The organism is Bacteroides timonensis, from assembly GCF_000513195.1.
GTDB lineage: Bacteria > Bacteroidota > Bacteroidia > Bacteroidales > Bacteroidaceae > Bacteroides > Bacteroides timonensis.
This window is the reverse complement of the sequence record NZ_CBVI010000028.1, coordinates 1-57671: the sequence shown is the minus strand read 5'-3', so window position 1 is coordinate 57671 and position 57671 is coordinate 1. Positions and strand designations below refer to the sequence as shown.

Sequence of the window (57671 nt, the reverse complement as noted above, 5' to 3'; positions counted from 1 at the left end):
CGCTGGCGGTCACTCAGTAATCTTCCCCGGTCACTGTCCAAAGCCCCGGCATTGGCATGATTGGTGAATTTGAAAACATATTGCTGCAGGGCAGCATCAAAAAGAACTTCACAATGCACACCGTCATAATGGTCGTTTTTCGAGATATTGGGATGTTCAGAATAGTCCCAACCCAAGGCACGCATATATTCGTGTATAGCTCTATAATCTTTTCCCGTTAACTCGCGAGAGGCTTGCATACCTCCCTGAAAAACATAGTCGGAACGGACAGGGGAAGGTAACTGCACGGTAGCCCCATATCCAATGGCTTGCAATGCAGATTCGCCCAAACGCTCCTTCAATTGCGCCAGATAAAGACTTCGAGGGGCAACCGGAGTATCATGCGAGTCGAAAACACCTACCGGCAACGTAGGACCGGACTGATTGAAGGGACGACGCAACGGAGTACTTTCTCCTTTACTGCCTATTACCCAGTTATAAGTGCCCGGGGGAATCTGATTTACATAACTCTTCGCCAAGCAATTCCAGGCAACAGACCAGGCTGTGCCCCAACCATGACCGGAACCCATGGAACCACGGTTCTTGAAATCAATACCTCCGCCCGGTAAATTACAATTGTCAAGCAATAAACCTGTACTCCAGCGTTGATGTCCTTCTATACGGCCATTTCCTTTGAAGTTGCAATTAAGGAATACAATAGGCCCTGTTTGTCCGGCGCCAAGTGCCACAAACCAGATGTTATCTCCCTCTACCGAACAACGGTCAATCAGAATTTGTCCTCCGTTCGGTGCAAACTCCGCCGGTTTGGAAGCTCCCTGGTGCAAAGCCCTTCTGATTACGTTAATCTGCTGCAAAGTAATTCGTCGCCCGCCTACACCTATACTCTCCATGGTTTCCAATGCATTGATGTCCTTTGCCCAACAGTCTTCTCCGTTGATTCTTAGTGCATAATATAATGCTTTCCCGTGATTGACCGCTTGTGCGGGTGACTCGATGCGCAGATTCTCCACACCGCACTGACGGAGGCGTTGTATGTTATTGGTCACTACCAATGTAGTATTGTCATCGGTGAATTTCGCATCGTAAGAGTCTACCAGCGGGACACTCAGCACAATTGTATTTCCTTCAATACCTGCAATGGTCCGTTCGGCAATCAGTTGTCGTCCTGCCTTTATCCAGGTCTGAGGTTTTCCGTCACGAACCAAATCATTCATTTTCATATATTTGATCCATTTTTCGGTTACGGGTTTGCGTATTTCTATATTGTCGCCGACAGAAAGTTCGGAAACATCAGTTACCGTCAAACGATATGAACCGGCAGGGATGTACTTGTCAGTCACCTTTATGCTTTTTTCATCCGGAGCAGCTTCGCCTAAACGATTACCCGCACGTTGGCGGATGCCGTTATTCACCACGATTGCTGTATGCTTATCTCCGGTCATGACGATAACGCTTCCACTCGGATCACTTCCGCTACCGCGCAATACGACACCATCTGTCATTATCTGAAGAGAACGGTTACATACGTAACGTCCCGGTGCCAACAGAACTGCACCCCGAAAGCCATCGGCATCTTTGGGAAGTGCGGAAACCATATCAATGGCTTTTTGAATATAATCCGTGCAATCTTCATTTTCTCCTAAAGGATGTACGGTCAGTTTTGCCGGAACGTATGGCAAGGTTACACCACCGCCCTTATATCCGGCATGTGAAAAGTCGATAATCCGGTCACCTCTCTTAGTGGCTTTATACACTAACTTTCCGTTAGCATCCGAATAAACCCACTGGCTTTTGCCTGTTGATTCCTGCCCCATAATGGATAAGGGGAAAAGAAGGCATAGTAGATAATAAATGTTCTTCATTCTTTGTCTTATTCAATAAAGTTAATTAATGGTGTAACAAAGGAAAAGGAAAAAAATGATTTCCATTATATAGATTGTCTCAAAAGCTTGTAAAAAAAGAGCAAACTTCTACTACTGAGAGTAAAAGTTTGCTCAATATTGGTTTAACTAAATACCTTAATTAAGAGATTCTGTATTTTGGTATACTATTTTAATGGATCAAAGTCACCACTTTCCCAACCAATAGTCTGTTGCAATTTCGGATTCTGTTCGAAATGTTTACGAGCCAATCCTTGGAAATAATAGCTGTCTTTTACGTCCCATTGATAGGTTTCGTCAATTCTCCAGGTTTGAGTAGTGAAATACTTAAAATAATTCTTTGTCATCAATTCCGGATCGCTCTTTATCATAGTTATAAAATCTCTTCGTGCCATAGTAGCATATTCATTCTTCACTTGTATTTCAATTCTGTAACGGGAATATCCTTGCATATCAGAGAATATTTTGCGACGAAGCAAATCCCAGAAACGTTTGCCCTCATAAGCCAATTCAATGCGGCGTTCATAGAGAACGGCATCAACTAATTCTTGTTGGCTCATATTTACTTTTAAACCATAGAGCCCGTCCGCATTGGCCGTTATACCGGCTCTTTTACGAATATCTTTCAGGATAGTATAAACTTCATCAGATTTATTTCCTACTTCCGCAGCACATTCAGCAAGATTCAATAACACTTCTGCATAACGCATTTCAATCCAGTCCATGTCACCGTGATCCTTGGCTTCAGTAGCTGTCTTTTCAGGGATAGAAAACTTGCATGAATAAAATCCTGTGCCAGTCGGACTGTGAGTATCTTCGCCACCTTTGTAAGTATACATACAACCTTGAAACCATTCCGGCATACCATTCAATGGATATTCAGCACCATTGTAAACGATGATATCGTAGAAACGGGGATCACGGTTCAACCAGAACATGCCGGTAGCGTCAGTAGCAGTAGGATCAAAAGCTTCCTTCACACCATCACCATCTACATCTACTCCTGGAGTAGTACCATCAGCCATTGGGAAAGCAAGTGCCATATCCAATGTAGGATGGTGGTTACCGGTAGCTCCTACCGAAAACTCCAACGGACGAAGTCCTGCCATGAAATTGTGTGTACGCACCGGATCGAGAAAACGGGTAGTGATTACAGTCTCAGAGGTAGTTTCTTTTGTCCATATCTCCTTATAAACAGGATGTAAAGCACGTTGTCCGTTCTCTGACAGTTCCTTTTGGGCCGCTAAGCAGGCATTGTATGCTGTCTGCCAACGGGTACGGTCATTGTTCGGATTAAATTGCTTACTGGCATAAGTCATCAACACACGTCCTTTGAAAGCCATAGCTGCTCCTTTGGTGATACGTCCAAAGTCATTTTCACCCCAAATACTGGGCAATGAAGCCGCTGCATCATCAAGGTCTTTCACTATCTGGTCAATACAATCTTTTGCTGTATTCCGAGTAACATACAAATCGTCACTATGTCTGTCCTGCGGAGTTAAAATCAAAGGTACACCTCCATAAATTTTTACCATCTCAAAATACTGATAAGCACGTAAGAAAAGCGCTTGTGCCTTTATACGGTTCCGGATGTCCTCGGACAAACTACCTCCATCAATACTTGTTAACAAAACATTGATAGTATATATCTTGTCATAAGGCCAATGTTCTCCTAACGGACCTCCGGCAGTAGCTACCGCCGTCAATCGGCCATGAATAAAATCACCACCTCCGTTGCCTTCATCACTATATTTAGAATAATCACCACTAAATGATGGTAGATTATCTTTGTAGCATTTATCCAAAAAAGCTGTAGCCAGAATTTCACTATTCCATGTTGCCTTTTCGCTGACAGCTGTCAGGTCATCTTTATCCAATACGGAAGTACAGCTAGTCAAGCTTGCAAATGTCAATGCTGTAATAGCTATTATATGTTTTGATTTCATAATATTCAAGTGTTTTTTTATATAATTAGATCGTTAGGTTCAAACCAAATGAGAAGTTTCTCATAACAGGATAGTCTGAAATACTCGTTGCTTCGGGATCCATCCATTTTACTTTATCCTGTAATAAGAAGAGATTTGTACCATTCAGGAAAAGTCTTGCTTTCTCAATACCTATCCGCTGAACAAATGTCTTCGGCAAATCATAAGATATGGATATATTTTTGCAACGCAAGAAAGAAGCATTACGTACCCAAAAGGAAGAAGCTTCATTATTCTTATACTGTGTAGCGCCCGGCATTGAAGCATTTGTATTCTCCGGGGTCCAGTGGTCATTATAATATTTGAATGTACTTGTATGGGCATTGATACCATTACCACGGAAATCCATCAACTTCTTATGACCGGCCATACCTTGGAAGAATATATCAAGCATGAACCCTTTCCATTTACCGCCAATCGTGAAGCCATAAGTGATAGGAGCTACTTTATTTTCAATAATAACAACTTTGTCATCATCTGTAATGATACCATCCGGTTCATCACTCTCAGGGCCACGTACATCTTTGTATATCAACATACCTAAACCGGGTTTCTGTCCTTTAATAGTCATATTCGGATTTTCTTCCATATATTGCTGTAACTGTTCCTCGGTACGAATCATTCCAATACATTCAAATCCCCATTCACGGCTCAATGACTGACCGATTTCAGATTTGTATGCCCGGATATTTTCTGCTTCATCTTTCTTGGACCACCAGCTGTTTGCAAAACTAAAGTTACCTCTTAAATAATAGTCCAATTTACCGATTCTGTCATTGTACCCCAGTTCTACTTCGAAACCACGGGATTTAACCTCCGAATAGTTCTCTTTTGGCAAAGATGCACCAAATGTAGTAGGTACACTCACATTCAGATTATCAAGAATGTCGTATGTACGTCTATAGAAATATTCAAAGCTGAAATCAAATTTATTTCTAAACCAACGGCTATCAAAACCGATGTTGTAAGAAGTTGATTTCTCCCAAGTCAATTTAGGATTAGGAACTTCCTTAGGCTCCAATCCATAAGATAAACCATTGAATACGGCACCTGTAGTAATTCCGTAACGAGCCATCCATTGCCAACCGCCAATAGCATCATTACCTAATGTAGCAATAGAACCGCGCAGTTTCATATAATCAATAAACTTGATATTCTCTGAGAAGAAAGGTTCACTGGAAATACGCCATCCTGCTGAAACAGAGGGGAATAAACCCCAGCGTTGATCAGGAGCAAATTTTGTAGAACCATCGACACGGAATGCAGCTTCCAGTAGATACTTGTCTGCATAAGCATAGTTCAGACGCCCTACGTAGGAAAGGCGGCCACTTTCACTTACAGAGCCAGCTCCAACAATAGATTCAGAAGCATCACCACTTGCACCGAAAAATTCCGGCATTTCCCAAGTGATTAGTTTATTACGCTGTGCATCAAATTTCTCACTATCACCTTCAGATTGTTCATAAACAAATAATGCACTTAAATCATGGTTACCAAACTTACGGTCATAAGTTACAAATAGGTTTAATTGATATTCTTCTGCCAACTGGTTTTCTTTAAATACATAGTTACCGTCATCACGAGTTTTGGTAGATACTACTACATTACTCGGGTCAATATAATGATTGTTCGTTCCGGCAGTCTGGAAATTATACATTTCATACGGGAAGTTCACCTTTTTAATTAATCGATTATCCAATGTACGGTTATACTGTACTTTCAGTTTCAGACCTTTTACAAAGGGAACTCGATATTCCGCAGTCGCATTGACATTAACATTTTGCCATTTCTTAGTATGTAAACCCGATTCTTCGCTAATAAGCATTAACGGATGCCATTCAATAAAGTTACCTACTGGCATTCCATCAATCATACTTGGAATCATCTTGGTACGGAGCAATAATCCCTTGTATAAGTCATTCATACGATCACGGTCACCGTCGGATTTCCAATTAGGTTTGGTATCTTTACGATTATCTGTACTGATATTCAAACCAACTGTAAAATTCTTACTGATATCAGCATCAATACTAGCACGGAAATTATATTTAGAATACTTCAAATTATCAAATGAACCTACATTATAGAAATAAGAACCACCGATAAAATAACGTACTTTTTCGGTTCCTCCGGTAATATTGATAGCATGACGAGTAGACCATGGAGTTTTCCATGCATCATCCAGAAAACTATAATCAGTTGTTTTGAAATGTGCCAACTCGTCATCTGTATACCAAGAAGACTTGGTAGTCGGATCTTGCTGTTCTACATTCGGATTCCAAATGGCATTGTTAAGATAACCCTGTATAGCACGGTCATTCAAATAAACAGCATGTTCATAAGCACTAAGCGTCTCCGGAATCATAGCAGCTACATCGATACCTACCGTACCAGTATAATTGATAGTTGGTTTCGCATTTCCACCTTTCTTTGTGGTAATCAATACAACACCATTAGCAGCACGGGCACCATAAACTGCTGCCGATGCACCATCTTTCAATACTGATATATTAGCCACCTCACTGGCATCCAGTGCGTCAAACGCCATCTTATCCCTTACTACTCCATCAATAACATATAGTGGGTCAGAATTGTTAGGAGTACCTTTAGCGCGTACACTAAAAGAGGCTGAAGTTCCCGGTTTACCTGTTCCTTGAGTTATATATACACCTGAAAGGCGTCCTGCTAATGCTGAAGACAGATTAGCTGATGGAAAATCTTCAATAGCTTTGGCATCAACACTAGTTACACTGCCCGTCACACTTCCCTTTTTCTGCGTACCATACCCTACTACAACTACTTCATCTAAAGCTTGTGAATCTTCAGTCAATACAATTTTCAGATTACTTTCAGTAACGACTTTAGTTACATCCTTATAGCCAATATAACTAAACTTCAGAGTCGAGCCTTTAACACATTTAATAGAAAAATTACCATCAATGTCAGTAATTGCTCCGTTAGTAGTGTTCAATTCTGCAACTGTCACTCCAATTAACGGTTCACCATTCTGATCCTCTACGCTTCCTGTTACTGTTATATTCTGAGCATGTACTATAGTACCAAAAGAGAAGCTCAACAGTACCAACAAAATACGCCATAACAGCGATTTCGACAAGTGTTCTTTCTTTTTCATTAAAATTACTTTTTTTGATTAGACTTAAATAAACAAAGCATTTTTCCAACGCTTTCTCGTTTTATTATTAAACATTTCTATTACATAAACCATAGCATATGTATATAAAAAAATAATATACATAGCTATAAAATCAGTATTAGAACATTCATAATGTGGTTAGACTAACAACAATACAAAGAAAGGAATGAATTTATTAACCTAATATCAGTTGCATCTCAAAAGCTTGCATTTTTATTGCAATAGATAATAATTTCCCCAAAAATAACTTCATTTTATGGGAGAATCAGTTTAAGATGTTTTTCATGGCAGAAGAGTTAACGAAGGATTATTTTATCCGTATGATGATAACGCCATTAGCTCCTTTCATTCCATATTCAGAGCCATCTTTTTTAATCTCAACTTCTTGTATATCTTCTACTGACACTGCATTATTGGCTTCCTCCAATGAATTATATTCGGTTCCGCCTATAATGAAAAGCGGTTCGGTACTGAGGGCAAAAGATGAACTTCCCCGTATTGAAGCCTTCATTTGTCCGTTTGAATAATTAATCTGCAATCCGGCAATATTACCTCGCAGCAAATCTATTAAATTGTTGACGTCTAATTGCCGGATTCTCTCATAAGTGATAATATTGCTATTATAGGTTTGTTCCGGTATTTCCTGATACATGCAGGTTATTGTTTTTTCATTCGTGGCATAGCGCAATGAATTCTTCCCCAGATGTATGGTATAGGTTGGAATTCCCGACATAGGCACATAAGCCACCAACTTCCTGTTAGGATATACCAACAGTGTATCGCCTGTTTTCACATTATCCAGTTCAAATGTACCTTTTGATGAAGTGGAAAGCATCTTCATGCGCCCCTTTACCCGCATTTTTATCTTTTTGGCCGGTTTACCCTTTTCATTCAGGATAACTCCTGCCACATTGTCCTGTGCTGTTCCCACCAGTGAAATCAGAATAGCTGATAATAAAATCAGAATACGATGTTTCATATCTTTATAATATTAATAAAAAGAGAGAATATTCAAACACAATATGTATGTCTAATATTCTCTCCTTTTTAAATGAATGAGATTGATTATTTATCTTTCACGAGGTGCGGCTGTGCAGATTGTACCATTATCAAATACAAATAGATTATCGGCAAAAATAACGACTTTGTTGTCCAATCCGAAACCAGAGCGGGATACATAATATTGATCCTGCACACTGGCTAATGCACTGCTCTCAAAATATTTCTTGCCATCATAGTAAACAATGAATTTCTTATTTGCATCGATTGATACCGCAATAGTTTTGAAAGCATCCTTTTTAAACTTAAAGTTTGCCGTATCCGTACCTTCATCTATTGTAATATCTTCCGTCTTTCCTGTTGTCACATTGGTTGTTGTATAAGTTGCTTTCCATGCTCCTGTTTTGGGATAGGTCGTAAAGCATGCCTTAGTTACATAAAACGTGGCATTATTGATACGGGCAAATTCAATACGGATCTCTGCAAAATTATTATCTGAAGGACAAGCATTTACTGCATAGTCCACTTGTGTGGAGAAAGGAACAGATACATTATTCCAGCTACGGGCAAAACGTCCGTCAGCTTTAGTGGAAGTTAATTTAACTGCACCATTCGTTCCCTTATTAGCGTCAAATGCTACTGTCATAGATGCATTGGACCAGCCTTCATTATAATAAGGAGTCTCAAAGTTAGAGTAAAACAGTTCATCCAGTACAGTCATTTTGGAACGACGGGTTTCTTTCTTACCACCACATTTCACCGTGCACCAAATTTCATAAGTTCCGGCTTCATTCGGAGCTTTCCATACATTCTCAAATAGTCCTTGAGGATTTGTCATGCTTCCACCATCGCATCCCCATTCATAACTAACATCTGTATCATCACTGAGTTCGGCAGAAACAAATACTTTCACCACATCATTACGGCAAAACTTTGTGCCGAAAGTGTTCAATGAAACAATATTTACACTGTCATCGTCTGAACAGGAAGTGAAGATCACACATATTAATATAGCAATATTGAATATTAGTTTTTTCATACGTTTCTATATTATTAATTTATTCTTGACCCAAAAAATATCTCGATGGGCGAGGTTGCCACCAGTCAGATACATGGATATAACCATCACGTGCATGAATGTTAGTGGTGCGACAACTACCGGAAGATGCAGCTAACAATCCTCTAAAATTCCATTCAAAATTATTCAATTGAAGCGGCAGGTTACGGTCATGTCCGGCCTTGACACACATTACTGCAGTATCTCCTTGAAGTGTCTGACCATCTTTATTGTAGGAAAAGCTACCTTCTCCATAAGTCCCGATCCAACGGTCCGAAGAATCTATATTAAAATATGACCATTCTCCTCTTACAATATGATAAGTCAGTAATTCTTTTACCACTTTCTTGTCATATTGCTCCCATGCAGTAGCAGCTGCGGCTTCCGTAGTTCCTGGAAGCATCACCGGATTTTTCTTCCAAAAACAATTATCCCCACTGCTAAGAGCGCTATTGGTCAGCAATATATGCGTATTTCCTGCTTCTTTATACAAGTCTTCAATTCCTGCATACTGAATACCTTCAATTAAAGAACTGAATATATCAGGACGGCTCTGGATAAATTCCCAGATTGTCATATTTACCTTATTATCCGCTTTTTTTGCTTCATATTCCTCGTTGCTTTGAAAATCAAGGTCAAACAAGGTGCATGAACTCAGTGAAATGCAAAATAAGGCCAGACTTATAAAATATCTAAAGATTTTCATATTCATTATTGTTTAAAACATTATTGTTATTCTTCATAAGGTTTGTTCTGTTGTCCTCTCATAGATGGATTCTTACGGAATACATCCTGATTCAGAGGCCACAAAATTCTGCCGTAACCACCAATCTGATTAGCTTCTTTCTCAGCACCAATAACAAAACCTTCCGGAATTCTCTGATCACCCAAGTCTTCATTCTGCAAATATGGATCTAAATATTCTTTTACCATATCATTGCGTACCAAATCAAACCAACGTTTACCTTCTGCCCAAAGCTCAATGGTACGTTCATCGATAATCAACTTAATCAAATCTTTTTCGGTTGGGTAATCCTCTAAAACTGCAGTATTTTCCCAACCTGCACGTTCACGTATTTGATTGACGATATTAATCGCGCCTTGATAATCTTTATGCGTACCTAATACTAAAGCTTCAGCTTTTAGCAACAAGATATCTGCTAAGCGATAAATTGGCATATGGGTAGAACATGATCCGTTAGCAACATAGGAATATCCGGGCCTGCCATCATTAGCAGTTGCTCCGTATTCTGTGAATTTCGGGCATTTAATCTGGAAATTAGCGGCATTACCATAATCACCGTTCATTGCTTTTTCATACGATTCGTCTATCATCTCGTCAGGAGTAATGAAATAGCTGATAGCAAATGTATCCATAATCATAGTGACGCGGTTATCTTCTCTCTTACGGGATACCAATTCCTTATAATATGCTTTTGTCGGATGATATCGGATGGTGTTTGAACCTGACGCAAGTTCCTGAGCATATCCAAAGCCGTTGCTGTCTTCTTCATAGTTCCAGAAAAGATTGAATATCATTTCTTTAGAACTTGATGGATTCAAAAACATACTGGAATAGGTAGATGCCGGTTCAAGACTATATTTATAGTTTGTCAGTAAGTCATTAGCAGCTACGAGCGCTTTGTCATATTCCTTATACCACATCAATACATCTACACGCAATGCCATAATAGCTCCGCGGTTTAAATAGTACTTACTGGCACTAGACATATCTGTAGAAGCACCAATATGTTCTAATGCTTTCTCTATATCTTCCAGAATAAAAGCTTTCAATTCTTCTACAGAAGTCCTTCCATAATATCGTTCCTGCGAAGAGACATCTTCCATGGGTTCAGTGATTTTAGGTACGCCGCCCCATACACGTATAGCATAAAAATACATCAATGCACGCATTGCATAAGCCTGACCTAAATATGGAGCAGATACAGAACTGCCTATAGGGCTGGTGGGAATATGCTTAATAGCCGCATTCGCACGATAAATTGTTTTATAAAGATCACTCCAACTGGAAGAGCCCGACTGAGAATTCAAACCATTGTATAGTAAGTTACGGTCGTAAGCCGTACCGCGTTCTGCATATACACCGGAACGAAGTTCGCCCCAATAGAACCAGTTTGTACGTAAGGTAGATTGCAGACCGTCATACATACCTGCATTCCAGGTTTTCAAATCCTGTTCCGAAGTCCAGAAAGTTTCGCCCGACAGCGAACTTTCGGGTTGTCTGTCTAAGAAGTTCTCACAAGAAGTGAGCAGCAGACTGACACCAGCGATCAGTAAATATTTTAATCTTTTCATAAGTTGTTACAAGTTAAAAGTTAACATTTAGTCCGAAACCAATTTCTCTTGCGGTAGGATATCGTCCGTTATCAATACCCGGACGCAGCACATTGCTATTGGAAATACTTGACGGATCAAATCCTTTGTATTTTGTCCAAGTCAGAAGGTTGTTTCCATATACATACAACTGAAGATCGGAGATATGGAACCGTTTGATAAGATTACGGTCAACCCTATAAGCTAAACGAGTATTTGTAAGGCGAATATAGTCGCCATCTTCCAGGAAGAAAGAAGAAAGTTCACGCGCATTGTTTACACCAGTTGTTGCTTTGGCACTACTATAAACTTCTGTTATTTGTCCCTGATATTTCCACAAACGATAACAGTCTCTTGCTAATGGAGTCATATTCGATGATGAATTTTGTAACAGGTCACGGCGTTGTTTATTATAAATCTTGTTGCCAAAACTTCCATAGAACGAGAAGGATAATGAAAAATTCTTGTAATTCAAATAGTTAGTCCATCCCATATACCATGTAGGCATACCATTACCCAAAATACGTCTGTCCGAATCACCAATTACACCATCATGATCCAAATCATCCCAGATTATATCACCACCTTTGCTCACCGAACCAGCGGTAGTCATTTGACCTACATCACCTGCATATTTCTGACCACCTTTTGTCTCATAGTGTGAGAAAATGGGTTTACCGTTAGAACCATAAATATAGTTATTATAGTTATTCGGATCTCTTTGATACACAGGAATCAAGCGGTCACCAAATGAACCGTCGCTATTCTTGATATATGCATTTGCTTCATCTGTGGCATAAATACCCAAGGCTTTTTGGCCGAACCATTGTCCCAAAGGCGAACCTTCTTCAATTAAGTATTTACCATCTTCCACAAAGCTCTTGCCTTCCGATAGCTTTAATACTTTATTCTTGTTTTTAGTATAGGTAAGAGTGGTCTGCCATGAAAAATCACGAAGTTGAACAGGAGTTGCATTTATTGTCAGCTCAATACCTTTATTCTCAATATTACCCATATTGACACGCATACTACTAACACCTAATTCTGAAGGGATAACTTCATCGGCCAACAAATCTTTAGTCTTCTTGATATAATATTCTGCCACTAAAGAAACTCGTCCGTCAAGTAATGTCACATCCAAACCAATATTAGTTTGTTCCGTCGATTCCCAACTCAAATCAAGGTTGGCCAGCTTATCCGTTTGAGTAACTCCGATGACGCCATTATAATATGAACCAATATTATATTGGTTAATTGATTCATAGTTACCTACACGTTCATTACCATTTGTACCCCAGCTAAGTCTGAATTTAGCATCAGTCAGTACAGGTTTTGCCCAGTCAAAGAAGAATTCATCAGAAGCACGCCATGCAACAGATGCAGACGGGAATAATCCCCAACGGTTACCAACAAAACGTGAAGAACCATCATAACGAAGATTTGACGTAAATATATATTTTCCTTTATAACTATAGTTTACACGTCCGAAAAAAGATGCCATAGCATGACTTTCATAAGTAGTCTTAGTTTTTGTCAGGTCTTTCACCTGCTGAGCGTTAGAAGTAAGGATCGATTCTGATACATAATCGCTACCTTCTAAGTGGAATGTTTCATCACGCCAATCCTCGACACTGGTACCGAACATAGCGCCTACTGAATGATCTTTGAAATCTCTGGCAAAGTTAATGTAAGTTTCCGCAGATAATTTGCGAGGGATTTTTGCATCATTAGAACCGGAACTGATACCTGAAGAAACTAAATCTCCACGGATCAACTGGTCATTACGGTTAACTTTCAATTCACCCTGTACATTGGCAGACCAGATCAAGCCTTTCATAAGCTGAAATTCCGCTCCCTGATACAAAGAAACTGAGTAGGAAACACTTTTATTAACACGTTCATAAGCATCAGCTATCGGATTGAACTGACCACCATTATTATATACATAAGATCCGTCAGGAAAGTAAAGTGCCATTTGTGGCGGACGACGTAATGCCTGATTGATTACACCACCGGTATTGATGTTATTCTTATCAGTATAAGCCACATTGAAACGGCTCATTAATTTGAAACGATCCGACACAGCGAAATCAACGTTAGTTCTGGAAGTTACACGATTCAAATAACTATTTAGTACAATACCTTGCTCGTTCAAATAGCCGATACTTGTATAATAACTCATTTTATTCTTTGCACCACTGATATTAATATCAACCTGGTTAGAATGAGCCATACGAGTAATCAAATCCTGATAGTCATTATCAGCCATGAAGTTGGGATGCAAAGAGTCATTACTGGTTTTCCATAAAGAAGTTCCTGCATTACCGGCTCTTTCTTTCAAATAACGTTCAAATGCATTTGCCTGATCAATCTTATGTCCTAGCTTCTTCATTGAGTGGTTATACTTCACTGAAATTCTGGCAGGAGCACCTTCTTTACCACGTTTAGTACTGATGATAATTACACCAGCAGCTGAACGGGAACCATAAATAGCGGCTGAAGCAGCATCTTTCAAAATTTCCATGCTTTCAATGTCGGCAGGATTGATAGTAGAAATATTATCTACTGCCACACCGTCTACAATGTATAACGGAGTAACACCTGATCCCATAGTAGAAGCACCACGAATCAGCATAGTACCTGTATCTCCAGGAGCACCTGAGTTATTGGAAATCTGCAGACCGGACACTTCCCCCTGTAATGCTTGAAAGATATCAGTCGGTTGACGTTCTTCAATCGTTTTGGCATTTACAGTGGAGATAGCACCTGTCAAATCTCTCTTCTTTACCGTACCGTAACCTATGACTACAACTTCATCCAATGCCTGGGCGTCTTCCGTTAGTACTATATTCATTTTAGTACCCATTGCCACCTGCGTTGCGTCCTTATATCCAATATAGCTAAATTTCAATGTAGCACCTTTGTTACATTTAATAGAGAAGTTACCATCAATATCAGTAATTGTTCCATTACTACCTTTCATAACGGAAACCGTTACTCCAATTAGAGGTTCCCCATTTTGATCGACAACCGTACCAGTTGTTGTTATTTCCTGAGCATATAGATTAAAACTCATAGAAAATGCAAACAGAACGAGGAAAAACCGCCACAATAGCGATCTTAAAATGTGTTCTTTCTTTTTCATTAAACTACTTTTTAAAATTAGACTTAAATTAACAAGGGATTTCACCTAAGATTCTTTTTGAGTTGTTCATGATTTGATTGTTTTTACATAATATCAATACATCATTTTAAACTCTGTCTATGAAAAGCAGTTATTATTTTGATCTTGTGAAAAGAAAGAGATGGAAATAGTTTTTGCCCGTCACTACGGAACATGCTATTTACATATACATATTTGTTTTATAGATCGAACCTTGTTAAGAGTATTGAATTCTTTTTCCTTTCTTCAGCTTCAAAACTTGCGAGATAGTTTTCGGTAATAGCTAAATTGGAATGCCCAAGGCTTTCAGATATGTAGGAAATGTTGACACCACTGCGCTTTAATACTGTTGCAAATGAATGACGCGCTGAATAGGTTGTGACGCGTGGAATGCCTGTCTTATGGGAAATTTTGTAAAGTATCTGATTACATTCGGTTACAACCTCCCTTACCAGTTTTACTCTTTCAAACGGATTTTCTTTTCCGGTAGCGAAAGGAAAAATATAAGTTTCAGGTGACTTAGGTGGATTTCCCCATTTCTCTATTATCTTTTGCATTTCGGGCGTGATAACTGCATGAATAATCTTACTGTGTTTGGTGTTTCGGGCTGTTTTTGCACGTATGAAGCAGATTTCTCCATTGATGATGTTGGAGTACTGTAAGTATAATAAATCACGAAAATTAATGCCATTACATAAATAAGAGAAGAACCACAGATCACGATAAATTTCAGTCTTTTGGGTTCCATCATTATAAGTAATAATTTTCTTTATTTCTTTCAGGTTTAATGCCAATTTGCGTCCACATCCAGTGGGTACTTCATACTTTCCTTTTCCAAAAGGATACTGACTTTCTTTGATGATACCATCTTTACGTGCTATATTGAGAATACATTTGAGATTCCTGAAATAAAATCCCATGCTGGAGTAACTGATTCCTAATGCGGATAAGTGATGTTCAAAACGGTTTAACCAGTTGATGGTAATTTCATGAAAAGAAATGTGCTTTCCTGCAAACTGTTCTATTTTATTTAATGAACCTTTATAAGACAGATAAGTATTGGCTTGTCCATTTTCCTTTAACTCCTCTAACTTCTTATGAAATAAAGCATTCACTGAAAAATCAGAATATCTACCTAAGCGTGCATTTAAGATGTCAAAATGAAATTCACCCTGAAAAGACAGAAATTCAACTTGCTGCCTGATTAGAGAAAAACTGTTTTCGATATTACGTCGTATTTCGGATAGGTGCCGGCTTTTGGTGTGTGGTAATGCTTCCCAGTCTTTAATGGAAACTTCTTGTCCGGTAGAATAATATTTCTGCCTTCTGTTGTGGATAACTTGTACTTTTATGGGGAATAATCCATTCATCTTTTGTTTCCTTTTATCTAATACAGTGAGTACGGAAACCCCATCTTTAGAATATTTATACATGGCTTTTTAAATTTGTTGGTTATTAACTATGAATTGAAATTGTATTTAGCAACATACTATTTGCATACAAAGTTGATAAATAAGGTCCATATTAAAAGATATTTGAGACAGTATTAACAGAAACATAGATAATATTGATAATCGTCTATCTTTCTATTCCTTACTTTTGTAGTGCTAACAATTTAACAGATTATATGAAAAACAGATTTCTTATTTTATTGAGTTTTGCACTCATTATCGGACGAGGTGTTATTTGTGCAAATACCTCAACGGTGCGTGAGCGCCTAAACATTAATCGTGATTGGTGTTATCAGATAGATGATCCGGATGGGGTGGATGCTGCATTACATTACTCTCAGCTAAAGCCTTATTTATTACCTTGTGCCAACGATTTTATTATATTCGGGAAGCAGTATCAGAGACCGGAAGGTAATCCGGGAGAAAATATCGCCTATGTAAAATCTGATTTTGATGATAGTGGATGGAGACATCTGAATTTACCTCATGATTGGGCCATTGAAGGCCCTTTCAATATTGACTATGACGGTTCGACTGGAAAATTACCTTATTGGGGGATACGCTGGTATCGTAAAACACTGGAGTTATCGCAGGATGATGCCGGGAAGCAAATCTATCTCGATATTGATGGGGCGATGTCATACGCCTCCGTGTGGTGTAACGGGCAATATGTGGGTGGGTGGCCTTATGGCTATGCTTCTTTTCGCCTTGACTTAACACCTTATATAAAGGCAGGACAAAAAAATGTATTGGCTATTCGATTGGATAATCCGGACGATACTTCACGTTGGTATCCGGGTAGTGGTATTTATCGGAATGTATGGTTAGTGAAAACGTCTCCTGTTCATGTGGAGCAATGGGGAACTTTTGTGCGAAACCGGCAGGTTGATTCAGAAAGTGCTGTTATGGAAATGGGAGTGAATATTGAGAATCATGCAGGAAAAGATGTTCAGGTAAAGTTGCAGACAAGTGTATATCTGCAGGGGAAGGATGGGCATCCTATGGGTGAAGAAGTAACTCAAAGTACGACTAAGGATATTGCGATTAAAAAAGATAGCTGGTCGAGTGCCCGCTTTCAATTTAAAGTAGATAAACCGAAGTTGTGGGATATTGATACTCCGAATTGCTATGTAGCGGTCAGCCGGATATTCATGGATGGAAAAGAAATGGATAATTATGAAACTCCTTTTGGCATTCGTACAATTGAATTTACTCATGACCAGGGGTTCATACTAAATGGACAAAAAGTAGATATTAAAGGTGTGTGTATGCATCATGACTTAGGTGCTTTGGGTGCTGCTTTTAATGAAGTGGCTGCCGAAAGGCAGTTACGTATCATGAAAGAAATGGGTGCAAACGCCATTCGTACTTCACATAATCCGCCGTCACCGGAGTTGGTTGCTCTCTGTGACCGTATGGGCTTGATGATGCAGCTTGAATTAGCTGATACTTGGCAAAAAGGGAAACGCAAAAATGATTATAATCTTCTTTTTGATGATTGGAGTGAAGCAGATATGCGTTCGTTGGTACGTCATTATCGTAATCATCCTTCTGTCATAATGTGGAGTATAGGTAATGAAATGCCTGATCAGACGACTGATCAGGGAATTATAATAGCTCGTAATCTGACAGCTTACTGTTATGATGAAGACCCTACACGTCCTACTTCTTTAGGATGTAATAAGCGGGATGCCGTTTTCCGGGATATTGTGAATCAGGTGGATATATTTGGTCTGAACTATTTCCATAAAACCTATCCGGTTTTCAAAGAGCAGAATCCGACTCGCCGTTATCATGCCAGTGAAACTTCGTCTGCAACGAGTTCTCGTGGAGAGTATTTCTTCCCGGTAACTACTGATGCTAACGATAGTCGCTCCAGCTTCCAGCTTTCATCGTATGATATGACAATTGTGGGGTGGGGATGTAGTCCTGAAGCCCAGTTCAAGATGAATGAAGAGTATCCGTTTATGAGTGGCGAGTTTGTATGGACTGGATTTGATTATCTGGGTGAACCTACTCCTTATAATAAGGATCTCACTAATTTGTTAAACTTTAGTGATCCGAAGGAATTAGAGAAAGCCCGGAAAGAGTTGGAAGAATTGGGTAAGATAAAGGCGCCTTCCCGTAGTTCTTATTTTGGTATTGTCGATTTATGTGGTTTTCCAAAGGATCGTTATTACAACTATAAAAGTTACTGGTGCCCTGATGTGCCCACTGTGCATATATTGCCTCATTGGAACTGGGAAGAGCGGATTGGTGAAATAACTCCCGTTCATATTTATACTTCGGGAGATGCTGTTGAGCTGTTTTTGAATGGTAAATCACTGGGACGTAGAGAAAAAGCTCATTCATATGACCGTTTGACTTGGGATGATGTGCGTTACGAGCCGGGAAGTTTGAAGGCCATAGCTTATAAGAACGGTCAGCAATGGGCGGAAGAACTTGTAGAAACTACTGGAAAACCAGCCGCTTTACAAGTGACAGCAGAGAAAACAGAGCTTAAAAATGATGGTACTGATTTATCATTTATCCGCGTAGCTGTTGTGGACTCTCAAGGTCGTGTTGTTCCTCGTTCTAAGAATCATTTGAAGTTTTCTGTAACAGGACCTGCCGAGATTATAGCTACGGATAATGGAGATGCAACCAGCCTATTACCATTCCAGTTATCAGAAAGAGATGCTTATAACGGTTTGGCATTAGTCATTTTGCGTAGCCAGTATATGAAGCAGGGAAAAGTAGTACTTACAGTAGAATCTAAGGGGCTTCCAAGACAAAAGGTTGTATTAAAGGTAGAATGATGTTATGAGTATAAATTGTAGTTACTACTAGTATATAAATATAGACTGACGACCGGGAATACCAGGTATCAGGTGGATTGAAGAAAAGCGGCTGTCTCACAACAGTCGCTTTCAATTGACAATCTCCCCCTAATAACCTATGAGATAATACCTATTTACCAACTAACTATGAATATTAAAAAGCCTATGAATTTAATTTCTATTTATATAGTAAGAATAACTGTTTTTCCATGAGCTTCTCTCTTTATTGGATAGGACAAAGATACGCGTAACAATGATAATGGATTTAAAATATTATTCCAATCATTATATATATTGTTTCAGTCACTTCATTTCTATATAAAAATAGAACATTCTTGGGTTGGTGTGATCGGAAAGGGATAAAAAAGGGGAGCCAACTTTTGTTTGGCTCCCCTCACATGAAATGTTTTGCTGATTATTTCTTCACTTGAATAATATCGTAGTTCAAGTCGCTGACAGCTTCTTGCAGACTATCGTTAACCAAACGTAAAGTGGTATCGTTCACTACTACGAAGTAGACAGGAGCGTCACCATCGCTCGGTGTCAGTTTGTAGGCTGTCTTTTGTTTGTTGTTCACTGTCTTCTTGATGACTTGTTTTTTACCTTTGGAAGTGAAGCTCTTGTTCTTTCCTTGACCTTCCGCATCCAAGTAAGTAGTAACCAAAGTATAACCGCTTTCTCCGTCAGGACCTACACTGTCCACGCTCAATACGTATTGGATACCCGGGCCGTCGGCAGCAGGAAGAAGACCTTCGTATACGGCTACGGCAGAAGAATCATTTCCGGCAACTGTCAATACTCCTTCACCTACGGCGGAATCATTGTTCTGGGTTCCTTTTGATTGGCAGGATACCAATGCAGCAGCGATGGCTGCAATCATCATTACTTTTTTCATTGCTTTAATGGTTTAAGTTAATATATAATGCAAATTCACACTATTCTTCCTCTTCTTTTTTGATAACGAGCAGTTTATCCACTCGTCCACGATCCATGTCCACAACTTCAAACTGTAGGTTCTTGTAGCTGAACAAGTCTCCTGCTTTAGGTACCCGCCCGATGAGGAACATGGCGAGACCGCTTAGTGTGGTAAAGTCTTCTTCTTTCAGATCATCATAGCTCAGGATACCCATCTCTTCCATAAAATCATCTACATTCATAGAAGCCTCAACGAGCATCGAGCCATCTTGCCGGGTGACGATATCTTCTTCTTCCATTTCGTTTTCTTCAAGGATGTCTCCGAAGATACTTTCCGTCAGATCGTGCAAGGTGATAATGCCTGCTGTATTACCATACTCGTCTACAACAACTCCGAACTTATTTTTGTTCTTCTTAAATAGCTCTAAAACTTTCTTGGCATATAAACTTTCCGGAATAAACAGGGGAGAGCGTGCGATACCGCGTAAATCGAAGGGGTGATCATTGCCTAACATCAGAATAATATCTTTGACGGACACTACTCCGATAATATCATCTTTTCCTTTTTCTACCAACAGGTATTTGCTGAAATGCTGTTCGCGGATGATGTGTAGTACCTCATCACGTGTGTATGTGGGATGTAGTACGACAAGGTCGCGACGGTAAGTCATCAATTCATTGGCCCGCTTATCAGAGAATCGGAATACGTCTCGTAACATTTCCGTTTCCTCCTTATCAATAACACCCTGTTCTGAACTTTGGTGCAGAATCATTTTTAATTCTTCCTGTGTCATGGGACGTTCTTCTCCATTGTTCAGGCCGATTAGTTTATTCACTATCTTGGTTGAGAAACTGAGTAAACAGACGAATGGATAAGACACTTTGGTCAGTAAAATCATGACCGGACTAAGCAGAGTTGCATATCGTTCCGGATTACTCAGTGCTATGGACTTGGGTACCAATTCACCGATGATGAGTGAAAGGTACGTAATGATTGCCACTGTTGTAATCATGGCAAGGTCTTTTGCGTAGGGAGCAACTCCAGGAATGGAGGCGAATAACGGTGCTACATTGTCGGCAATGGCTACACCACCGAAAGCACCGGATACAATACCGATAAGCGTGATACCAATTTGAATGGTAGAAAGAAATTTCTCGGGCTCTTCCAACTGTTTCAGTACTCCTTTGGCTCTTTTGTTTCCCTTGCCTGCGAGGGTTTCGAGTCGTGCTTTGCTGGATGACACCAACGCTATTTCATACATGGCAAAGACACCGTTCAGCACTAATAAAAATAGAATAATAATAAATTCCATATAGGTTATGAATAGTTTATATTGCAAAATTACTAATTTTTTGAATTTTATTACTAATATTGCTGCCTATTTATAGAGATTATTAAAGAATGAAAGACATGAAAAGAAAACAAATTTTATTTAGCGTTTTATTGCTGTTTTCAGTTGTTGCGACACAGGCGGCACGAGTAGATACCATTATGGTAAAAAGTCCATCCATGAATAAAGAAGTACAAGTGGTATATGTACTCCCTGATAAAGTATTGGGTGAGGAAGCTGAGGCTTGTCCGGTAGTTTATTTGTTGCACGGCTATGGTGGTAATGCACGTAGTTGGGTAGGATTGAAACCGGAGTTACCTAAGATTGCAGATGAAAAAGGAATTATCTTTGTATGTCCTGATGGTAAAAACAGTTGGTATTGGGATAGCCCTAAAAATCAGGCTTATCGTTATGAAACTTTTGTAGCTTCGGAACTGGTGAAATATACAGATAAAAACTATGCTACTATTCCGGAGAAAAAAGGACGAGCCATTACCGGATTGAGCATGGGTGGACATGGTGCTTTGTGGCTTGCAATCCGTCATAAAGATATATTTGGTGCAGGAGGAAGTACCAGTGGCGGAGTGGATATTCGTCCTTTTCCGAAGAATTGGGAGATGAGTAAACAACTCGGTGATTATGAGTCTGATAAGGCTTTGTGGGACCAGCATACTGTTATTACCCAGATTGATAAGATTACAGATGGTGATTTGGCATTAATTATCGATTGTGGCGAAAAAGATTTCTTCTTGGAAGTAAATAAAGCATTGCATAAAGCTTTATTGGAGAAGAATATCAGTCATGACTTTATCACTCGTCCTGGTGCGCATAACGGGCAATATTGGAATAACTCTATCGATTACCAAATTCTTTTCTTTGATAAATTCTTCAAGAAATAATATCTCAATTTATTCGATTGTATAATATACAGTACGCATGTAGTTGTGACCGTAGCTTTTGGTCACCTCATCACAGGAAGTAACGATACCTCGTCTGTCGAATTCATATTTATATGTCGTGCTTTCGTTGCTTCCACTGTTATCCTCTGGTCTGAGGTTAGTAATCAGAGTATTGTATGCATCTCCTAAAAACTTACCATAAATGGCAACCGAGTGGAATGAAAGGGGATATAGATCTGTCAGGAATAGGTACGGAATCTCTGAAGTGTTGGCTATTTCATTGCCGGTAGATGTGCTGGCTATGTAAGTTTGTTCGGACTTGTCAACCTGCTGGGTGATGCGTAGTGTTCTATAGCTACTATAATCTATGTTGATAGAAGAATAGGGCTTATTTCCGTCTAATGTTTCTGTTATATTTTTCAGGAAGTATTTTCCCTCTGTATTGATAAGATAATCGAAAGTATAAGAGCGTATTTTACCATCCATTTCTTGGCGCACGCAACTTATAGCATAGCCATTATCATCCAACGTGTAGGTCGAGATATTATTAATTTCATCTGTTACTACAGCCTGATGATCTCCATAAACAACATTTGTTGCATTTTCTATCTTAAACAATTCTCCTCCAGCTACGAAACTTTGTGTAGATGTAAAGTTACTCAATCGACCGGCACTATAATCGTAAGTCTGAGTAACAGTAACAGCAGGTGCACCTGGCTCTTCCTTGGCTTCCTTTAATTCTATTTTAGAGAAATGAGTTACAGGATATACCGGATTATTGGGTATATCTGAACCTTCGTTGTTATCACTACAAGCTGTCAATCCTCCTATGAATAGTAAAGCTATGAGAATATTCTTCTTCATTCTGGTTTATTTAATGATAAGACCATTGCGGAAATTGCGCTTTACTTTCACACTTTTCACTACTGTCATTTGAGTTTCGGGTTCTGGTTTAGGTTCAGGGAGTACGATACTACCATCGATGATACCTATTGCTGCACTGAACAAAGCCTCGTTAGGATTTCCTAATGGCAGTACTTTTGCAAAATCACTCAGTTCACTGACTGCATAATTAGGTGTGAAACCTTTGGTGTAGTCCGCCTCACCTTCTGAATTGAATACTTGGCATACAACAGGGCGAAGCACCCATAAGAATTGATCGCTGGGGAAACTTTCTGTTGCTACGGTTTCTCCCTTGGTTGTGGTGCCTATAGTTATTACTGTCATGTAAGGTCTCAAACAATTAATGAGCATTTCCGAAGCAGCGGCAGTTGTACTGCTTGTCAGAACATACACTTTCGATAGATTTAGGTTCACACCTCCTTGCAAAAGCTTGCTGTCGAGTGTGAGTTCGTGGTCTTTATATTTTCGCTTCTGGCTATATTCCAGTGAGGCGAAGGGACTGTTCAATTTGTCGGCAGGTGCTAAAATATCTGCCAGAAGTTGTACACACTCCATTTCTCCACCGGCATTGTAGCGCAAGTCAAGAACCAAATCTGTTATATCCTTATCTTTAAAGAACTGCGATAGTTGGAGCAGCTCACTATTATCTTCTTTGTTGAAGCTGTTATATGCCAAATAACCTACATTTATACTTCCACTAGGGTAAACATCGTAAGCAGGTATGGCGACGTCCTCTACGGGGCGGGCGGCAGGAAGAACTGCGTCACGGTAAGATTCAATCTTACTTTCATCTTCTCCTTCGTCATTGACAGCTGAAACATATTTTCCTAACAATAGTTTCTGATTTTCACCTTCAGTCAGTAGTTTCTCCGTTTTTTTGGTGATATAATCATCGTTGATTTGCATGATCCATTCGCCTCGTTTTAATCCGACTTCGGAAGCTGGAGATCCGGGAATGACGTATGTGATAAGTGCATTATAGGCGGTATCATTACCGCTTATCCGATATAGGGAATAGTCGAAGCCATAGCTCGGTGTGGGAGTGGCATACAATGTATCGACACTGGAGTAGTCTTTATCAAGTGATGATCTTATTGATTTTAAAAAAGCCTCCGGGGCGAGGAAATAATTCACGTTTTTTGAGTCGGGTATGTCTTCAAACCACAGATATTCTTCTCTCATGACGCTGTCTATCCATAGATCGCGTCCGGTCCATTTGTAATATTCCGGCCAACGGTCTACTCCACAAGAGAATAAGCTTGTCAATGCAAGGACTCCCAATAGTAGGAAAAGCTGTATATTCCTTCTTCTCATCTGTATCTATCGTTTGGTTTTCGTTGCAAATTTAGCGAATAGTTTGTTTATCTACCATAAATGTGGTATAAAATTCCCTATCTTGTGTCATTGCCCATGTCATAACATCACATTATCTTTGCACTCAATCAATTAATCCTAAAAAATACAAAGACAATGGAAACAAAGAAATTGCATTTCGAGACGCTTCAACTCCATGTAGGACAAGAACAACCCGACCCGGCTACTGATGCACGTGCCGTGCCCATTTATCAGACTACTTCGTATGTATTCCGCAACTCTGCCCATGCTGCAGCACGTTTTGGTTTGCAGGATCCGGGCAATATCTATGGCCGTTTGACTAATTCTACACAAGGTGTGTTCGAAGCACGTGTAGCTGCTTTAGAAGGTGGCGTTGCCGGATTGGCGGTTGCTTCGGGTGCTGCTGCCGTGACTTATGCTTTAGAGAATATTACTCGTGCCGGAGATCATATCGTATCGGCTAAAACCATCTATGGGGGTACGTATAATCTGTTGGAGCATACTCTGCCTGCCTACGGAGTGACTACTACTTTTGTAGACCCTGCTGATCTCTCGAACTTTGAGAAGGCTATACAGGAGAATACAAAGGCTGTATATATTGAAACTCTGGGTAACCCAAACTCCAACATTATTGATATTGAAGCTGTTGCTGAGATAGCACATCGTCATAAGATTCCATTGATCATTGATAATACATTTGGCACACCTTACCTGATACGGCCTATTGAGCATGGAGCAGACATCGTGGTACACTCCGCTACGAAGTTTATCGGTGGCCATGGCAGTTCCTTGGGGGGCGTGATTGTGGACGGCGGTAAGTTCGATTGGGCAGCTTCGGGCAAATTCCCTCAACTGACGGAACCGGAGCCTTGCTATCATGGCATACGTTTTACTGAAGCTGCGGGTGCTGCGGCTTACGTTACTCGAATTCGTGCTATCCTGCTTCGTGATACGGGCGCTACCATCAGTCCATTCAATGCTTTTATTTTATTGCAGGGACTGGAAACACTTTCCCTCCGTGTGGAACGTCATGTAGAGAATGCATTGAAGGTGGTTGATTTTTTGAAGAAACACCCTAAAGTGGCAGCGGTGAATCACCCGTCATTGCCGGAACATCCGGATCATGCATTGTATCAAAGATATTTTCCCAATGGTGCAAGTTCTATCTTTACTTTTGAAGTAAAGGGTGGGGTGAAAGAGGCACAGACATTTATTGATAACCTGCAAATATTCTCACTTCTGGCAAATGTAGCGGATGTTAAGTCGCTCGTTATCCATCCGGCTACCACTACACATTCGCAGTTGAATGAACAGGAGTTGGAAGAACAAGGCATTAAACCGGGAACGGTGCGTCTGTCTATCGGTACGGAGCATATTGCTGATTTGCTGGATGACTTGGCTCAGGCGTTGGATAAAATATAATTGGTTCATAACCCGTCAGAAATGCGTAAAACCAGAGCTAAGTCAGCCTCATGAAGGAATACGTAAGTCGCTGACTGGATGAATGGTTGGTGTTCCACCTTGCTCAGTCGTAGTGGAAGGTTCATTCAGTCGTTATGGGAAATGCTTTCTGTCGTTATGGGAAATAGGTTCAGTCGTTATGGGAATGTACCTCTGTTATTATGGGAGCATCCCCCGATGCGGACTTGGATGCGACTCACTAAATAAATATTTACCTCAAAACGGGATAGAAAGGAGGCAAAAGAGTGATAAGGCGGTAAGGTGATAGGGTGATAAAGTGGCTGCGCTATATATCACAGAGCGTTATCCCGCTATCACCTTATCACCTTATCACCTTACCACCTTATCACTCTTTGTTCAAAACCGCTACAAGAATGAATATATCTGTTTTATTATCAGGAGGTGTCGACAGTTCAGTTGTCGTACACCTTCTTTGTGAACAAGGGTATCGGCCGTCTCTATTTTATATAAAGATAGGAATGGAAGGCACCGATTATATGGATTGTTCTGCTGAAGAAGACTGGGAGATGGCTACGGCTGTTGCACACCGCTACGGATTGCCTTTGGAAATGGTCGATTTGCAGAAAGAATACTGGGAACAGGTTGCTGCTTATGCCATTGACAAAATCCGTCGTGGATTGACCCCTAATCCGGATGTGATGTGCAACCGCTTCATTAAATTCGGTCGCTTTGAGCAGAAGGTAGGCAAAGAGTTTGATTTTACCGCTACCGGGCATTATGCCACTACGGTCCATAAAGATGGTAAAGTATGGTTGGGGACAGCTGTCGATCCCGTAAAGGATCAGACAGATTTTCTTGCACAGATTGATTACCTGCAAGTATCTAAGCTAATGTTCCCCCTTGGCGGATTGATGAAACAGGAAGTGCGGGACATTGCCCGCAATGCAGGACTGCCTACTGCCCGTCGCCGTGACAGTCAGGGCATTTGCTTTCTGGGAAAGATCAACTACAATGACTTTGTTCGTCGTTTCCTTGGTGAACGGCAAGGGGATATTGTGGAATGGGAGACTGGAAAGAAAATCGGTACACACCGGGGATATTGGTTTCATACCATCGGGCAGCGCAAAGGATTGGGCTTAAGCGGTGGTCCTTGGTTTGTCATTCGGAAAGACATCGATGCAAATGTACTTTATGTCTCACGAGGATATGATACCCAATGGCAGTATGGGCGTGAATTCGTGATTCATGATTTTCATTTCATTACAGAAAACCCCTGGTTGGATAATCAGGAAGTCGATGTGACTTTTAAAATCCGCCACACACCGGAATTTATGAAAGGAAAACTGATACGGGAAGGGGAGATCTATCGTATTGTATCTTCTGAAAATTTGCAGGGTATTGCTCCCGGACAATTCGGTGTGGTATATGATGAAGCTTCCCGGATATGTATCGGCAGTGGGGAAATAGGTGTCTGAACAGTCTTTTTATATATAGTATTCCATTAAATCCACAATCCCTGCCTTCATGGCATATTTGGTAGCTTCGTGCGCATTATTCACTCCTAATTTACGGAATATGTTTTTGCGGTGGCTGTTTACCGTATGAAAGCTGAGGTTCTTCTCCGCCGCAATTTCCTTCGTAGTCTTTCCCAGAGCAATTTCTTTCAGTACACTCCGTTCGGCAGGTGTCAGTAAATCATCTTTCTGTGTGTGGCGTACGGGAGATGCATTGCTGCCCGACAGCAATAAATTACTGACATGATTACAAATAAAACGCTCTTTGCGCGAAGCACATTGCAATGCAGACAGTATTTCTTCTTTTGAATTGTCCTTCAGCACCACTCCGAAAGCCATACTGCTGAACAATACCTGCCGTAGAAACTCCATGCTCAATTCATCAGAGAAAAGGAGCCAGTCCGCTTCTTTAAAACGCTCATGCAGCACAATTAACTCGTCCGCACCTGAGAAGTCAAATAACGTATAGTCCAGTATCACTACTGCTTGCGGATGCAGGCGCAGTTGCTGAACCAGTTCAGTTTTGTTATCTGCTTCCAGTAACAGGGCTGTGTCCTTCTGGCTACTGAGCAGAAACATCATACCTGCTTTGGTGATGTCCTGATTGTCTGCGATGATAAATTCTCTCATATTTGGATGCAAAAATATAAAAACTCCGCTGCAAATGTACACATTTCTGGCAATTTGCAGCGGAGTGGAAATATATATATTGTAAAGGGCTTTACCAAGAGCGTCCTTTAAAGATGCTGGATTGGCTTAATGGAACGAGATTACCAGTCAGCGTCATTGTATTGGAGTTGAAGTTCGGGCTGATGGTTACGGTAGCATTGTTTCCACCGTTAGTCAGCGAAATGAAAATCTGTGCAGAGATACCGATACCCTGAATGCTGAACTGGCAGTTAACGTTACCTTTCTTGTCAGTTGTAATCTGCATATCCGAGGTAGAACCATCTACAGTTACACCACCGATACCGTTAGGGCCGGGATATACCGTGTTGAATGCTACCTGTACGGTACCACGTCCTTGATTTACCAGTACGAAGTTGGTGTTGGAGTTAACGAAAGCTGTCTGTCCGTTACGGAACATCACCTGGTCGGCTTCCAGTACGAATTGGTGGGCTTTCAATGCGGCTACGGCGTCATCATACGATACTGCGTCGGCTACTTGTTCTTCAGCTTTCAGGCGGGCGCGTTCAGCGTCTCTTTGAGCCTTACGGTCTGCGCGGCGTTCCGCTCTACTTTCTTGTGCATACATGGCGGTTGTTGCCGCACTCATCATCACTAATGCTACTAATGCAATAAACTTTTTCATAATTCTTTAATGTTTAGGTTTTACGATTCTTGTTCGTTTATTGCAAAACAACCTTTATCCGGGATTGTTCACGGGACGCTTCACAATTTTATATCCGATGGCCGCGACGAGGATGCTCATTAATGGACTGATAATGTTGAAAAAGCAATAAGGAAGATAGGTCAGCGTAGATACGTTCAATATCGTTGCCTGCGTCATTCCGCAGGTATTCCATGGTATCAGAGGGGAGGTCACGGTAACAGCATCTTCCGTAGTACGGCTCAATAATCGGTTCTCATATCCTTTTTTCTCATAAATATTGCGAAACATGTTTCCGGTGAGGATAATACTGATGTATTGGTCGGCGGTAGTCAGATTGAGAAACAGTCCGGAACAAACAGTAGATGCTACAACGCTGACTCTTCCTTTCATGAAACGTACAAAGACTGAAGTTATACTACCCAGCATACCGCTTGCTGTCATGGCACCTCCGAAACACATGGCACAAAGAATCAACCAGACTGTATTCATCATGCCAGCCATGCCACGTGTAGACACAAGGTCGGTCAGCATACTGTTGCCGGTATCCAGACCGGTGCTTCCGTAGAATGTCATCATCGCCCCTTTGAAGATGTTATTTTCTCCTGCAATTTCACGTAGCAAATCCGGTTGGAAGATGATGGCGCAAATACCTGCCAGCATCGTGGATATGAACAAGGTAATGATGGACGGAACTTTTCGCGCAATAAGTATTCCGGTTACTAAGGGAACAATCAGTAACCAGGGAGTGATTGTGAAGGTATCTTTCAGCGATGTGGCAAAGTCCTCCATGTGCACGGTAGAGTTTGTTTCGATGACGAATCCCATTACTGTAAAGATGATCAGTGTGATAATCAACGATGGAGTGGTTGTAATTAACATATAGTGTATATGCCGGAACAAGGGCACGTCTGTTATGGAGGAAGCAAGTATCGTAGTATCCGACAGCGGGGAGATTTTATCACCGAAATATGCTCCGGAGATAATGGCTCCTGCTATCCAGCCTTCGTTGAACCCTTGTGCTTTGCCAATCCCCATCAGGGCGATACCGATAGTGGCGATTGTTGTCCACGAGCTGCCTGTCATAACAGAGATTAATGCGCAGATGATGCAGGTTGATGCCAGGAAAAAATCAGGATGAATAATTTGCATGCCATAGTATATAAGAGTAGGGACGATGCCGCTTATCATCCATGCACCACTCAATGCACCTATTATCAGCAAGATAATAATTGCTGTAGCAACTCCGGAAATATTATTTGTAATAGCGAGTTCGTAATCTTTCCAGGGGACATAGTAGAATGCTATACCAATGAATACGCAAAAAGCAGTAGTGGTCAGCAGGGAAATCTGGCTACCCCCTTCCAGTGCATCACTTCCGAATGTATGTATGGTGGCGAATAACATTCCTACCAACAACACGATGGGCAGGAGGGAAACTAAAGGAGAGGGAATTTTTTTCAATGAACTCATTTTGTTTGTTATATCAGTTAAAACTTTGCAAAGTTACAACAAATCTGATGATTATGCTTTATCCCTGCTTTTCTGCCAATAAATATTATTATATCTTTGCGTTTGCTTGGAATAAAAATACAACTTTGGTGTTTAGTTAATCTTTATTATTGACATCGTATGAACAAGAAACAAATTGCCACAAATAAGAGAGTAGTCACCTTTGGTGAAGTAATGCTGAGGCTTACTGCTCCTGATTTCCTACGTTTTTCACAAACTAATCAAATGATAGCCACTTACGGTGGCAGTGAAGCTAATGTGGCCGTTTCGTTGGCTAACTTTGGTATTCCTACAGAATTCGTAACCCGCCTGCCGGACAATGCTGTGGCACGTGCCTGCATAGCTTCGCTCCGTGCTAACGGTTTAGGTACGGAAGGCATTGTCTTTGGTGGTAAGCGCATGGGACTTTATTTTTTGGAAAGTGGTGCGGCATTCCGTAATTCTAATGTGGTTTACGATCGTGAAGGCTCTTCTTTTGCTACTTTGCGTCCGGGCATGATTGATTGGGAAAAGATATTCTCTGATGCCGGTTGGTTTCATTGGTCGGGTATTGCTGCTGCTTTGTCACAAGATGGTGCCGATGCATGCCGTGAGGCTCTTGAAATAGCTGACCGTATGGGGTTGACTATCTCCTGTGATCTGAATTTCCGTAAGAAACTTTGGAACTATGGGAGTTCTGCTGCCGAAGTCATGCAACCTTTGGTGCAATACAGTGATGTCATTTTCGGTGCCGAACCGGAATATAAAGAGATACTTGGCATACAGCCTGTCGGTTTCAAAGCCGTAGATGCCGCGGACACTACGTTTGAAGCAAACCTTCCTGCCTTTGAAGAGTTCGGTCGTCGGGTAGCGGAGCTTGTCCCTCGTTGCCGGAAGGCATTTCTGGAACTTCGTAATTCCATTACTTCCAATCATAATCTACTGGCTGCCGTTCTCTATTCTGATTGCACATTGAAGCATACAGGTATTTATGATATCGAATGCGAAGTGGACCGTGTGGGTGCCGGTGATGCTTTTGTCGGTGGCATGATTTATGGTCTCATAACGTATCCGGATAATGATCAGAAAGCATTGGAATATGCTCTGGCAGCCTCTGCATTAAAGAATACCGTATACGGTGACTTTAATCATGTGACGGTGGAGGAAGTGGAGAGCCTGATGCAGGGAAATACATCCGGGAGGGTATCACGATAAGATAGTATCTGATTGAAATAAGGGAAAAGAAACAGCATAAAGAGAGTCTCAAATGCTGTTTCTTTATTTTAAAGATAAGGGAACAATAATGTGCAGGTCGTAAAGCTGACGAATGTTATAGAAGATTTTCTTTAGCACTGGGAGTATGCTGAAAAATAGGACCCACTATCTGGCAGTTATCCAATTCTTTACAGTCACCACAGGTGTTAAATCCTTTTTCGTTTACGCATTTGCGGATTGTGCACATATCGCTGCAATACATAGTTTTCACTCCATCCATACGACAACCCATGCAATTAATGGTATCTGCCGTAATCTCCGGTATATTGTTCAGCTTACTCCACAGTTGGGCTGTTTTTCTCTTAACTCATTGTCATCTCTGACAGTAGCTATGCGGGCATCGCAACTTTCGCAATCTAATCCGCAACAAGCAATTAATTGTTTCATCATTAGGCTATACTGTTGATATTTGGTTGATTGCAAATATAGTGATTCTTATGCGGATTAATCTTATTGAATACATTTTTCTCGATATTCTTTGCTCCTTTCATTTTTTATATTTTACTTTGCGTCACAAAGTACTTTTTTATATATGGATAAGAATAAAGCAATAGAATCAGTAAATGAGATAAAAGAATTGATGGAAAGATCTTCCAAGTTCGTATCTCTCAGTGGAATGACGGCTGTCTTGGCCGGAGTGTATGCATTAGCCGGTGCTTATGTGGCCGGTCAGTTATTAAGATCAGGAGATAATAGGGAAGGACTAATAATGGTTGCTTCACTGGTTTTGACTGTTTCAGTTGTTACCGCCTGTATCTTATCCTGGTATAAGGCCAGGAAGATACAACAAAAGCTACTCAGTAAACTAACCTATCGTATTGCATGGAATTTTTCATTGCCGTTGTTGACAGGAGGGTTGTTCTGTATAGCCTTATTGCTACATGAACATTACGGACTGGTATCCTCTGTGATGTTACTTTTCTATGGACTTTCTTTGGTCAATGTGTCTAAGTTCACTTACTCCAATGTAGCATGGTTAGGATATGCTTTTCTTTCTCTGGGCATTGCAGACTGTTTTTTTGAAGGACATGGCTTGATGTTTTGGACAATTGGTTTTGGTGGATTCCATATTTTGTATGGCATGTTGTTTTATTTACAGTACGAAAGAAAAAAATAATAGATGATAGAAGCATTTCAAAATATAAATAAGGCATTTGAAAGTAAAGTTCGTCTGGGTATTATGGCAGTTCTCATGGTAAATGAAGATGTCGATTTCAATACTTTGAAGGAATTACTTTCACTGACGGACGGTAACCTGGCGAGCCATACAAGGGCTTTGGAAGAGTTGGGTTATATAGTTTGCCAGAAGAGCTTTGTGGGTAGGAAGCCGAAAACATCTTTCCAAGCCACTAAGGAGGGGAAGAAAGCTTTCAAAACTCACATAGAAGCATTGGAGAATTTTCTGAAATCAACGTAGATGTTTGGCTTCACACAAAACCGGACAATACTAAATATCTTACTTAATACTATTCTATTATGGACAATTTGAATGACAATTTGAACGAAGATTTCAATGGAGATCTTGCAGAGAATCTGAATGAAACAAAGAGACAGGCAAGCGGCTGTCTACGCCGTTTCTCCAAATCGATTAAAGTGGTAGTTATCGCTTTTCTAATTTTATTGCTGTTGATCCCGATGTTTATGATTGGAGATATGATTAGGGAACGTGGGCAGATACAGACGGATGCTATTGAGGAAGTCGGCCAAAAGTGGAGTTTGGCACAGACTATTACAGGCCCTTATATTAACTTGCAATATCCCATTACTCAGGAAGATAATGGAGTAAAGAAGGTTACTATGGGGAGTATAACATTACTTCCTGATGAATTATCAATAGACGGACAGTTGAGTACAGAAATTCTTCAGAGAGGAATTTATAAGGTAAATGTCTATCAGTCCGAATTGCTGATCAAGGGATTCTTTAGTTCGGAAGAGCTCTGTAAGAGTAATGTCGACATGGATGTGCTTCAGTACAACAGAGCAGCTGTTTGCTTGAACCTGACAGATATGCGTGGTCTCAGTGAACAGGTCAGCATTACACTGAATGATTCTGTCTATACGTTTGAGTCGGGAATGGATGGACGAGGTATTGAAAGTATGGGTGTTCATGCCATTGTCGACCTTTCCGCTCTGAAAGACGATCGGAAGTTACCCTATGAAATGAAGATAAAGCTGAAAGGATCTCAATCCATTTATTTTACTCCCTTGGGTAAAACTACGAAAGTTGCCCTGAAAGCAAACTGGAATACTCCAAGTTTTGATGGTAATTATCTGCCGGAGAAGCGGGAGATTACCGAGAAAGACTTCTCTGCGCAATGGCAAGTGCTGAACCTGAACAGAAATTATCCGCAAGTGTTTATAAATTATCAGAATGCCAGTACCAAAGATATTCAGAACTCTAACTTCGGAGTTAATCTGAAAATGCCGGTAGAACAGTACCAGCAGTCCATGCGTTCCACTAAGTATGCTATCCTGATTATTTTGCTGACCTTTACGGTGATATTCTTCACGGAGATAATGGAGAAAACCCGTATTCATGCTTTGCAATATCTGTTAGTCGGTTTGGCGCTTTGTCTGTTCTATAGTTTGTTGTTGTCCATGTCCGAGCATATAGGTTTCAGCATGGCATATCTGGTGGCATCAGTGCTGACGATTGTGCTGGTAGGAGGGTATATGCTGGGAATTATTAAAAGAAAGAAACCTGCGTTTATTATGGCAGGATTGCTCAGTGTGCTCTATATTTATGTTTTCATTCTTATACAGTTGGAGACTTTTGCACTGCTTGCCGGTAGTCTTGGTCTGTTTGTGATACTGGCTATGGTGATGTACTTCTCTAAAAAGATTGATTGGTTTAATGAATAAGCTATTCCAGAGATTCTAATGGAGTTAAGGCCGTAACCTTATTTGTGTGTCATTGTCAACTGCGGAACTTGAGCCTGATGAAAGCTGAATTTGTTGTTAAATTTCGATGCGCTTTCGGTAGATTGATAGCTGTTGAATAAAATTGTTAATTATTCTATGTGATAAGCATTGTTTGTGTGGAGCTATACCTTTTGCCACAAAGGGTGTCGTCTATGTCAGATTACCATAAACAAAAACTCCTGCAATCGTAACGATTACAGGAGTTTATCTATATAAAGTAACTTATATTACTTGTTCAAAGCCTGAGCTACGTCTACCGCGCAAGCCACAGTACATCCTACCATCGGGTTGTTACCGATACCCAGGAAGCCCATCATTTCTACGTGAGCAGGAACTGATGAAGAACCAGCGAACTGAGCGTCGGAGTGCATACGACCCATTGTGTCGGTCATGCCATAAGAAGCCGGACCGGCTGCCATGTTATCCGGGTGAAGAGTACGGCCTGTACCACCACCGGAAGCAACTGAGAAATAAGGCTTACCAGCAAGCATACGCTCTTTCTTGTAAGTACCGGCAACCGGGTGTTGGAAACGAGTCGGGTTAGTTGAGTTACCAGTGATAGAAACGTCTACGCCTTCTTTCCACATAACGGCTACACCTTCACGAACGTCGTCGCAACCATAGCATTTTACTTTGGCGCGTTCGCCGTCAGAGTAAGCGATTTCGCGAACAACTTTCAGTTCAGAAGTATAGTAGTCGAATTGAGTTTGTACATAAGTAAAGCCATTGATACGAGAGATGATCTGTGCAGCATCCTTACCCAAACCGTTCAGGATACAACGCAGAGGTTCTTTACGTACTTTGTCAGCTTTAGCGGCAATTTTGATAGCACCTTCTGCAGCAGCAAATGACTCGTGACCCGCCAAGAAAGCAAAACACTTAGTCTCTTCGCGCAACAACATAGCTGCCAGGTTACCATGACCGATACCAACCTTACGGTCGTCGGCTACAGAACCGGGGATACAGAAAGCTTGCAGACCGATACCGATAGCTTCGGCAGCGTCAGCAGCATTCTTGCAACCTTTCTTCAATGCAATAGCAGCACCCACTACGTAAGCCCACTTTGCATTTTCAAAACAGATCGGCTGAGTTTCTTCACACGTTTTATAAGGATCAAGTCCGGCAGCGTCGCAGATTGCGTTAGCTTCCTCGATGTCTTTGATGCCGTTAGCGTTCAAGGCAGCAATGATACCTTTGATACGACGGTCTTGACTTTCAAATTTTACTTCTCTAATCATAATTTCTTTCCTCCTTATATTATTCGTGACGTGGATCAATATGTTTAACTGCTCCCTGCTCAGGTGTTACGCGACCGTAAGTACCGGTAACCTTCTTCAATGCTTCGTTAGCATCTGTACCCTTCTTGATTTCATCCATGAATTTGCCCATGTGAACGAATTCGTATCCGCAGATCTCGTCATTCTTATCCAAGAAGATATTCTTGATGTAACCTTCGGCCATTTCCAGGTAACGAGGGCCTTTTGCCAAAGTACCGTACAATGTACCTACCTGGCTACGCAGACCTTTACCCAAGTCTTCCAAACCTGCACCGATAATCAAACCACCTTCAGAGAAAGCAGACTGAGTACGTCCGTAAACGATTTGCAGGAAAAGTTCGCGCATTGCTGTATTGATAGCGTCGCAAACAAGGTCAGTATTCAATGCTTCGAGTACTGTCTTGCCCGGAAGGATTTCAGCGGCCATAGCAGCTGAGTGAGTCATACCGGAGCAGCCGATTGTTTCAACCAATGCTTCCTGAATGATACCTTCTTTTACGTTCAAAGTCAGTTTACAAGCACCTTGTTGAGGAGCACACCAACCTATACCATGTGTTAAACCTGAAATATCAACTATTTCTTTTGATTTTACCCATTTGCCTTCTTCGGGTATGGGAGCCGGTCCGTGGTTAGGACCCTTCTTTACAACACACATGTGTTCCACTTCGTGTGAATAAGTCATAATTAGCTCTTTTTTTAAGTTATATAAATTAAAAAACGTAATCTACTTTCTAAAATCGCTCGCAAAGTTACTCCTTTTCTTTATTTATGCAAATCGAGTTATCTGACTTTTTTTATAAAAATAAATAATAAGAGACAGTGTTCCTGTGTATTGCAATCTCCACATTACAATAAAATTAACGGGGACTTTTGAAACTGTACTTTTTTCCTCCCGATAGGATGTTAATAATGGCAGGCTGGGTGAGGGGGTATACAGCCTGTTCGTCAGAGCTTTGATAGGAAGCCATGATTCTTCCCGACAAGTCATAAATTTCGATGCGTGCCCCTGCGCAAAGTCCCTTAAGGACAATTTGCTTATCCTGCCGGAAGCATTTTACCGCATCTGTTTTTTGGGCAGAGGGAGAAGAAATCCCTGTGGTAGTGCCATATAAACCGAAATCGTGGTTGCTTGGGGAATTACTGCTGTTTTCGTAGCAGGCTTTCATCAAGTCGTCAACGAGGCTATTGATGTAAAGTTCCAGGTAAGAGTAACCGGTAGATGGTTCTATGTCCTTATAGGTTTTGCCGACGGGAAGATACTGGGCAGCCCAAGTGTCAGGAATACCGTCCCCATTGGAATCAGCAGGCTTTTCTTCATTATTGTACAGAGGCCATCCTTCCACGTCGGCTTGTGAATCAATCAGTCCGTTACTACTGCCGTTGCTGCCTTCATAAGTGTAATTCCCATTCTTAACTTCAGAGATGATCCGTTCATCGACGGCGTCACGCTTCAGGCTGGCACCCGCTTGTGCCAGTACTTTTTCATAAGCCTGTGCCGCAGCATGCGTACTAACGGATGCGACTTCAAATTCTGTCTTACTTTTAATGCCGTCTTTACTTCCTCCCGGCAGTTCACCGTTGCCCAGATGCGGATGAATGCCTTCCCAGTTATCTGCATTGGTTTCGGCTACCAATTTTTTCATGTCATTATTCAACTTGGAGCAAGTGTCGTCAAAGTAGTTCCCATTCACATAAAAGCTTCCCCATATACCTGCAGGATTACTTTGTGTGCCATCATCGGCATTGGGCTGAAAGATACGGTTGACTAGATTTTTCTTTGTGGCAGTAGAGGGGCCTGGTTTATAATAATTGTTCATAAAGTTATACCGTCCGCCTTCTCCGGCATATCCTCCGTTGGTGGGTCCCCAGTTATAGAATACATTGTTGCGTAGATCGGTAAGTTCTTCTTCCCATCTTCCTACGGAGCGGCTGCCATCCAGACGAGGAGTGCGGCTACTGTGATGAGCCAGCAGATTATGGTGGAAACTTGCTCCCTCACCTCCCCAAATGGCTCCATATCCGTGGTTTCCTTTGACGTGTACCGATTTGGTTAGGCTTTCACTCAAGATGCACCACTGCATGGTGAAGTTCTTATTACTATAAAAAGAAGCACATTCGTCCGTGCTCCAGCTCATGCTGCAATGATCTATGATGATATCCGAGGTATAACGTCCCCACATGGCATCGTCTTCCGCCTTCTTCTCATCTCCCATCCGGCATCGGATGAAGCGGATGATAATATTAGTGGCACATTGATCCTTTTTATCTTCTTCCTTGTATCCGACAATGTGCAGGGTGTAGTTCTTGATACAAATCCCGTCTCCCGGAGCCGTTTGTCCGGCGATAGTAAGATCTCCGTTTTTTATGACCAGCCTGCTTTCCAGTTCAATAATGCCCGACACATCAAAAACAATGGTACGGGGAACTTTCATATCAATTCCTGCACGCAGTGACCCTTCGCCGCTGTCATTAAGGTTGGTGACGTGATATACGATACCTCCGCGTCCGCCGGTTACGGTGTAGCGGGCGAAACCTTCGGCGCCGGGGAAGGCGGGAGTGGTTTGAGCTTGTGCAAAAACAGCACATAAAAGCGTGATAAATAGAAGCGTGTAGTTTTTCTTCATGGTCTTAAGATTAATATTCTGATGGGACAAAAGTATGGGTTTTCTGAGTGACGGATGTCGACAAATTCTTTTTCTATGTGGAAGTTTAGGTCTTACTGCGTCATTCTTTAATGTTTTTTTCTATTTTTGCATTAGAATAGAGAAAAAGGAAAGCTGGTGGTTACAGAAACTTCTGCTGGCATCGTATGGGATTTACTATTTCCTTATATTCTTTTATTTATAAACGTGTAACCTGCCACTTTGATTTCTTTCTATAGCATTAGAGAAAAACAGAACTTTAGACTAATTTCTTATCACCTCCATACCTCCTCCCTGTCTGCTCCATACCAAGCCCATACCAACTCCCTTTGTATCGATACGGAGCAAACACGGACTTGATACGGTTGGGGTCATGAGAGTCAGGAAATATAGAACAAATTATCTTCTTTCAGCGAGAGTGCTATACCTCTTATTCTTTTATGGATAGTTGTAGCACGGACCATTGAATTGCAGGTGATTGATAAGAATACTTACTTCGTTGTGGGAGATAAAGGAATATAGCAAAAATTGTAGCGATACTTTCCATACTGCATCTAAATATTACTATCTTTGCGGGCATTAAGGTCGCAAAGATTGTAATGTTTAAGATGAAAGTGATATGACATCAGAAACCAATCGTACAGAATATAAGCAGTATCTTACAGATGATTTAGAAAAAGAAGCTGTGGCTTTTTTAAATTATCTTGAGGGAGGAGTGATATATATTGGTGTTCATAAAACAGGAACTCCTATTGGTGTTAACGACATCGATGGAGATATGTTAAGAATAGAAGATCGTCTGAAGAATAATATTATGCCCTCTTGCATGGGATTGTTTGATGTGGCTGTAGTAAATATTGATTCTAAGGATGTAATTAAAATAACGTTTGCGAGTGGAACAGAGAAACCCTATTACATTAAAAAATTTGGAATGTTAGAAAAGGGTACATTCATTCGTGTTGGGACTGCAGCTGAACCTATGCCGGTGAGAATGATCGAGGCTCTTTCTGCAAAACGCACTCGTAACTCTATAGGCAAGATCAAATCTTCCAATCAGAATCTTACATTCGAACAGCTTAAAATATACTATGAAGGGGCAAATAAGACTTTAAATCAGCATTTTGCATCTAATCTTGAATTGCTTACCGAAGATGGACAGTATAATTATGTAGCTTATTTATTGTCTGATGTTAATGGGCTTTCTGTAAAGGTTGCAAAGTACGCTGGTCTTGATAGAGTGGACTTGATGGAAAATAATGAATACGGCTATTGTTCATTAATAAAGGCCACAAAGCAAGTATTGGATAAACTTGGGGTAGAGAATAAGACGTTAGCTAAAATAACTCCTAAAGAGCGTGAAGAAAAGAAACTTTGGAGTCCTGTTGCCTTACGTGAAGCCGTAATAAATGCAATAGTTCACAATGATTATACATCCGAAGTGCCTCCTAAATTTGAATTCTTTGAGGACAGAATAGAGATAACTTCATTCGGAAGCCTGCCGCAAGGTATAACTGAAAAAGAATTTTTTGAAGGTTACTCTGTGCCTCGCAATAAAGAATTAATGCGTGTTTTTAGAGACTTGGATTTGGTTGAGCATTTAGGTTCTGGCGTTCCTCGTGTTTTAAGAAGCTATGGAAAAGAATGCTTCAAATTTACAGAGAATTTTTTGCGGATGACATTTCCTATTGCAGAAAAAGATACCCCGCAAGATACCCCGCAAGTGAGAGAGTTGATCAGAGTATTGGATAAGGAAATGAATAGGCAAGAATTACAGGAGAGATTACAACTCTCTGATAGGGAGCATTTTCGTTTGAATTATTTAAAATCAGCTTTAGATTCAGAAGTTATCGAAATGACAATACCTGATAAGCCGAATAGCCGCTTGCAGAAATATCGTTTAACGGAGAAAGGAAGATTACTTAAAAAATCACTTTAACATATAAGAAGATTATGATAGAAATTACTGATGCCGCCTTGCGCAAAGCAGCAGGCGAGGGAATGGATACTTTTATTCAGGTATTTACCGACAGATATAAAGAACTGATAGGTGGTGAACTAACCGCTGAATCCATGCCATTACTGACAGGTGAGCAGCACACTTTACTTGCATACCAGATATTTCGTGATGAAGTAATGGATGGCGGCTTCTGCCAATTGATACAGAATGGGTATGGTGGTTATATTTTTGCTAATCCGTTTGCTAAAGTGATGCGTCTGTGGGGAGCAGAAGATTTCGGCAAACTGGTATATAGAGCTAAAAAGATTTATGATGCCCATCGTGAAGATCTGGAGCGGGAACGTACAGATGATGAATTCATGGCTATGTACGAGCAATATGAAGCTTTTGATGAACTGGAAGAAGAATTTTTGGAAAAAGAGGAAGGAATCACAGCTATGGTAGCCAGTTATGTAGATGAACATCTGGAACTGTTTGCTAAAATCGTCTGACAAGAGAGTTTTTCTGAAACCCTGTCAGCGGCATACTGCCAGACTGCATCGAAGCCTATCAGACTCTTCGTGCTGACCTGCCGCTTATCGAGATGGGGGAAGGGGCGGCAGAACTGATTCTGGAAATGATTAATAATCCTGGAAGTGGGAATAAGACAATTACACTGGATGAAAAGATCAGGTGGCAATAAAACGTTGCTTGCGAAACATGTTTCGGGCATATTCGATGGCTTTGTGCTTTTGGTGGTTTGTTTAAATGATAGCAAACAGGCTCTTTGGGGCTTTGAAGTGATAGCAAATGACTATTTTCCGTAACATGCGTTAATTTGTAAATCTTCATTTTGGAGTGTGCGGTGAATAAATAAGGAATGAATATGTGTTGTTGGCGCATATTCTTGCATGTTTGAAAGCTGCTTATGCAGAAAAGGGTTACTACTTACGGGTGATATCATTACTACTTACAGGTGATATGGTTACTACTTACGGGTAAAAGGGTTACTACTTACGGGTAACGGACTTATCTGCATCATGATTTTTACTTATAAATGTACTTTTGAGAATTGTTTTCGTTCTAAAAGAAATGTAATCATTTCGATAACTACCTATCATAGTGCTATTTGCTCGTTTTTGTTTGCGTATTTCCGTCCTTGTAGGTGTCCGGGTAGAAACAGACGATTCTCGACCAATTAAAAATACAATTTGTCAAAATGATAATAATCCCGACACTCGCACTACCGCTTCTTTCTTGCTGTAACATGGCATTTTGTCTTACCCTATATTTATTGATACTAATAGTTGTCAACCAAATATAGGGTAAGACACTACTTATCTGTACTATAATTTATATGTAATGGATACTGATGAGTTAGTTGAAACAAGGGTTATTGATTAATGGTTAATTAGCGTTAAATAGATATTAGGGTTTGCAGTATTTAGATTAATATTTCATTTACTCTTAAAAACAATGAAAAAACGAGGAGAGTGCGGTGTTACTCGATTCTTTTATCTAAATTTGCAAACTCTAATATTTATAGAACAATGAAAATGGCTAAATTTAAAATCTGGATGGTTGCCCTTACCTTAATAATGGGTGTTTCTTTATCTTCATGCATAAACAGTGATGATAATACTATTCAGCCTGTATATGGTATTATTACTCTAAAAAGTATTTTGCCATATCAATTTCAGGTAGAAGGTAGTGATATTGTATATGAAGCTAATTCTTTGACAATAACTGGATTATCCGAAAACGCATATCCTGGTGATATCGTTTTTTTAAATGCACAATATGATACAAGTACACAAGAAGTTAATCAGAATACCAAGAAAATTGTAGTTTCAGTTATAGGTGCTGAAAAATTGAATGAAAAGACTTATAGTGTAATGGAAGATGTTTCATACAATAGATCTGTGATTGCTACATCTGCCAATTCTAATTATATCCCTGGTTTTTATAGTAAAAATTGGTTGATTATGCCTATTGGGCTTTATTTGGAAAAGTCAGCATGGGAAAACGCCCTTAAACATTCGTTCTATTTGGTGTATGACAAGGAAGATGAAGATAATACTGAAGATACGATGGTATTACGTTTGCGTCATGAATCAAGTGAGGATGCTGCAAAAGAAACAGTTTCTGGAATTATTAATAAAGCGTTTAGAATCACTGACTTCGTAAATGAATTTAATGGAGGAAGTACAAATAAATTGAAAACTATTAAAATTATAGTTCAAGAACAGTCAGGAAATTCTCCTGAAATTACTGAAGGTTCAACAGAAGGCTATCGTGAATATACTTATGAACTTGATTATTCAAAAGTAGCAAATTTATAATATTGGATTACAAAGCATTATTCCATATAGCAATGTTACTGATTTCCTCTCCGGCCAAGGCCTGGGAGGAAATTCGTTTGGATGAGGATAGGCGAAAAGTATTTACTGCTTTTGTCTATCCTATGATTGGTTTATGCGGATTGTCCGTCTTCATCGGTTCTTTGCTGGCGAAGGGGTGGGGCGGTCCCGAGAGTTTTCAATATGCCATGACGCAATGTTGCGCGGTGGCAGTATCCCTCTTTGGAGGGTACTTTCTGGCGGCGTATCTCATAAATGCGATGCGCGTTAAAATGTTTATGATGGACAGTGACATGCCCTTGACGCAACAGTTTGCGGGCTATGCGCTGGTTGTTCTTTTCTTGCTCCGGATTATTATCGGCATATTGCCGGACTTTAATATCATCGGATTGCTGTTGCAGTTCTATATTGTGTATGTGGTGTGGGAGGGGGCTTCCACGTTGATGGAAGTAGAAGAAAAAGACCGGTTACGGTTTACAATCATTTCTTCCATCCTACTGATTGCCTGTCCTATGCTCATTCAGTTTATATTCAACAAGCTGACGATGGTGCTTAATTAACGTTTGAAATCATGAAACAAGCTCCTGTTAATATAAAAAATAAGCGCGCTACATTCGATTACGAATTGGTAGACACTTATACCGCGGGTATTGTGCTCACGGGTACGGAAATTAAATCGATCCGCATGGGCAAAGCAAGCCTTGTGGATACCTTCTGTTACTTTGCCAATGGCGAGTTGTGGGTGAAGAATATGCATATTTCCGAATACTTCTACGGTTCGTACAATAACCATTCGGCACGCAGGGAGCGCAAACTCTTACTTACCAAAAAAGAACTTGATAAACTGGCGCGTGGAGCAAAAGACCCCGGTTTTACAATGGTTCCCATTCGTATGTTTATCAGTGAAAAAGGACTTGCCAAAGTGGTGGTGGCCCTTGCCAAAGGTAAAAAGCAATACGACAAGCGCGAAGCGTTGAAAGAGAAAGATGATAAACGCGATATGGCGCGGATGTTTAAGAGATGATTATATCACTGAATACAAATGGTTTCAATTGAAAAGTTGGTGCGTGAGCGCATCCTTATTTTAGACGGTGCTATGGGCACCATGATACAACGGTACAACTTGACGGAGGAAGACTTCAGGGGAGAACGCTTTGCCGGTATCCCCGGTCAGATGAAAGGAAACAATGACCTGCTTTGCTTGACGCGCCCTGATGTGATACAGGATATACACCGTAAGTATCTCATGGCAGGTGCCGATATCATTGAAACCAATACGTTTAGTTCTACCAGTGTCAGTATGGCCGATTATCATGTGCAGGAATATGTACGTGAGATGAATCTGGCTGCCGTTAAACTGGCACGTGAAGTAGCTGATGAATTTTCCACACCTGATAAACCACGTTTTGTAGCCGGCTCTATCGGACCTACCAATAAGACTTGCTCCATGAGTCCCGATGTGAATAATCCGGCTATGCGTGCGCTGACTTACGATGAGCTTGCCGATGCCTATCGGGAACAGATGGAAGCTTTGCTGGAAGGTGGAGTGGATGCTCTGTTGATAGAAACCATATTCGATACATTGAATGCCAAAGCAGCTATCTTTGCTGCGGAAAAGGCTATGGAGGCTACAGGCGTTCAAGTTCCTGTTATGCTGTCCGTTACCGTATCCGATACAGGAGGACGTACTCTGTCGGGACAGACTTTGGAGGCTTTTCTTGCCTCGGTTCAGCATGCCAATATCTTTTCGGTAGGCTTGAACTGTTCCTTTGGAGCCCGCCAGTTGAAACCTTTTCTGGAACAGCTTGCTGCCCGTGCTCCTTATTATATCAGTGCATATCCCAATGCGGGGTTGCCCAACAGCCTGGGGCAATATGACCAGACGCCTGCCGATATGGCGCATGAAGTGAAAGAGTATATTCAGGAAGGGCTGATAAACATCATTGGCGGTTGCTGTGGTACGACCGATGCATATATCGCCGAATATCCTGCCCTGATAGCCGGTGCTGCTCCCCATGTTCCTGCTCCGAAACCCGAAAGTCTTTGGCTTTCCGGCCTGGAATTGTTGGAAGTGACTCCTGAGAAGAACTTTATCAATGTGGGAGAACGCTGCAATGTGGCCGGTTCCCGCAAGTTCCTGCGTCTGGTTAATGAAAAGAAATACGATGAAGCCCTCAGCATTGCCCGCCAGCAAGTAGAAGACGGGGCGCAGGTGGTGGATGTAAATATGGACGACGGCCTGCTGGATGCACAGGCTGAAATGACTACTTTTCTCAATCTGATTGCTTCTGAGCCTGAGATTGCCCGTGTTCCTGTAATGATTGACTCCTCTAAATGGGAGGTAATCGTTGCCGGATTGAAATGTCTGCAAGGAAAGTCCATCGTGAATTCAATCTCTCTGAAAGAGGGAGAAGAAAAGTTTCTGGAACATGCCCGCACGATCAGGCAATATGGTGCGGCTACCGTAGTAATGGCTTTTGATGAAAAAGGGCAGGCGGATACATACGAGCGTAAGATTGAAGTGTGTGCCCGTGCTTATCAGCTTTTGGTTGAGAAAGTGGGCTTTAATCCTCATGATATTATCTTTGACCCTAACGTCCTTGCCGTAGCTACGGGTATGGATGAACATAATAATTATGCTGTAGACTTCATCCGGGCTACCGGTTGGATACGTAAGAATCTGCCGGGTGCGCATGTCAGTGGTGGCGTTAGCAACCTTTCATTCTCTTTCCGCGGCAACAATTATATCCGTGAAGCCATGCATGCGGTGTTCCTTTATCATGCCATCCGTGAAGGAATGGATATGGGGATCGTAAATCCGGCTACGGCTGTACTTTATACCGACATCCCTGCCGATATACTGGAACGTATAGAGGATGTGGTTTTAAACCGTCGTCCCGATGCTGCCGAACGCCTGATAGAAACTGCTGAGCAACAGAAAGCTGCTGCCGAACAACAGAAAGGCAATGCTGCTGATAAACAAGCTGCCCCTCTTTCATGGCGTAATGGGACAAGTGTGGAAGAACGTTTGAAACATGCTTTGACAAAAGGAATGGGTGACTATCTGGAGGAAGACTTGGCAGAAGCCCTGAAGCTCTATCCGAAAGCAGTGGATATCATCGAAGGTCCTTTAATGTTTGGTATGAACTATGTAGGTGAGCTCTTTGGCGCCGGAAAAATGTTTTTGCCCCAGGTGGTGAAAACAGCCCGTACCATGAAGAAAGCCGTTGCCATCCTTCAGCCTGTAATTGAAGCGGAAAAACAAGAAGGCTCCAGCTCTGCCGGAAAAGTCCTGCTTGCCACGGTGAAAGGTGATGTGCATGATATAGGCAAAAATATCGTTTCTGTGGTCATGGCCTGCAATGGTTATGAGATTATAGACCTTGGTGTGATGGTACCTGCCGAAACGATTGTTCAGCGTGCCTTGGAAGAAAAGGTGGATATGATTGGACTCAGTGGTCTGATAACCCCATCATTGGAAGAAATGGTACACGTGGCTATGGAACTGGAAAAGGCAGGTGCCGATATTCCTTTATTGATAGGTGGCGCCACTACTTCCCGACTGCATACAGCATTGAAAATAGCTCCCGTCTATCATGCTCCTGTAGTCCATCTGAAAGATGCTTCGCAGAATGCAATGGTAGCCGCCCGCTTGATGAATCCGAAAGCCAGAGAGGAATTGAAAGAAAAATTAAGTTCAGAATATCAGCAGTTGCGTGAAAAGAATGCTGCGCAAGCACCGAAGACAGTTTCGTTGGAGGAAGCGCAGAAGAATAAGCTAAATTTATTTTAGCTTATTCACTTCTTTATCTTCTTCTTATACGTCTCATACCTTCCCATAATATCCCTTACAAAGTTATATGTCTCTATTCCACGGAAGTATCCGTTTTTGCAGACAGGGTCGGTGAAGTATTCTTCATTGCTTTTCAATAAGATGAAGTTTTCTACATTGTCTTTCCAGACATACTTGTTCTTTCCATATTTCTCAGCCAGTGCCATTGCATCCAGCACATGCCCGATACCCGAATTGTAGGAAGCAAGTACAAAGTTGAGCCGCTCCTCTTCCGGTACTGAAGAGAAACTCTTGCTGGTAGCATTGATATATTTTATGGCAGCTTTCACACTCTCTTCCGGATTCTGTTCTTTTCCTTCGGGGATTCCCATGGCACGTGCTGTGGCAGGCATCAGCTGCATTAATCCTTTGGCTCCGGCCCATGAAACGGCTGTCGTATCAAAGTTGGACTCTGTATAGGCCAGAGAGGCAAGCAACCGCCAGTCCCAGTCTATTTCCGAAGCATACTTTTTGAACAATTCATCGAAGTGTGAGATTTTTCCCTCACGAAGAGAAAGGATAGAAGTGTGTGGAGTTGCCTTGCTGATCTCAAAATATCTCTTCATACTGGCAGTGTAGGCGGGAGAAGTCATATTCTCTTCATGCCATTTATTAGCGGCGGCTGCCAGTTCCGGACTATCCTTGCGCACCGCCCAGGAAGCCCTTTGGTCGAAACTGATGGATAATTTAATATTCAGGTTGGGGTAATACGTAGTGTTAAGTCTGGCTACGTCATTATCGGCTACCGTATAAGGAATCTTTCCTTGGGATACTTGTGTGATGAGGTCCTCTACTGAAATGCTGTCATTAGTCACTTTGTGGATATGGATGCCGCCACCGAGTTCTTTATCCAGATTTACCAGGCGGTCGTAATACTTCCCGGGCTTTACATATACATCCTTACCTATCAGTTCCGTTACATCCGTCAGCGGTTTTGTTTTCCCGCCTGCACGTTGTACAATGACCTGATGTGTGATGACTTCTTCACCGCAATAGATCAGACTGTCTTTAAATTCCTTCGTGATGGGGACATTGTAGGCAATGATGTCTCCTTCTCCTGCCAGTAACTTTTTTATAAGTCCCTGTACATTCCTTGCCACCACAACGCGCAGTTTTACCCCGAGACTTTTGGCAAACTGTTCACTCAACTCATACTGGAACCCCATTTCCTGACCACGATAGTTGAAATAAGAAGTAGAACTGTATAGCGTCAGTACAACGAGTTCACCGCTATCTTTTATCTGTTGCAAATCGCCCACAGCTTCATCGGGCATGGAACCATGCCGTTTATTTCCGCACCCCCATAGGCAGCACAGACATAGCAAAGCAATCAGGAAAAGATTAGCGGTTGCTTTCATTTAATTTTTCATTTTCAATTTTTAATTCTCAGAGATGCTTCTTTATATACATCGTCAGAATATCGATTGCCACCTGATTGTTTCCCCCTTCGGGTATGATCAGGTCCGCATATCGTTTGCATGGTTCGATGAATTGCAGATGCATAGGCTTCAAGATACGGGTATACCGCTCCATAACAGCTTCTGCTGTACGTCCGCGCTCCACTACGTCCCGTTGTATAACACGAATCAGACGTTCGTCCGGATCAGCATCCACAAAGATTTTGAGGTCCATCATGCTGCGCAGTTTCTTGTCGCACAGGGCAAGAATCCCTTCAATGATCACTACTTCCCGTGGCTCGATATGAATCGTCTCGGGTTCTCGTGTGCAGGTAAGATACGAGTAGGTGGGTTGTTCAATGCTTTTTCCTTCACGCAGCATGGCTACGTGTTTAGATAAAAGACTCCAATCGAAAGCATCCGGGTGGTCAAAGTTGATGTTCTGTCGTTCTTCTACAGGTACATGGCTACTGTCCTTATAGTAAGAGTCTTGCGGTAACAGTACCACTTCGCCTGCCGGCAGGCTTTCAATGATTTTACGTACGACGGTGGTTTTTCCCGAGCCAGTTCCGCCTGCAATTCCTATTATTAACATCCGTTTAAGTGTATATTTAAAACAAAACGAGTATTTTTGCGGTTAATATTAATCGCTTCGGTTGACAAATATATAGATAAATCATTAAAATAGCAAAGTTATGGTCAAACACATTGTATTATTTAAATTAAAAGACGAAGCTCCGGCTGACAAAAAGCTGACAGCAATGAAAGAATTCAAGGCCGCTATCGAGGCTTTGCCAGCTAAAATCTCTGTTATACGTAAGATAGAAGTTGGACTCAATATGAATCCTGGCGAAACTTGGAGCATTGCCCTCTACAGCGAGTTTGATACGTTGGACGACGTGAAATTCTATGCTACTCATCCCGAGCATGTGGCGGCAGGCAAGTTGATTGCTGATGTAAAGGAGAACCGCGCTTGTGTTGACTACGAAACAATTGACAATTGACAGTTGACAATTGACAATTCGTAATTTGTAATTTGTAACTCGTAATTAAAATCATTGTATGAAGAAAATATTATCCATTTGTCTGTTGCTGATTGCTGTCGTGGCGCAAGCGCAGATACAGGAACCCGTCAAGTTTAAGTCGGAACTGAAGACGCTTGCAGCGGGAGAGGCGGAAATTGTATTTACCGCTACTATCGATAAGGGTTGGCATGTATATTCTACCGACCTGGGTGACGGTGGTCCTATCTCGGCTACCTTCAATGTAGAGAAGATATCCGGTGCTACAGTTGTAGGAAAGTTGCAGCCGAAAGGAAAAGAAATAGCTTCTTATGATAAGTTGTTCGAGATGAACGTGCGCTATTTTGAGTCTACGGCACAATTTGTTCAGAAGCTGAAGCTCACTGGGGGAGATTATAAAATTGAAGGTTTTCTGGAATTCGGTGCTTGTAATGATGAGAACTGTTTGCCTCCTACACAGGTAGAATTTAATTTTTCAGGTAAAGCGGAAGTCGCTAAAGGTGCTGCAGCCGCAACTCCTGCTGAAAAGGTAACAGCTCCGGCAGAGGACATGAAACCGGAAACTCAGCCTGCTTCCCAAACTGAAACACCTGCTGATACAGCTTCCACCGGTATAATAGGTGGTGCAGATGGTCCGACGGATATAAATGTGGCGGGCAACATTGACTTGTGGAAACCTGTCATCAATGATCTGCAATCTTATGGTGAAACCACTTCGCAGGAAGATATGTCATGGATTTATATCTTTATCACCGGATTCCTCGGTGGACTGCTGGCATTGTTCACGCCTTGTGTGTGGCCTATTATCCCTATGACGGTAAGTTTCTTCCTGAAACGTTCCAAAGATAAAAAGAAAGGTATTCGTGATGCTTGGACGTATGGCGCTTCTATCGTGGTGATTTACGTAACTTTAGGTTTGGCCATTACGTTGATCTTCGGTGCCAGTGCACTGAATGCACTTTCCACGAATGCCGTGTTCAATATCCTTTTCTGTCTGATGCTGGTTGTGTTTGCAGCTTCCTTCTTCGGAGCTTTCGAACTGACGCTGCCCTCTAAATGGAGTAACGCGGTAGATAGTAAGGCAGAAGCGACAAGCGGTTTGCTCAGTATCTTCCTGATGGCATTCACGCTTTCACTGGTGTCTTTCTCTTGCACAGGTCCCATTATCGGCTTTCTGCTGGTGCAGGTGTCCACAACGGGCAGTGTGGTGGCTCCGGCCATCGGTATGCTTGGTTTTGCTATTGCTCTGGCATTGCCGTTCACGCTGTTCGCACTGTTCCCGTCCTGGCTGAAGTCTATGCCGAAATCGGGAGGATGGATGAATGTCATCAAGGTTACCCTCGGTTTCCTGGAACTGGCTTTTGCCCTGAAGTTCCTTTCCGTAGCCGATTTAGCATACGGCTGGCGTATCCTCGACCGCGAAACCTTCCTGGCGTTGTGGATTGTACTGTTTGCTTTGCTGGGTTTCTATTTGCTGGGCAAGATCAAGTTTCCGCACGATGATGACGATACGAAGGTGGGAGTGGGCCGCTTCTTTATGGCGCTCTTTTCACTTGCTTTCGCTGTATATATGGTTCCCGGCTTGTGGGGGGCTCCGCTCAAGGCGGTAAGCGCTTTTGCTCCGCCCATGCAGACGCAGGACTTCAATCTTTATAATAACGAGGTACATGCCAAGTTCGATGATTACGATCTCGGAATGGAATATGCCCGCCAGCACCGCAAACCTGTGATGCTCGACTTCACCGGTTATGGTTGCGTGAACTGCCGTAAGATGGAGCTTGCCGTATGGACAGATTCAAAAGTGAGCGATATCATTAATAACGACTATGTACTCATCACACTCTATGTAGATGATAAGACTCCGCTGACCGAACCTGTAAAGGTGGTTGAGAATGGCAGAGAGCGTACCTTGCGTACCGTAGGCGATAAATGGAGTTATCTGCAACGGGTCAAGTTCGGTGCAAACGCGCAGCCGTTCTATGTGCTGATTGATAATGAAGGCCGTCCTTTGAATAAGTCTTATTCCTATGACGAGGATATTCCTAAGTATATCGAGTTCTTGCAAACCGGACTGGAGAACTATAAGAAAGAAAAATGAAACATATTGTAGACATTGATACATGGGAACGCCGGGATAATTATAACTTCTTCCGGGGTTTTGTGAATTCATGGTATTCCATTACCACGGAGATTGATTGCACCGAAGCCAGTGCCGCGGCAAGAGCTTCCGGGCGTTCTTTCTTCCTTTATTATCTTTATGCCGTAGTTCGTTCGGCTAACGAGGTTCCGGAACTTCGTTACCGCACGGATAAGAACGGTCAAGTCATTTTTCACGATAAGGTAGATATCATTTCTCCGATAGCTGTGCCGGGCAAGACTTTCTATACCGTCCGCATTCCCTATCATGAAGATTTCGAGAGCTTTTATGCCGAGGCTTATTCTTTGATAACCAATATTCCGGAAGACGGCGACCCATACGGAGCCGAGAAGGTGCTGGGAGCGCAGGGCTATTATGATGTCGTTCATCTGAGCGCGGTGCCCAAGATGTACTTCACATCTACCACCTACACGTTGGCTGAAGTTGGTAATGGTTGCAGTTATCCGCTGATGACTTCCGGCAAGGCTGTATCTCGTGAAGGGCGCCTGGTGTTTCCTCTTTCCATTTATGTAAATCATGCATTCGTGGATGGTTCACATCTGAGTTTGTTCTTCCAGAAGATAGAGGAACATCTGAAAGCAGCTGGCCGCCTTTAAGTAGAAACTAAAGAAAAAGGGCTGAAATCTCATATTTCAGCCCTTTTTTCTTTTACTAAAACTTCCGGCAAGATTTACTAAAACTTCCGGCAAGATTTAGTGAAAATCCGGGGAAGTTTTAGTAAAAGTTTGCGGTCGTGTAGTCAGAGTGTTGCTTCCCTACTTTTTATACCAGTCCTGATTTTGTGTGCCATTGCTTTCAACCCATCCAGAGTATCCGCTGTAAAGCTGTTCAACGGCAGTTTTTTCGTTTGCTTTATCCAGCATCTTGCTCAGGCTATTTTCGTCAGCTCCACTGAGGAAGATGGCAAACGGATAGGAACCGTTACGTACATAATAGATGTCCTTCTCCGGTTTTGAAGCATCATCTCCTGTTCCGAAATAAGATGTTTCCATTTTAGATGTCGGTTTACGTTTGGGGAGGTGTACTTCCCAACGCTTTCCGTTATCTTCATTTTTGAAGATGAAAGCCTCGGCGCCAGACTGCCGGGTAGCAGGCGATTCTTTTTCGTAGTTGACGGTTATCTTGTATTCTCCTCCCATGTTGCTTTTCACATTGTCTGTCAGGATATATACGTTATCTGTTGCCTCATACTGCAGCTTCTCTTCCTTGAATTCAGTTTCTCCGGCTTTGCATACGGCAAAAGTTGCAGAAGACACAGTGCCGTTGGTCGTCAGCTTGAATGCCAGGCCGTTGTTGTTGCTTGCCACGTTTGCAAAAGTCTTGAAGACGAACGTTTCGCTATAAATCTTATTGTTTATATCAAAAGTCTTTCCGTAAGAATAGCGTACCATAACGTCGTTCATATCATAATCTCCCTGGCTGGGCCACAAATCTTCAAAGGCGAAAGTTCCTTTCAATGACGGTTGTACTGTAGTCTTGTCGTTATCAGGATCTACTTCGGGTATATTCGTAATGGCATCTACCGGATTGGATTTCAGAGTTATCACAACGTCACTGAAGTTTTCATCCGTAGTGTAGTCTTCGAACGAAATCATGACCCAATCACCATATCTGTATACAGCAGTACGAGGAGAGTTGAAATTTGTTCCTTGATTCTTAATGCTGAGGCCTTCTGATGTTGCTGCACGATATTTATTGTTGCCGGTGTATCCTTGTATGCGGTTGCTCCATGCGTTGTTGGCAATAACAAAACCTATTCTGTATCCGCTAGGGAATGCATTAGTCTCGCCTTCCATACTTCCTTGGGCAATGTTGGGATAATATTTCAGTTGGACGGATGTCAACCTGTTTATACCGGCGGTCGGCGCGGCTTTTTGGGGATCCCTTCCCCATTGTCCATCTTGTGTATTTGGAAACAGCATAATGACATGGGCATCTTTCGGGTCTTGCGGGTTTTCTCCTTCTTTATAGTAGTAATAACCCATAGAGCAATTCCAGCAAGTGTTCTGTCCGAGGAAAGTCACTGCCACCTCGGCAGTTTCGTTGAGGTACATGTCCGAGTAGCTGCGATATTCTTTCGGGCAGGATGTCTCAGCGTTGATGACTCGCGTATGCGCGGTATAGAGTCCATCTGTTTCTTGGGCGGCTAGTTTTCCTTGATATGTATAGTTGATTTCTCCGTTCTTATATTTGTCGTAACTGCCTAGCCAGCCTTTCCAGCGTGTATCGTTATATTCGTTAGGAGTATTCTCTTCTGTCAACATATAGCTGTTGTATTCCTGACTTGTGGAAGATACTGTACGGGTGTTTGCATCCGTCGCTCCATCCGTGGCTTTGATGACTCCGTTGACGACCTCTGCTTCTATCAGGGTCTGTGCAAAGAATGCCGGGGTATAGACATATACTTTCTTTACGTAAGCGGGCAGTTCCACGGTTCCGTTGAAAACACTGTTGTCGGCAGTGTAGGCTGTGAAGAGGGGAGATACATCATCCCGTTTAATGTAGTTGTACTCACCGGGAGTAACGGGCATTTCATCATACAATTCAAAGTAAACGTTAGCTTGTACTTCACTATTTAGGTAGCTGACTTCCAAGTTGACTTCGTTCTGAACTGTTTCATAATCGAATTCATTGAATTCTTTGTTGGCTTCTTTGGGACCCTGATAAACGTCTTTATCAGTACAACTGCTTATAACAAAAGCCAAGATTGTAATAAGCATCATCATCCCTAACATGTTTTTTCTCATAATTGGCATAATTTTTTGCAAAAATACAATTAATTGTCGAATATTGAACAAGATATATAACTTTTTTGTTGCTTGTGGTCAGATTGGTGTTGCCATTGTTATGGAAATGACTCTGGTATTACAGAATTGTTACAGAATTTATCCTTAACTTTGTGGAATCAAAAGAAAAGGCATGAAAACAATTAAGAATGATATCCTGAAAAGACGCGCTTTATTGCCGGAATTTGCTTCTCTGTTTGTAGTATTGTTTTTCTTTTGCCTGTCTTCCTTGCAGGCGCAAGACAGGGATCTTGTGACTTGGAATAAGATGAAGCTTAGTCATGATTTATCATCGAGGGTTGCATTTTCGGGAGATGTGGAGATGCGCACCCGTGATGCATGGGACGAGATAGACCGTTGGGGATTGGGCGTGGGCGCTTCCGTGCGTTTGCTTTCATGCTTGAAGGCAGAGGGCTGTTATGAATTCCACTACCGCAATCGTGGTGAAGACGGGTGGAAATCCCGGCACCGTTATCATGCGGGAGTTTCTCTCTCCTTCAAAAAGCGACAATGGACATTCTCCTTGCGCGAACGTTTCCAGCACACCTTTGATGGGCGCGGGGCAGATGAATTCCGCCTCCGTACCCGCCTGAAAGCGGCTTACAAGGTAACTATATGGGCGCCTTATGCCTCTTTAGAGCAATACCACGATCTGGGAAAGGACAAATGGTTTCATGCCGCTCGCTTCCGTGCCCGCGGTGGGGTGGAAGCTAAACTGTCGTCCTCTTGGTCGGCAGACGTTTTCTATTGCTACCAGCACGAGAGTAATCTGGATAGGCATATTCTGGGGTGGGAGTTGATTTACCGGTTCTGATTGCTTTTGCTACCACTTGCTTTCCGTCAGCAATCATGTCTTTCACCCATTTCTCTTTCTCCATAAATTTACGACTCTTGTCATAAGTGGGAATATATCGTTTTAATGCTTGTTCTGTGGCTGCGGAATCATTAAAATGACGGCAGGTGTCCTCATAATGTAATAAAATACATTACTGACGGTACAAGCCAAATATGTGATATTTACAAATTAGAAATAGCAAGTTGAACTTGCGAAACATGAAATATTTCTGTTACTAATGTAGGAAAAAAGTGTAGATTACCGAAGATTTACCTTTAATCCTTTGGAAATTCTATATAATTACCTTATTTTTGCATCAATACTTTATAAGGTAATTATGGGATATATAGGTAATATAAGAAGCTATATCTCAAGCATACTAGGATTTGAGTTTGAAGACAAGGGTGATATGCGTAAGGCTATTGACCAGTTTCCTGCTCCCATAGCCAACCTCTTTACGGGTAGACTATTGGCAATTGGAGGTATAGAGCATGTGCTCGTAAAAAGCCATTCGTCCGAAGGAACCTTCCCTATGTCGCTTCTTATCAGACGTCTGAAGTCAGCTGAAGAAAAACTTCAACTTCCATGCATTCTTTACTTGAACGCATTGGATGGCGATCAACGTCGACAATTAATCAAGCATAAGGTTTGCTTTATAGTGCCAGATCGTCAAATTTATCTTCCAACTATGGGCACTTATTTTACCGAGCGACGGCTGAATAGCTATAAAGAGTTTTCTATGCTTACTCCTGCTGCCCAACTCCTGGTACTTTATTATTTACAAAAAGGTGAAGTCGAAGGCATAGGATTCAAGGAGTTAGCCGAGCGTTTGAGCTATCCGCCAAAAACAATCTCTATGATAGCGGCCGAACTGAAGCAAGCAGGATTATGTGATATTGTCCCCTTGGAAGGAAGAGGGAAGAGTATTGTGTTTAAAAGCAAACGCAAAGAGCTTTGGGTGCAAGCACTCCCCATGATGAGTTCACCGATAGACAAGGTGGGGTATCTTAGTGCGAAAGCAGATGTTCAAGCATCTCCTCTTTCATACGACGATGCGTTAAGTCATTACACGGATATGGGGTATATGCCACAACATGGCTATGCCGTAGAGAAACGTAGTGAAATGGGGCGGCAACTTCTGAAGAAAGCATCTGCAACAAACCTTCCGGATTCAACGCGAATAGAGTTTTGGAAATATAACCCTGCTACACTTGCTAAAGGCGGTTTCATCGATCCTCTTTCAATGATTCTCATTTACAAAGATCATGAAGATGAGCGTATTCAAGGACAAATTGAACGATTATTAGAAAAAACATTATGACAATATATGGAATAGAACGTATTCGTGAATACCTCGGATCGTTTAAAAGCAGTTATGTTATTATTGGCGGTACGGCCACAAATATCAATCTTGACGCTAATGACTTGATGGGGCGAACTACGCACGACATTGATATGATTGTGGTATGTGAGGCCATGTCTACCGATTACATTCAACGCTTTTGGGAGATGATTCGCACAGCTGGTTACCAACCAGGGATTATCAAGACAGAGGATGGGCTCAAACGTACCTACTATCGTTTCGACAATCCGAAGGACAAGTCATTTCCGAAGTATATCGAACTCTTTTGTCGGGTACCGGATACGATTACTGTCCCCGATGACATTCATCTCGTGCACCTTAGCAATGAAGAAGACTATTTATCTAGTTTCTCGGCCATTATGATGGATGACGAATACTATCATTTTGCTGTATCTCATATTACCGAAATTCATGGCGTACAAGTGCTCGACAAATTTGCCCTTATAGCACTGAAAGCAAAAGCTTATGTGAGCAACTATGACCGTAAGGTTGCAGGTGGGCATGTGCAACAAGATGACATCGATAAGCATAAGAAGGACGTGTATCGCATTTCCTTTATTCTCGATGAAAATAACGATAGAGTGCAACTCCCCGAGGGTATAAAACGGGATATGCATACGTTTATTGATTATATTGAAAGAAACCCTATCAATACCCAAAGTTTGGCTAAGTACATGGGTGCCGGTAATTTATCTCAAGAGGAATTGATCGAACGATTAAAACTAATTTTTGGCTTATGAAAATACAGTATGCATCCGACTTGCATCTTGAATTTCGAGAGAATTCCGACTTTCTGGTACTTCACCCCTTAGAAGTGAAGGGTGATATTCTTGTGCTGGCAGGTGATACACATGTGTTCAGAGGTAAATCTTGGGAGAATCATCCTTTTTTTGATTGGTGTGCCGAACATTATCAGCAAACCTACATCATTCCCGGCAATCACGAATATTACGACAGAGTGGAACTCTGCGAGCGTTTTGATGATTATGAATACTGCATTCGTGAAAACGTACATTACATTAACAACAGAAGCGTTATGATTGAAAATACAGAGCTCTTCTTTACTACTCTGTGGACAATCATACCACCAGCTGAACTTGTTGCCGTGCAGATGGGGTTGACCGATTGCCACCGCATCAAGTATCAAGGTAGAAGTTTCACCTCACAGGATTACGAGACATTACATCAAAAATGTGTGGAGTGGTTGTCCGGAGCATTGAGTACCTCAATCGCCAAGCATAAGGTTGTAATCACCCACCATCAACCTACACTCTGCATCAGTGATCCTCGTTTCACATCAAGCCCCATAAATTCAGCTTTTGCGGTTGACATGGATACTTTTATTGAACATTGTGATGCTGAATATTGGATATATGGGCATACTCATTATAACGATGGAACTGGTAGCATGATAGGCCAAACTAAGTTACTTTGCAATCAGTTGGGGTATGTACGCCATAATGAACATAACTCATTTTCATCAAATGCCACTATAACTATTGGAGATTGATGATACTCTCTTCAAATCTCTTACATAAAACTACTGCTTATTATAATAAAAGTCGTAGATTTGTACAAATCATCATAGATGATTGGACATTTATACGCAGATACATAAAATGCAAGATGACGAGCTACATTTAGAACCGCCAATGACGATTCTTTGCTTTTAGAGCCTGTTTAAATTTTCTTCAATAATAATTTTATAGCTGATATTTTGACCATTTCCTCTGCTGAATCGAATGTCAATTCATAGTTTCGACAGAGTCTCCTATCATTGTCCATCTATGAGAATGATCTTTCTACGATCCACCTCTTATGAATAGGTTTGAATCCCTGTTCTTTGTATACGCTAATGACCACTTGAATTACATAGCCAAATTG

44 protein-coding genes and 2 pseudogenes (1 of these 46 running past the window's edge) are annotated in these 57671 nt (G+C 41.5%); 22 read left to right on the top strand and 24 right to left on the bottom strand.

The window, feature by feature from the left end:
• The 9 genes from BN161_RS07610 to BN161_RS07570 form a co-directional block, all read right to left on the bottom strand.
• Nucleotides 1-1862 carry the 5' portion of a hypothetical protein gene (locus BN161_RS07610; RefSeq protein WP_044264554.1) on the bottom strand. Its footprint begins 598 nt before the window's first position, so the window shows 1862 of its 2460 coding nt (coding positions 1-1862); its start codon is at nucleotides 1860-1862; its stop codon lies off the left edge, out of view.
• 185 nt (nucleotides 1863-2047) lie between these two features.
• Nucleotides 2048-3826, bottom strand: a complete 1779-nt coding sequence (locus BN161_RS07605; protein WP_044264551.1) for a RagB/SusD family nutrient uptake outer membrane protein — start codon at nucleotides 3824-3826, stop codon at nucleotides 2048-2050.
• A gap of 25 nt (nucleotides 3827-3851) precedes the next feature.
• Nucleotides 3852-6998 carry a SusC/RagA family TonB-linked outer membrane protein gene (locus BN161_RS07600; protein ID WP_044264548.1) on the bottom strand — a complete coding sequence of 1049 codons (3147 nt, stop codon included), beginning with the start codon at nucleotides 6996-6998 and terminating at the stop codon, nucleotides 3852-3854.
• Nucleotides 6999-7326: 328 nt separating this feature from the next.
• Nucleotides 7327-7998 carry a TonB-dependent receptor plug domain-containing protein gene (locus tag BN161_RS07595; RefSeq protein ID WP_044264546.1) on the bottom strand — a complete coding sequence of 224 codons (672 nt, stop codon included), beginning with the start codon at nucleotides 7996-7998 and terminating at the stop codon, nucleotides 7327-7329.
• Between the two features lie 90 nt (nucleotides 7999-8088).
• On the bottom strand, nucleotides 8089-9057 hold the full coding sequence (locus BN161_RS07590; protein WP_044264544.1) for a hypothetical protein: 969 nt from the start codon (nucleotides 9055-9057) through the stop codon (nucleotides 8089-8091).
• 19 nt (nucleotides 9058-9076) lie between these two features.
• The gene (locus BN161_RS07585) at nucleotides 9077-9781 is read right to left on the bottom strand and encodes a hypothetical protein (RefSeq protein ID WP_244436439.1); all 705 of its coding nucleotides are present in this window, start codon (nucleotides 9779-9781) and stop codon (nucleotides 9077-9079) included.
• Between the two features lie 26 nt (nucleotides 9782-9807).
• Complete coding sequence (locus tag BN161_RS07580; protein WP_007214630.1) at nucleotides 9808-11391, bottom strand: RagB/SusD family nutrient uptake outer membrane protein; 1584 nt, start codon at nucleotides 11389-11391, stop codon at nucleotides 9808-9810.
• A gap of 13 nt (nucleotides 11392-11404) precedes the next feature.
• Nucleotides 11405-14554 carry a SusC/RagA family TonB-linked outer membrane protein gene (locus tag BN161_RS07575; RefSeq protein WP_044264531.1) on the bottom strand — a complete coding sequence of 1050 codons (3150 nt, stop codon included), beginning with the start codon at nucleotides 14552-14554 and terminating at the stop codon, nucleotides 11405-11407.
• 218 nt (nucleotides 14555-14772) lie between these two features.
• Entirely contained in the window at nucleotides 14773-16005 is a 1233-nt protein-coding gene (locus BN161_RS07570) for a site-specific integrase (protein ID WP_044264523.1), read from the bottom strand.
• A 194-nt stretch (nucleotides 16006-16199) separates the two neighbouring features.
• Here BN161_RS07570 and galB point away from each other — a divergent pair, with 194 nt between their 5' ends.
• Nucleotides 16200-18821, top strand: coding sequence for a beta-galactosidase GalB (gene galB / locus BN161_RS07565; RefSeq protein WP_044264569.1), 2622 nt, complete (start codon nucleotides 16200-16202; stop codon nucleotides 18819-18821).
• Between the two features lie 436 nt (nucleotides 18822-19257).
• Here galB and BN161_RS07560 read toward each other — a convergent pair whose 3' ends face one another.
• Entirely contained in the window at nucleotides 19258-19737 is a 480-nt protein-coding gene (locus BN161_RS07560; RefSeq protein ID WP_007214623.1) for a copper resistance protein NlpE N-terminal domain-containing protein, read from the bottom strand.
• A gap of 40 nt (nucleotides 19738-19777) precedes the next feature.
• On the bottom strand, nucleotides 19778-21070 hold the full coding sequence (locus BN161_RS07555) for a hemolysin family protein (RefSeq protein ID WP_007214622.1): 1293 nt from the start codon (nucleotides 21068-21070) through the stop codon (nucleotides 19778-19780).
• A gap of 98 nt (nucleotides 21071-21168) precedes the next feature.
• Here BN161_RS07555 and BN161_RS07550 point away from each other — a divergent pair, with 98 nt between their 5' ends.
• The gene (locus BN161_RS07550; RefSeq protein ID WP_044264567.1) at nucleotides 21169-21987 is read left to right on the top strand and encodes an alpha/beta hydrolase; all 819 of its coding nucleotides are present in this window, start codon (nucleotides 21169-21171) and stop codon (nucleotides 21985-21987) included.
• Nucleotides 21988-21996: 9 nt separating this feature from the next.
• Here BN161_RS07550 and BN161_RS07545 read toward each other — a convergent pair whose 3' ends face one another.
• Together BN161_RS07545 and BN161_RS07540 are read right to left on the bottom strand one after the other, a co-directional pair.
• Nucleotides 21997-22851, bottom strand: a complete 855-nt coding sequence (locus BN161_RS07545; protein WP_044264520.1) for a DUF4595 domain-containing protein — start codon at nucleotides 22849-22851, stop codon at nucleotides 21997-21999.
• Nucleotides 22852-22857: 6 nt separating this feature from the next.
• Nucleotides 22858-24204, bottom strand: a complete 1347-nt coding sequence (locus BN161_RS07540) for a S41 family peptidase (protein ID WP_044264517.1) — start codon at nucleotides 24202-24204, stop codon at nucleotides 22858-22860.
• Between the two features lie 156 nt (nucleotides 24205-24360).
• Between BN161_RS07540 and BN161_RS07535 the strand changes: the two genes are divergently transcribed.
• Both BN161_RS07535 and mnmA read left to right on the top strand, forming a co-directional pair.
• Nucleotides 24361-25647, top strand: a complete 1287-nt coding sequence (locus BN161_RS07535; protein ID WP_007217527.1) for an O-acetylhomoserine aminocarboxypropyltransferase/cysteine synthase family protein — start codon at nucleotides 24361-24363, stop codon at nucleotides 25645-25647.
• A 413-nt stretch (nucleotides 25648-26060) separates the two neighbouring features.
• Nucleotides 26061-27122 (top strand): tRNA 2-thiouridine(34) synthase MnmA, encoded by a 1062-nt coding sequence (gene mnmA, locus BN161_RS07530; RefSeq protein ID WP_044264513.1) that lies wholly within the window; start codon nucleotides 26061-26063, stop codon nucleotides 27120-27122.
• Nucleotides 27123-27131: 9 nt separating this feature from the next.
• Here mnmA and BN161_RS07525 read toward each other — a convergent pair whose 3' ends face one another.
• The 3 genes from BN161_RS07525 to nhaC form a co-directional block, all read right to left on the bottom strand.
• Nucleotides 27132-27791, bottom strand: coding sequence for a LuxR C-terminal-related transcriptional regulator (locus tag BN161_RS07525; RefSeq protein ID WP_044264511.1), 660 nt, complete (start codon nucleotides 27789-27791; stop codon nucleotides 27132-27134).
• 91 nt (nucleotides 27792-27882) lie between these two features.
• On the bottom strand, nucleotides 27883-28473 hold the full coding sequence (locus tag BN161_RS07520; RefSeq protein ID WP_007214615.1) for a DUF4251 domain-containing protein: 591 nt from the start codon (nucleotides 28471-28473) through the stop codon (nucleotides 27883-27885).
• 54 nt (nucleotides 28474-28527) lie between these two features.
• Nucleotides 28528-29955, bottom strand: coding sequence for a Na+/H+ antiporter NhaC (nhaC, locus tag BN161_RS07515; RefSeq protein WP_125910771.1), 1428 nt, complete (start codon nucleotides 29953-29955; stop codon nucleotides 28528-28530).
• Nucleotides 29956-30123: 168 nt separating this feature from the next.
• Here nhaC and BN161_RS07510 point away from each other — a divergent pair, with 168 nt between their 5' ends.
• Complete coding sequence (locus BN161_RS07510) at nucleotides 30124-31197, top strand: sugar kinase (protein ID WP_044264507.1); 1074 nt, start codon at nucleotides 30124-30126, stop codon at nucleotides 31195-31197.
• A gap of 115 nt (nucleotides 31198-31312) precedes the next feature.
• Here the strand turns inward: BN161_RS07510 and BN161_RS07505 are convergent.
• Nucleotides 31313-31644: pseudogene (locus tag BN161_RS07505) on the bottom strand (DUF3795 domain-containing protein).
• Between the two features lie 145 nt (nucleotides 31645-31789).
• On the opposite strand from BN161_RS07505, the gene BN161_RS07500 reads away from it, so the two are divergent.
• From BN161_RS07500 to creD, 3 genes are read left to right on the top strand one after another with little or no spacing between them, the layout of a single operon-like run.
• Nucleotides 31790-32374, top strand: a complete 585-nt coding sequence (locus BN161_RS07500; protein WP_044264504.1) for a hypothetical protein — start codon at nucleotides 31790-31792, stop codon at nucleotides 32372-32374.
• A 3-nt stretch (nucleotides 32375-32377) separates the two neighbouring features.
• Nucleotides 32378-32674: a winged helix-turn-helix domain-containing protein gene (locus BN161_RS07495; RefSeq protein ID WP_044264502.1), complete on the top strand. Its 297-nt coding sequence runs from the start codon at nucleotides 32378-32380 to the stop codon at nucleotides 32672-32674.
• Between the two features lie 59 nt (nucleotides 32675-32733).
• A complete protein-coding gene (gene creD, locus BN161_RS07490) occupies nucleotides 32734-34119 on the top strand; it encodes a cell envelope integrity protein CreD (protein WP_044264500.1) in 1386 nt (461 codons plus the stop codon).
• Between the two features lie 287 nt (nucleotides 34120-34406).
• Here creD and BN161_RS07485 read toward each other — a convergent pair whose 3' ends face one another.
• From BN161_RS07485 to BN161_RS07475, 3 genes are all read right to left on the bottom strand, one after another.
• Entirely contained in the window at nucleotides 34407-35417 is a 1011-nt protein-coding gene (locus BN161_RS07485; RefSeq protein ID WP_044264497.1) for a GGGtGRT protein, read from the bottom strand.
• Between the two features lie 19 nt (nucleotides 35418-35436).
• Nucleotides 35437-36138, bottom strand: a complete 702-nt coding sequence (locus BN161_RS07480; RefSeq protein ID WP_044264495.1) for an iron-sulfur cluster assembly scaffold protein — start codon at nucleotides 36136-36138, stop codon at nucleotides 35437-35439.
• Nucleotides 36139-36313: 175 nt separating this feature from the next.
• Nucleotides 36314-38080, bottom strand: a complete 1767-nt coding sequence (locus tag BN161_RS07475; RefSeq protein ID WP_044264493.1) for a polysaccharide lyase domain-containing protein — start codon at nucleotides 38078-38080, stop codon at nucleotides 36314-36316.
• Between the two features lie 637 nt (nucleotides 38081-38717).
• On the opposite strand from BN161_RS07475, the gene BN161_RS07470 reads away from it, so the two are divergent.
• The 7 genes from BN161_RS07470 to metH all read left to right on the top strand — a co-directional run bounded on the left by BN161_RS07470 (nucleotide 38718) and on the right by metH (nucleotide 46187).
• Nucleotides 38718-40034, top strand: a complete 1317-nt coding sequence (locus tag BN161_RS07470) for a Fic family protein (RefSeq protein WP_044264491.1) — start codon at nucleotides 38718-38720, stop codon at nucleotides 40032-40034.
• A gap of 14 nt (nucleotides 40035-40048) precedes the next feature.
• Entirely contained in the window at nucleotides 40049-40546 is a 498-nt protein-coding gene (locus BN161_RS07465; protein ID WP_044264489.1) for a DMP19 family protein, read from the top strand.
• Nucleotides 40547-40714: 168 nt separating this feature from the next.
• Nucleotides 40715-40861, top strand: coding sequence for a hypothetical protein (locus tag BN161_RS29755; protein ID WP_167332508.1), 147 nt, complete (start codon nucleotides 40715-40717; stop codon nucleotides 40859-40861).
• Nucleotides 40862-41590: 729 nt separating this feature from the next.
• Entirely contained in the window at nucleotides 41591-42376 is a 786-nt protein-coding gene (locus BN161_RS30100; RefSeq protein WP_209441892.1) for a hypothetical protein, read from the top strand.
• 32 nt (nucleotides 42377-42408) lie between these two features.
• On the top strand, nucleotides 42409-42954 hold the full coding sequence (locus BN161_RS07455) for a Yip1 family protein (RefSeq protein WP_081743657.1): 546 nt from the start codon (nucleotides 42409-42411) through the stop codon (nucleotides 42952-42954).
• An 11-nt stretch (nucleotides 42955-42965) separates the two neighbouring features.
• The gene (gene smpB / locus BN161_RS07450; protein ID WP_044264482.1) at nucleotides 42966-43418 is read left to right on the top strand and encodes an SsrA-binding protein; all 453 of its coding nucleotides are present in this window, start codon (nucleotides 42966-42968) and stop codon (nucleotides 43416-43418) included.
• An 18-nt stretch (nucleotides 43419-43436) separates the two neighbouring features.
• A complete protein-coding gene (gene metH, locus BN161_RS07445) occupies nucleotides 43437-46187 on the top strand; it encodes a methionine synthase (protein ID WP_052356203.1) in 2751 nt (916 codons plus the stop codon).
• A 5-nt stretch (nucleotides 46188-46192) separates the two neighbouring features.
• Here the strand turns inward: metH and BN161_RS07440 are convergent, their stop codons facing one another.
• Nucleotides 46193-47584 carry an MltF family protein gene (locus BN161_RS07440; RefSeq protein ID WP_044264480.1) on the bottom strand — a complete coding sequence of 464 codons (1392 nt, stop codon included), beginning with the start codon at nucleotides 47582-47584 and terminating at the stop codon, nucleotides 46193-46195.
• A 28-nt stretch (nucleotides 47585-47612) separates the two neighbouring features.
• Nucleotides 47613-48218: a uridine kinase gene (gene udk / locus BN161_RS07435; RefSeq protein WP_044264478.1), complete on the bottom strand. Its 606-nt coding sequence runs from the start codon at nucleotides 48216-48218 to the stop codon at nucleotides 47613-47615.
• A 100-nt stretch (nucleotides 48219-48318) separates the two neighbouring features.
• Between udk and BN161_RS07430 the strand changes: the two genes are divergently transcribed.
• From BN161_RS07430 to BN161_RS07420, 3 genes are read left to right on the top strand one after another with little or no spacing between them, the layout of a single operon-like run.
• Nucleotides 48319-48627 (top strand): Dabb family protein, encoded by a 309-nt coding sequence (locus BN161_RS07430; protein ID WP_007664136.1) that lies wholly within the window; start codon nucleotides 48319-48321, stop codon nucleotides 48625-48627.
• 58 nt (nucleotides 48628-48685) lie between these two features.
• A complete protein-coding gene (locus BN161_RS07425) occupies nucleotides 48686-50743 on the top strand; it encodes a protein-disulfide reductase DsbD family protein (RefSeq protein ID WP_044264475.1) in 2058 nt (685 codons plus the stop codon).
• Nucleotides 50740-51399 carry a CatA-like O-acetyltransferase gene (locus BN161_RS07420; protein ID WP_044264473.1) on the top strand — a complete coding sequence of 220 codons (660 nt, stop codon included), beginning with the start codon at nucleotides 50740-50742 and terminating at the stop codon, nucleotides 51397-51399. Before BN161_RS07425 ends, BN161_RS07420 begins: the two co-directional genes overlap by 4 nt.
• A 159-nt stretch (nucleotides 51400-51558) precedes the next feature.
• Here BN161_RS07420 and BN161_RS07415 read toward each other — a convergent pair whose 3' ends face one another.
• A complete protein-coding gene (locus BN161_RS07415; protein WP_052356202.1) occupies nucleotides 51559-53550 on the bottom strand; it encodes an LruC domain-containing protein in 1992 nt (663 codons plus the stop codon).
• A 172-nt stretch (nucleotides 53551-53722) separates the two neighbouring features.
• Between BN161_RS07415 and BN161_RS07410 the strand changes: the two genes are divergently transcribed.
• On the top strand, nucleotides 53723-54403 hold the full coding sequence (locus BN161_RS07410; RefSeq protein WP_044264469.1) for a DUF2490 domain-containing protein: 681 nt from the start codon (nucleotides 53723-53725) through the stop codon (nucleotides 54401-54403).
• A gap of 19 nt (nucleotides 54404-54422) precedes the next feature.
• Here the strand turns inward: BN161_RS07410 and BN161_RS30430 are convergent.
• A pseudogene (locus BN161_RS30430) lies at nucleotides 54423-54569 on the bottom strand (RloB family protein); the annotation flags it as partial.
• A gap of 192 nt (nucleotides 54570-54761) precedes the next feature.
• Between BN161_RS30430 and BN161_RS07405 the strand changes: the two are divergent.
• The 3 genes from BN161_RS07405 to BN161_RS07395 are packed head-to-tail and all read left to right on the top strand — an operon-like array spanning nucleotide 54762 to nucleotide 57297.
• Nucleotides 54762-55745, top strand: coding sequence for a helix-turn-helix domain-containing protein (locus BN161_RS07405; RefSeq protein ID WP_125910769.1), 984 nt, complete (start codon nucleotides 54762-54764; stop codon nucleotides 55743-55745).
• Nucleotides 55742-56527, top strand: coding sequence for a hypothetical protein (locus BN161_RS07400; protein ID WP_044264464.1), 786 nt, complete (start codon nucleotides 55742-55744; stop codon nucleotides 56525-56527). Before BN161_RS07405 ends, BN161_RS07400 begins: the two co-directional genes overlap by 4 nt.
• Entirely contained in the window at nucleotides 56524-57297 is a 774-nt protein-coding gene (locus BN161_RS07395) for a metallophosphoesterase (RefSeq protein WP_044264461.1), read from the top strand. Before BN161_RS07400 ends, BN161_RS07395 begins: the two co-directional genes overlap by 4 nt.
• The last annotated feature ends 374 nt before the right edge of the window (nucleotides 57298-57671 follow it).

What these genes read in the sequence shown, in the direction of transcription:
- BN161_RS07420 (WP_044264473.1), top strand. Translation starts at nt 50,740, where the DNA reads ATGAAACATATTGTAGACATTGATACATGGGAACGCCGGGATAATTAT.
- BN161_RS30100 (WP_209441892.1), top strand. Translation starts at nt 41,591, where the DNA reads ATGGCTAAATTTAAAATCTGGATGGTTGCCCTTACCTTAATAATGGGT.
- BN161_RS07570 (WP_044264523.1), bottom strand. Translation starts at nt 16,005, where the DNA reads ATGTATAAATATTCTAAAGATGGGGTTTCCGTACTCACTGTATTAGAT.
- BN161_RS07585 (WP_244436439.1), bottom strand. Translation starts at nt 9,781, where the DNA reads ATGAAAATCTTTAGATATTTTATAAGTCTGGCCTTATTTTGCATTTCA.
- BN161_RS07480 (WP_044264495.1), bottom strand. Translation starts at nt 36,138, where the DNA reads ATGACTTATTCACACGAAGTGGAACACATGTGTGTTGTAAAGAAGGGT.
- BN161_RS07605 (WP_044264551.1), bottom strand. Translation starts at nt 3,826, where the DNA reads ATGAAATCAAAACATATAATAGCTATTACAGCATTGACATTTGCAAGC.
- BN161_RS07580 (WP_007214630.1), bottom strand. Translation starts at nt 11,391, where the DNA reads ATGAAAAGATTAAAATATTTACTGATCGCTGGTGTCAGTCTGCTGCTC.
- galB (WP_044264569.1), top strand. Translation starts at nt 16,200, where the DNA reads ATGAAAAACAGATTTCTTATTTTATTGAGTTTTGCACTCATTATCGGA.
- BN161_RS07400 (WP_044264464.1), top strand. Translation starts at nt 55,742, where the DNA reads ATGACAATATATGGAATAGAACGTATTCGTGAATACCTCGGATCGTTT.
- BN161_RS07575 (WP_044264531.1), bottom strand. Translation starts at nt 14,554, where the DNA reads ATGAAAAAGAAAGAACACATTTTAAGATCGCTATTGTGGCGGTTTTTC.
- BN161_RS07555 (WP_007214622.1), bottom strand. Translation starts at nt 21,070, where the DNA reads ATGGAATTTATTATTATTCTATTTTTATTAGTGCTGAACGGTGTCTTT.
- BN161_RS07485 (WP_044264497.1), bottom strand. Translation starts at nt 35,417, where the DNA reads ATGATTAGAGAAGTAAAATTTGAAAGTCAAGACCGTCGTATCAAAGGT.
- BN161_RS07470 (WP_044264491.1), top strand. Translation starts at nt 38,718, where the DNA reads ATGACATCAGAAACCAATCGTACAGAATATAAGCAGTATCTTACAGAT.
- BN161_RS07495 (WP_044264502.1), top strand. Translation starts at nt 32,378, where the DNA reads ATGATAGAAGCATTTCAAAATATAAATAAGGCATTTGAAAGTAAAGTT.
- BN161_RS07425 (WP_044264475.1), top strand. Translation starts at nt 48,686, where the DNA reads ATGAAGAAAATATTATCCATTTGTCTGTTGCTGATTGCTGTCGTGGCG.
- metH (WP_052356203.1), top strand. Translation starts at nt 43,437, where the DNA reads ATGGTTTCAATTGAAAAGTTGGTGCGTGAGCGCATCCTTATTTTAGAC.
- BN161_RS07525 (WP_044264511.1), bottom strand. Translation starts at nt 27,791, where the DNA reads ATGAGAGAATTTATCATCGCAGACAATCAGGACATCACCAAAGCAGGT.
- BN161_RS07415 (WP_052356202.1), bottom strand. Translation starts at nt 53,550, where the DNA reads ATGAGAAAAAACATGTTAGGGATGATGATGCTTATTACAATCTTGGCT.
- mnmA (WP_044264513.1), top strand. Translation starts at nt 26,061, where the DNA reads ATGAATATATCTGTTTTATTATCAGGAGGTGTCGACAGTTCAGTTGTC.
- BN161_RS29755 (WP_167332508.1), top strand. Translation starts at nt 40,715, where the DNA reads ATGAAAAGATCAGGTGGCAATAAAACGTTGCTTGCGAAACATGTTTCG.
- BN161_RS07535 (WP_007217527.1), top strand. Translation starts at nt 24,361, where the DNA reads ATGGAAACAAAGAAATTGCATTTCGAGACGCTTCAACTCCATGTAGGA.
- smpB (WP_044264482.1), top strand. Translation starts at nt 42,966, where the DNA reads ATGAAACAAGCTCCTGTTAATATAAAAAATAAGCGCGCTACATTCGAT.
- udk (WP_044264478.1), bottom strand. Translation starts at nt 48,218, where the DNA reads ATGTTAATAATAGGAATTGCAGGCGGAACTGGCTCGGGAAAAACCACC.
- BN161_RS07405 (WP_125910769.1), top strand. Translation starts at nt 54,762, where the DNA reads ATGGGATATATAGGTAATATAAGAAGCTATATCTCAAGCATACTAGGA.
- BN161_RS07465 (WP_044264489.1), top strand. Translation starts at nt 40,049, where the DNA reads ATGATAGAAATTACTGATGCCGCCTTGCGCAAAGCAGCAGGCGAGGGA.
- BN161_RS07545 (WP_044264520.1), bottom strand. Translation starts at nt 22,851, where the DNA reads ATGAAGAAGAATATTCTCATAGCTTTACTATTCATAGGAGGATTGACA.
- BN161_RS07550 (WP_044264567.1), top strand. Translation starts at nt 21,169, where the DNA reads ATGAAAAGAAAACAAATTTTATTTAGCGTTTTATTGCTGTTTTCAGTT.
- BN161_RS07540 (WP_044264517.1), bottom strand. Translation starts at nt 24,204, where the DNA reads ATGAGAAGAAGGAATATACAGCTTTTCCTACTATTGGGAGTCCTTGCA.
- BN161_RS07410 (WP_044264469.1), top strand. Translation starts at nt 53,723, where the DNA reads ATGAAAACAATTAAGAATGATATCCTGAAAAGACGCGCTTTATTGCCG.
- BN161_RS07600 (WP_044264548.1), bottom strand. Translation starts at nt 6,998, where the DNA reads ATGAAAAAGAAAGAACACTTGTCGAAATCGCTGTTATGGCGTATTTTG.
- creD (WP_044264500.1), top strand. Translation starts at nt 32,734, where the DNA reads ATGGACAATTTGAATGACAATTTGAACGAAGATTTCAATGGAGATCTT.
- BN161_RS07455 (WP_081743657.1), top strand. Translation starts at nt 42,409, where the DNA reads ATGTTACTGATTTCCTCTCCGGCCAAGGCCTGGGAGGAAATTCGTTTG.
- BN161_RS07590 (WP_044264544.1), bottom strand. Translation starts at nt 9,057, where the DNA reads ATGAAAAAACTAATATTCAATATTGCTATATTAATATGTGTGATCTTC.
- BN161_RS07560 (WP_007214623.1), bottom strand. Translation starts at nt 19,737, where the DNA reads ATGAAAAAAGTAATGATGATTGCAGCCATCGCTGCTGCATTGGTATCC.
- BN161_RS07440 (WP_044264480.1), bottom strand. Translation starts at nt 47,584, where the DNA reads ATGAAAGCAACCGCTAATCTTTTCCTGATTGCTTTGCTATGTCTGTGC.
- BN161_RS07510 (WP_044264507.1), top strand. Translation starts at nt 30,124, where the DNA reads ATGAACAAGAAACAAATTGCCACAAATAAGAGAGTAGTCACCTTTGGT.
- BN161_RS07520 (WP_007214615.1), bottom strand. Translation starts at nt 28,473, where the DNA reads ATGAAAAAGTTTATTGCATTAGTAGCATTAGTGATGATGAGTGCGGCA.
- BN161_RS07430 (WP_007664136.1), top strand. Translation starts at nt 48,319, where the DNA reads ATGGTCAAACACATTGTATTATTTAAATTAAAAGACGAAGCTCCGGCT.
- BN161_RS07395 (WP_044264461.1), top strand. Translation starts at nt 56,524, where the DNA reads ATGAAAATACAGTATGCATCCGACTTGCATCTTGAATTTCGAGAGAAT.
- BN161_RS07595 (WP_044264546.1), bottom strand. Translation starts at nt 7,998, where the DNA reads ATGAAACATCGTATTCTGATTTTATTATCAGCTATTCTGATTTCACTG.
- BN161_RS07500 (WP_044264504.1), top strand. Translation starts at nt 31,790, where the DNA reads ATGGATAAGAATAAAGCAATAGAATCAGTAAATGAGATAAAAGAATTG.
- BN161_RS07475 (WP_044264493.1), bottom strand. Translation starts at nt 38,080, where the DNA reads ATGAAGAAAAACTACACGCTTCTATTTATCACGCTTTTATGTGCTGTT.